Source organism: Streptomyces sp. NPDC051219 (genome assembly GCF_040682335.1).
Lineage (GTDB): Bacteria > Actinomycetota > Actinomycetes > Streptomycetales > Streptomycetaceae > Streptomyces.
Window position 1 is genome coordinate 56,494 of record NZ_JBFBAS010000018.1, and the last position, 57,671, is coordinate 114,164.

General features: G+C 70.3%; 34 protein-coding genes and 5 pseudogenes. 22 read left to right on the top strand and 17 right to left on the bottom strand.

Annotated elements, in window-relative coordinates; genetic code table 11:
* Positions 1 to 341: 341 nt before the first annotated feature.
* Entirely contained in the window at positions 342 to 821 is a 480-nt protein-coding gene (locus tag AB0M62_RS21200) for an ATP-binding protein (RefSeq protein ID WP_366075806.1), read from the bottom strand.
* A gap of 166 nt (positions 822 to 987) precedes the next feature.
* Between AB0M62_RS21200 and AB0M62_RS21205 the strand changes: the two genes are divergently transcribed.
* Together AB0M62_RS21205 and AB0M62_RS21210 are read left to right on the top strand one after the other, a co-directional pair.
* The gene (locus tag AB0M62_RS21205) at positions 988 to 1,839 is read left to right on the top strand and encodes a helix-turn-helix transcriptional regulator (RefSeq protein WP_366075808.1); all 852 of its coding nucleotides are present in this window, start codon (positions 988 to 990) and stop codon (positions 1,837 to 1,839) included.
* The gene (locus tag AB0M62_RS21210) at positions 1,836 to 2,021 is read left to right on the top strand and encodes a DUF397 domain-containing protein (protein WP_366075809.1); all 186 of its coding nucleotides are present in this window, start codon (positions 1,836 to 1,838) and stop codon (positions 2,019 to 2,021) included. Before AB0M62_RS21205 ends, AB0M62_RS21210 begins: the two co-directional genes overlap by 4 nt.
* A gap of 24 nt (positions 2,022 to 2,045) precedes the next feature.
* Here AB0M62_RS21210 and AB0M62_RS21215 read toward each other — a convergent pair whose 3' ends face one another.
* The 6 genes from AB0M62_RS21215 to AB0M62_RS21240 form a co-directional block, all read right to left on the bottom strand.
* On the bottom strand, positions 2,046 to 2,492 hold the full coding sequence (locus AB0M62_RS21215; protein ID WP_366075810.1) for a hypothetical protein: 447 nt from the start codon (positions 2,490 to 2,492) through the stop codon (positions 2,046 to 2,048).
* Positions 2,489 to 4,819, bottom strand: coding sequence for a hypothetical protein (locus tag AB0M62_RS21220; RefSeq protein ID WP_366075811.1), 2,331 nt, complete (start codon positions 4,817 to 4,819; stop codon positions 2,489 to 2,491). The genes AB0M62_RS21215 and AB0M62_RS21220 overlap by 4 nt, the downstream gene beginning before the upstream one ends.
* Positions 4,820 to 5,066: 247 nt before the next feature.
* Positions 5,067 to 6,188 (bottom strand): EcsC family protein, encoded by a 1,122-nt coding sequence (locus AB0M62_RS21225; protein WP_366075812.1) that lies wholly within the window; start codon positions 6,186 to 6,188, stop codon positions 5,067 to 5,069.
* A gap of 32 nt (positions 6,189 to 6,220) precedes the next feature.
* Complete coding sequence (locus tag AB0M62_RS21230) at positions 6,221 to 10,279, bottom strand: DNA methyltransferase (protein WP_366075813.1); 4,059 nt, start codon at positions 10,277 to 10,279, stop codon at positions 6,221 to 6,223.
* Positions 10,279 to 13,215, bottom strand: a complete 2,937-nt coding sequence (locus AB0M62_RS21235; protein ID WP_366075814.1) for a DEAD/DEAH box helicase — start codon at positions 13,213 to 13,215, stop codon at positions 10,279 to 10,281. The genes AB0M62_RS21230 and AB0M62_RS21235 overlap by 1 nt, the downstream gene beginning before the upstream one ends.
* Positions 13,216 to 13,259: 44 nt before the next feature.
* Positions 13,260 to 19,559, bottom strand: coding sequence for a protein kinase (locus AB0M62_RS21240; RefSeq protein WP_366075815.1), 6,300 nt, complete (start codon positions 19,557 to 19,559; stop codon positions 13,260 to 13,262).
* A 340-nt stretch (positions 19,560 to 19,899) separates the two neighbouring features.
* Between AB0M62_RS21240 and AB0M62_RS21245 the strand changes: the two genes are divergently transcribed.
* The 4 genes from AB0M62_RS21245 (at position 19,900) to AB0M62_RS21260 (ending at position 29,737) form a co-directional block, all read left to right on the top strand.
* Complete coding sequence (locus AB0M62_RS21245) at positions 19,900 to 23,607, top strand: sigma-70 family RNA polymerase sigma factor (protein WP_366075816.1); 3,708 nt, start codon at positions 19,900 to 19,902, stop codon at positions 23,605 to 23,607.
* A 62-nt stretch (positions 23,608 to 23,669) separates the two neighbouring features.
* Complete coding sequence (locus tag AB0M62_RS21250) at positions 23,670 to 26,807, top strand: helicase-related protein (RefSeq protein ID WP_366075817.1); 3,138 nt, start codon at positions 23,670 to 23,672, stop codon at positions 26,805 to 26,807.
* 444 nt (positions 26,808 to 27,251) lie between these two features.
* Entirely contained in the window at positions 27,252 to 28,649 is a 1,398-nt protein-coding gene (locus AB0M62_RS21255) for a DUF1998 domain-containing protein (RefSeq protein ID WP_366075818.1), read from the top strand.
* On the top strand, positions 28,646 to 29,737 hold the full coding sequence (locus AB0M62_RS21260) for a DNA helicase (protein ID WP_366075819.1): 1,092 nt from the start codon (positions 28,646 to 28,648) through the stop codon (positions 29,735 to 29,737). Before AB0M62_RS21255 ends, AB0M62_RS21260 begins: the two co-directional genes overlap by 4 nt.
* Before the next feature lie 425 nt (positions 29,738 to 30,162).
* Here the strand turns inward: AB0M62_RS21260 and AB0M62_RS21265 are convergent, their stop codons facing one another.
* Entirely contained in the window at positions 30,163 to 30,384 is a 222-nt protein-coding gene (locus AB0M62_RS21265; protein WP_266636582.1) for a helix-turn-helix transcriptional regulator, read from the bottom strand.
* On the bottom strand, positions 30,384 to 30,875 hold the full coding sequence (locus AB0M62_RS21270) for a DUF2975 domain-containing protein (protein WP_366075855.1): 492 nt from the start codon (positions 30,873 to 30,875) through the stop codon (positions 30,384 to 30,386). Before AB0M62_RS21270 ends, AB0M62_RS21265 begins: the two co-directional genes overlap by 1 nt.
* Positions 30,876 to 31,274: 399 nt before the next feature.
* On the opposite strand from AB0M62_RS21270, the pseudogene AB0M62_RS21275 reads away from it, so the two are divergent.
* From AB0M62_RS21275 to AB0M62_RS21290, 4 genes and pseudogenes are all read left to right on the top strand, one after another.
* Positions 31,275 to 31,633 (top strand): annotated as a pseudogene (locus AB0M62_RS21275) (metalloregulator ArsR/SmtB family transcription factor).
* Between the two features lie 367 nt (positions 31,634 to 32,000).
* Entirely contained in the window at positions 32,001 to 34,469 is a 2,469-nt protein-coding gene (gene uvrA / locus AB0M62_RS21280; protein WP_366075820.1) for an excinuclease ABC subunit UvrA, read from the top strand.
* 767 nt (positions 34,470 to 35,236) lie between these two features.
* Entirely contained in the window at positions 35,237 to 35,614 is a 378-nt protein-coding gene (locus tag AB0M62_RS21285) for a DUF2267 domain-containing protein (protein ID WP_366075821.1), read from the top strand.
* 297 nt (positions 35,615 to 35,911) lie between these two features.
* Positions 35,912 to 36,931, top strand: a complete 1,020-nt coding sequence (locus AB0M62_RS21290) for an LLM class oxidoreductase (RefSeq protein WP_366075823.1) — start codon at positions 35,912 to 35,914, stop codon at positions 36,929 to 36,931.
* Positions 36,932 to 37,198: 267 nt separating this feature from the next.
* On the opposite strand, the pseudogene AB0M62_RS21295 reads toward AB0M62_RS21290, so the two are convergent.
* A pseudogene (locus AB0M62_RS21295) lies at positions 37,199 to 37,543 on the bottom strand (NAD(P)H-dependent oxidoreductase); the annotation flags it as partial.
* A gap of 521 nt (positions 37,544 to 38,064) precedes the next feature.
* On the opposite strand from AB0M62_RS21295, the gene AB0M62_RS21300 reads away from it, so the two are divergent.
* The 4 genes and pseudogenes from AB0M62_RS21300 to AB0M62_RS21315 all read left to right on the top strand — a co-directional run bounded on the left by AB0M62_RS21300 (position 38,065) and on the right by AB0M62_RS21315 (position 40,241).
* Entirely contained in the window at positions 38,065 to 38,244 is a 180-nt protein-coding gene (locus AB0M62_RS21300) for a hypothetical protein (RefSeq protein WP_366075825.1), read from the top strand.
* Positions 38,245 to 38,599: 355 nt separating this feature from the next.
* A complete protein-coding gene (gene panD, locus AB0M62_RS21305) occupies positions 38,600 to 39,031 on the top strand; it encodes an aspartate 1-decarboxylase (protein ID WP_366075826.1) in 432 nt (143 codons plus the stop codon).
* A gap of 31 nt (positions 39,032 to 39,062) precedes the next feature.
* Positions 39,063 to 39,740: an arylsulfatase gene (locus AB0M62_RS21310; RefSeq protein ID WP_366075828.1), complete on the top strand. Its 678-nt coding sequence runs from the start codon at positions 39,063 to 39,065 to the stop codon at positions 39,738 to 39,740.
* A 56-nt stretch (positions 39,741 to 39,796) separates the two neighbouring features.
* A pseudogene (locus tag AB0M62_RS21315) lies at positions 39,797 to 40,241 on the top strand (nitroreductase family deazaflavin-dependent oxidoreductase).
* Positions 40,242 to 40,552: 311 nt separating this feature from the next.
* Here the strand turns inward: AB0M62_RS21315 and gndA are convergent.
* On the bottom strand, positions 40,553 to 41,995 hold the full coding sequence (gene gndA, locus AB0M62_RS21320; protein WP_366075829.1) for an NADP-dependent phosphogluconate dehydrogenase: 1,443 nt from the start codon (positions 41,993 to 41,995) through the stop codon (positions 40,553 to 40,555).
* A gap of 195 nt (positions 41,996 to 42,190) precedes the next feature.
* Here gndA and AB0M62_RS21325 point away from each other — a divergent pair, with 195 nt between their 5' ends.
* Positions 42,191 to 43,432 carry a transglycosylase family protein gene (locus AB0M62_RS21325; protein WP_366075830.1) on the top strand — a complete coding sequence of 414 codons (1,242 nt, stop codon included), beginning with the start codon at positions 42,191 to 42,193 and terminating at the stop codon, positions 43,430 to 43,432.
* A gap of 33 nt (positions 43,433 to 43,465) precedes the next feature.
* Here the strand turns inward: AB0M62_RS21325 and AB0M62_RS21330 are convergent.
* Positions 43,466 to 44,290, bottom strand: a pseudogene (locus tag AB0M62_RS21330) (DMT family transporter); the annotation flags it as partial.
* Between the two features lie 216 nt (positions 44,291 to 44,506).
* Here AB0M62_RS21330 and AB0M62_RS21335 point away from each other — a divergent pair.
* Together AB0M62_RS21335 and AB0M62_RS21340 are read left to right on the top strand one after the other, a co-directional pair.
* A complete protein-coding gene (locus tag AB0M62_RS21335) occupies positions 44,507 to 45,268 on the top strand; it encodes a (2Fe-2S)-binding protein (protein ID WP_366075831.1) in 762 nt (253 codons plus the stop codon).
* Between the two features lie 56 nt (positions 45,269 to 45,324).
* A complete protein-coding gene (locus AB0M62_RS21340; RefSeq protein WP_366075832.1) occupies positions 45,325 to 46,779 on the top strand; it encodes an SDR family NAD(P)-dependent oxidoreductase in 1,455 nt (484 codons plus the stop codon).
* Positions 46,780 to 46,843: 64 nt separating this feature from the next.
* Here AB0M62_RS21340 and AB0M62_RS21345 read toward each other — a convergent pair whose 3' ends face one another.
* The gene (locus AB0M62_RS21345) at positions 46,844 to 47,404 is read right to left on the bottom strand and encodes an inositol oxygenase family protein (protein ID WP_366075856.1); all 561 of its coding nucleotides are present in this window, start codon (positions 47,402 to 47,404) and stop codon (positions 46,844 to 46,846) included.
* A 316-nt stretch (positions 47,405 to 47,720) separates the two neighbouring features.
* Here AB0M62_RS21345 and AB0M62_RS21350 point away from each other — a divergent pair, with 316 nt between their 5' ends.
* Both AB0M62_RS21350 and AB0M62_RS21355 read left to right on the top strand, forming a co-directional pair.
* Entirely contained in the window at positions 47,721 to 47,891 is a 171-nt protein-coding gene (locus AB0M62_RS21350) for a hypothetical protein (RefSeq protein ID WP_366075834.1), read from the top strand.
* Positions 47,892 to 48,082: 191 nt separating this feature from the next.
* Positions 48,083 to 49,066, top strand: a complete 984-nt coding sequence (locus AB0M62_RS21355; RefSeq protein WP_366075835.1) for an NAD-dependent epimerase/dehydratase family protein — start codon at positions 48,083 to 48,085, stop codon at positions 49,064 to 49,066.
* Positions 49,067 to 49,085: 19 nt separating this feature from the next.
* Here the strand turns inward: AB0M62_RS21355 and AB0M62_RS21360 are convergent, their stop codons facing one another.
* The 3 genes and pseudogenes from AB0M62_RS21360 to AB0M62_RS21370 all read right to left on the bottom strand — a co-directional run bounded on the left by AB0M62_RS21360 (position 49,086) and on the right by AB0M62_RS21370 (position 52,411).
* Positions 49,086 to 50,447 carry an amidase family protein gene (locus AB0M62_RS21360; RefSeq protein WP_366075836.1) on the bottom strand — a complete coding sequence of 454 codons (1,362 nt, stop codon included), beginning with the start codon at positions 50,445 to 50,447 and terminating at the stop codon, positions 49,086 to 49,088.
* Positions 50,444 to 51,856 carry a lipase maturation factor family protein gene (locus tag AB0M62_RS21365; RefSeq protein ID WP_366075837.1) on the bottom strand — a complete coding sequence of 471 codons (1,413 nt, stop codon included), beginning with the start codon at positions 51,854 to 51,856 and terminating at the stop codon, positions 50,444 to 50,446. Before AB0M62_RS21365 ends, AB0M62_RS21360 begins: the two co-directional genes overlap by 4 nt.
* 46 nt (positions 51,857 to 51,902) lie before the next feature.
* Positions 51,903 to 52,411 (bottom strand): annotated as a pseudogene (locus AB0M62_RS21370) (DUF1990 domain-containing protein).
* Positions 52,412 to 52,610: 199 nt separating this feature from the next.
* Here AB0M62_RS21370 and AB0M62_RS21375 point away from each other — a divergent pair.
* The 3 genes from AB0M62_RS21375 to AB0M62_RS21385 all read left to right on the top strand — a co-directional run bounded on the left by AB0M62_RS21375 (position 52,611) and on the right by AB0M62_RS21385 (position 56,931).
* Positions 52,611 to 53,843, top strand: a complete 1,233-nt coding sequence (locus tag AB0M62_RS21375) for a DUF6777 domain-containing protein (protein ID WP_366075838.1) — start codon at positions 52,611 to 52,613, stop codon at positions 53,841 to 53,843.
* A 51-nt stretch (positions 53,844 to 53,894) separates the two neighbouring features.
* Entirely contained in the window at positions 53,895 to 55,955 is a 2,061-nt protein-coding gene (locus AB0M62_RS21380) for a SpoIIE family protein phosphatase (protein WP_366075839.1), read from the top strand.
* Positions 55,956 to 56,055: 100 nt separating this feature from the next.
* Positions 56,056 to 56,931: a DNA-formamidopyrimidine glycosylase family protein gene (locus AB0M62_RS21385; RefSeq protein WP_366075840.1), complete on the top strand. Its 876-nt coding sequence runs from the start codon at positions 56,056 to 56,058 to the stop codon at positions 56,929 to 56,931.
* A 48-nt stretch (positions 56,932 to 56,979) separates the two neighbouring features.
* Here AB0M62_RS21385 and AB0M62_RS21390 read toward each other — a convergent pair whose 3' ends face one another.
* Positions 56,980 to 57,618 carry a zf-HC2 domain-containing protein gene (locus AB0M62_RS21390; protein ID WP_366075841.1) on the bottom strand — a complete coding sequence of 213 codons (639 nt, stop codon included), beginning with the start codon at positions 57,616 to 57,618 and terminating at the stop codon, positions 56,980 to 56,982.
* Positions 57,619 to 57,671 lie beyond the last annotated feature (53 nt).

The window sequence follows — 57,671 nt, forward strand, 5'->3', positions numbered from 1 at the left end:
CTGTACCGGATCCATCACCGCCCAGACGATGGTGTGCCCCATGCGCACCTGCCCCAGGATGACCGAGCGCCGTCCGGACAGCGTGACCTTCAAATGCATCGGGTGGTTCGCGTCGTCGAAGTGCACCCGGTCGGCAAGCTCGGGACGACGGTCGCACAGAGCCTGTTCCAGGCTCTTGAAGTGCAGGTGTCTGCCGAAGGCGGCGACCATGTCACCGGGCGGGAAAGGCAAGGGACACACTCCTGTTGAGTAGTGGCGCGGCGTGGCGCGGCCGGGACGCCGTGATCCGTTGACGGAGCGTAGGTCGACCGGATGCCGACACTCAAAGCGTTTGGCCGTCCTCAACGGCATTGGCTTTCGGATTGACCGGAAACCGCCTTCGGCCGCTCGCCATGTTGGCCGATCTCCGCCCAGACGGTCTTGCCGGAGGGCGGGCGGGGCTCCGTGCCCCAGCGGTCGGCCAGTGCCTCGACCAGGAGCAGGCCGCGACCCGACTCGTCGTCCGGGTCCTGCTCCGCAGGCATCGTTGGGTGACACTCGCCCCGAGTGTCACTCACCGCGATGCGCAGGGTGCCGGCCGTCTCGTCCAGCGTCAGTGTCAGCAGGAAGTCGCGGCCCTGGACACGACCGTGTAGCGCCGCGTTGGCGGCCAGCTCCGCGACGACGTGTTCCGCTCGCTCGATAACTCGGGGTGACATCTCCCATGCGGTGAGCCGTTCCACGGCCAGGAGCCGGGTGAGTCGGGCGCCGCGGCGGGTTGAGGAGAGTTGCTGCGCGAACGTGCATACGGAAGGGCAGAGTTGGGGCGTGGAGGCGTTCATGGGGAAACCGTGGCGGGCGCGAGGGGGTGTGTTCCAGTAGCGCGGCCCGTACGCTGCGTCAGCGTACGGGCACGTTCTGTGGACAGTACGGGGATCTTGCCGTCACTGTGGGTGCGTCGATCGCGGGGATGCCGCAGAGGACGTACGCACCTGGAGGTGGCCGCGTATGACGGACAGCAGTGACGTGACGGCTTGCGACTGGGAGCGCGAGCCCGACCCTTCCGACAGTCTGCGGACCTTCGGGGCTGTCGTCCAGGCCCTGCGCGAGCATGCCGGGCTGAGCCGGGTGGACTTCGGGGCGCGGGTCAGGTTCTCCAAACACACCGTGGAATCAGTGGAGTTGGGGCGGCGGATGCCCGACGAGTCGTTCGTGGAACGGGCGGAGGAGGCGCTGGGCAACACGGGGGCGTTGCGGAAGGCGGCCGGGCATCTGACGCGGGGTGAGGCGGGGCTGGCGGCCTGGTTTCGGCGGTGGGCTCGGCTGGAGAAGGTGGCGGTGAGCCTGTGTACGTACGAGTGCAGGCTGGTGCCGGGGTTGTTGCAGTCGGAGGGGTATGCGCGGGCGGTGTTCGACAACAGCATTCCGCCGCTGTCGGATGAGCAGTTGGAGGCCCAGGTCGTTGCGCGGATGGACCGGCAGAAGATGCTGCGCGAGCGGCCGAACGTGCCGTTCAGCTTCATCGTCGAGGAGCACCTGTTCCGGCGTCGGCTCGGTGGGCGTGAGGTGACGCGGGGTCTACTCGACCATGTGCTGGAACTGACCGGGCCACGGAATGTGACGCTTCAAGTGATGCCGCTGGACGCCGAGTTCCATGCTTGCCTGGATGGTCCCGTGCAGTTGTTGGAGACCCCTGAGCGGCGGCGGCTCGCGTACTCCGAAGGACAGCAGAACGGCCGCCTGATCAGCGACGCGAAAGAGGTAAGCCTCCTCTACCAGTGCTATGACACACTGCGCTCGCAGGCCCTGAACCCCAAAGACTCGCGGGGTCTGCTGGAGCGACTGCGAGGAGAGCTATGAGTACGACAGAACTCGCCTGGTTCAAGTCCAGCTACAGCGGCACCCAGGGCGACAGTTGCGTGGAGGTCGCTGTCACCGAACAGACCATCTGCGTACGGGACTCCAAGGACGTGACGCGACCTCATTTCGCCGTCGGGCGTGAGGAGTGGTCGCGGTTCGTGGGGTTCGCGGCGGCGGCCTGAGCGGAGCGGCGTGCGCGGTGGCGCTCAGAAGATCTTGCAGAGCGTCATCGCACGCATATCGACATCGCCCGGTGACCCGAGGACGGAGCTGCGGCCCACGTAGATGGTGTCCCACTGCGAGGTTCCGACCGGGCACGTGCCGGAACTGATGAGCAGGCCGCCGGAGAGATCGGGGCCCGTCGTGCTGGCGTCCGGTATGCCGAGGGTGGCTGGTTCAGCGGATGCGCCGGGCTCTCCCTGATCGCCCTGGGGTCCGCGCTCACCTTGCAGCCCCTGCTCACCTTGCAGCCCCTGCTCACCCTGAGGCCCGCGCGGTCCCCGTGCCCCTTCCGGCCCCGCCTGGCCTCGCGCGCCGGTCGGGCCGGTCGCGACGAAATAGGCACCGGCGACTGCTCCCGCCGCACCGGACAGGGTGACGACGGCTGCGGTGGCGGCTATGCCGATTGCGACGCGACGACGGTTCGGTCTCATATTCTTTCCTTCGGGTCATCGGTGGTGTCGGCGCCAGCAAATGCCGCGAACGCTCGGGCCTGTTCCGTCTTCCGGAGCTGGCCCAGCTCGATGGGGCGCAGGCCGTGGGGCCGTCCGAGGCGTTTGAGGATGGCGTCGAAGTACGGCACAGGCGTGTGCTCCGAGGCGACCACGAGGGAAGAGAGCAACACCCCGTAGGTGGGCGGGCTGTCGACCGCTACGAGGATCGCTTCCCTGGCCCGGTCGGTGAGGTCCGTCGGCTTGAGCCCGGCGGCAGCGGCGAGCGTGTGCCAGCCCACGCAGACCTGACGCCGGGCGGCATCGATCAGCGCCCGCCGAACGGCTACGACCAATGCGGACTTGGTGGTCCCGAGCTGGTCCCAGGGCACGCGGTCCACCTTGGCGGAAGCGGTTCGGGCCACGGGCACGGCCTGTCTGCCCCGTGTATAGGCGGGGTCCAGGGCGGCCCGCCATGCTGCCTGTACGGTCGGGGTGGCAGCGTCGGGCCTCCAACCCAAGTCCGTCAGCACGTCGCCGAAGAACGGGGCCGGGCCTGGGGTCTGCCCGTCCGCCTTCACCAGGGCCGACAACAACCGACGCCCGGGAACGTAGGACCTGTCCACTGCGGCGAGCAGCCGAACGCGGTCCTGATCGGACAACGTGGACGGCGAGATGCGCTGCTTCTTGAGCAGGGTCGACCACTTGATCAGGCCGCGTCCTTTGGCGACTGCTTCGAGTTGCTCGCGGAGCGAGGCTACGAGCTGCGCCTCGTTTAGCACCTGTCCGGTACTGGCCTTCACCTCTGACAGTCCGGACGAGGGCTGTTGCCGTGCGGGTGCCGATTCGGCGAGGGCGTAGGCGGTCTTTCGCTCGCGCTCCCAGATGTCCGCGACCTTCGCCTCGGACAGGTCGGATCTCCAGCCGAGGCCGGCGAGGACGTCGGCGAAGTACGGGGCGGGCGCGTCCGGGGCGTGGGCGGGTTTGACGAGCGCCGAGAGCACGGGCTTGCCGTCGGCTCGGGGGTAGTCAACGGCGATGAGCAGGCGGACGCGTTCCTCCGGAGTGATGTCGCCGGGTGCCGCTCCCGCGTGGCTGACGAGCGTCTCCCAGTTGATGAGGCCGCGGGCGCGGGCGACGAGGTGCAGCTTTGAGCGAAAGACGCGGAGCGTCTCGGCCTCACCAAGCGGGAGCGGGCGGGGTGTTGAGGTGGCCGGTTCAATCGTCGTGGGCGTTGGTGGGGGTGGCTCGGGTGGCGGAGATGCGGGGCGCAGGTCCGGCCAGCGGGAGTCGGTCTGCTGGGGTAGGGGCGAGGCGCCGTCGGCGCGTATGAGCCAGGCGGGCTCGGAGGGGGGCGCCGGCGTGAGCGGCAACAGGTGGGCTGAGGAGTAGATGACGTGCAGTTGGTGAGGAGGAGGGGCGGGGTGAGCGTGCGGCAGGGTGATACGGGCCCGGATGATGGCCGAGCCGAGCGGCTGGAGATCGGCCTCGTAGAGGCGTACGGCGGTGCCGTCCGGGGCACGGTGCGGTGCCGGGAGTTCAGTCGCTGCGGTGAAGGCGATGGTGCCCGGAGCCAGCGGGAAGGCCACGGGCACAGGGGCGGGAGCGGGCGTGCTGCTCGCGGGCGGTTCGGCATCGAGGCGGGGTGTGATGATCCCCTCGTTCGACAGGCGGCACTCGGTGAGGGCCGACCACGCGAGGCTGTTGTCCGAGTACTGCGTGCCGACGTACACCTCGCGGGTATCGCCCTGGGGGCGGCAGGAGATGCGGATGGCATGCCCGGCGGCGTCCACCTCGCTGTGCGAGAGCCCGCAGTAGGGTCCGTACGCCCAGTGGACGTAGGCATGCCGGTCGGTGAGGCGTTCTCGGGTCTCCTGCCACTCGCGGAGGGAGAGGCGGGCCAACTGGACCCGGATGAGCCGGGACCGGCCCTGACCGAACCGGACCTCGACGGCTCCACCGTGGACCGAGCCGGGGTCCAGGTACGTGACGTCGGCGTTCTGGTATCCCTGCCGAAGTAGCCAACCCCGCAGCGCCTGCCCGATGTAGAGGTGGTCGGCGCTGGCCTCACCGGTCTCCGTGCGGCGGCAGTGCACGGGCGGCCGGTGCGCGAAGTGGCACTTCTTCCCCGTGTACCGCTTCGGAGTCAGCTTCTTGCCGCAGCCGCCGAGCAGGATGCCGCAGTAGAAGTCGTCACGGGTCCGGCCCCGCATGAACCCGTCGAAGTCGTCGTGGTCGTACGGCAGGAACACCGGCCAGTCCGACTCGGCCTGACCGATGACCGCCGTCTGAACCTTGCGGGTGTCTTCTTCGGAGGTGGGCGAGACCATCCTGGCTCCTGGCTCGGGCAGCGGCGGCGGTTGGGTCAGGCAGAGTGGCGGGGGGCTTGGCCGGGGGTGGGGTGAGGGTGGAGATACACCCGAACAGGCCGCGCGCGTATGCGAATCCACGGATGTGACGCGACCTCACTTCGCCGTCAGGCGGGAGGAGCGGCCGCGGTTCGTGAGGTTCGCGGCTGGGCCTGAGCCGTGTTCGTCCCGGCGGTTGTGTGAGGACGTCCACCGCCGGAACACCGGGTCAGCGGAGGTCGGGTCCGCCCGCCTCGACTATCTCGTCGAGCAAGCTGATCGCTTCGTCGGCGTCGTCCGGGACGTCCGGGCCGGTGTCGGGAAACGATCCGGATGCTTCCTCGTCAGCGAGATGCGGGTACTTCTCAAGGAGGAACCGTCGCCGGTACGCCATCTCGGCGGCGTCGACGATCCCCTCCAGAGTGGCCCAGTTCAGTGTGCTGCCCATGACGACCCCGAGGGCGGGTACGGCCTTGCCGAGTCCCTTCTTGGTGAGGCGGAAGTGGAATGCCTTCGCGAACTGAGAGGAGACCTTGGCGACAAACGTCTCGTTCAGCACCTTCCACGTCTTTCCTCTGAAAAGCGCTTGGGTGAGCTTCGAGAGGTCTGCCATGGCGGCATTCTTGGCGGTGGCCGAACTTGCCGTCCCGACGTTGATCACAGACATCACAAAGAGCTTCTCGGCAGGCTCTTCGGGGTCGTAACCGTAGAACAGCGAGACCTGGCCGACGGCTCGGGACGCGAGCCCGAGGACGAATGCGGCATCGGCGAGGAAGGCCCCGGTGATCGCACCTCCCGAAGGCGCCGCCGCGGCGCCGGCGGAGGCGGCGATCGCGAGCTCTCCCCCGGAGATCGCGAATGCCGCGCCTGCTCCCGAGAGCGCTGCGGCGGCAGGAAAGTACCAGCTCGCCGCCCGGCCGCGGACCGCCTCGACCTTTTCGAGGTCGAGGCGGCGCAGGTCGGACAGCGATGCGACGTCATGCCCGCGTTTGTTGTGGAGCGCCACCACCCGCTTGGGGGAGAGCCCCGCTCGCGATACTCGTCCCACTGTCCGCCGTACGGACTGAACGGCGGTGCCGCTCCAGTCCGGCATGGCGTCGGCGGCTCCGCGAGCCGTTGCGCCCACCTTGGAAGCGCCCTTGGCGACGAATTCCTGTCCACGCGAAACCGCCGATGCGGCCCGTGGGTGGTTCTCCAGTTGCTTCGCGGCACGCTTGCCGAGTTGTGCAACGCCGTTGGCCACGTGCTCGCCGGCGTTTTGCATCGCTTGTGACAGTGGGCGGCTCTTGAACTGCTGGATGGCACGCCATGCGTTGAGTTCGTACTCCGAAGGCTGCTGCGGGTTGCTCATGGTCCGTGGCGCTCCTGTCTCCGGGCGAGTGGTCAGGCGGGGTGACGGGGGCCGTGGCCCGGAGGCGGGGTGAGGGTGGAGGTGTAGGTCTCGCCCTCGACGAGCGGGTTCTCCAGGGTGAGACCGGCGGCGGCCATGCGGTCGTACTCGGCGAGGATCAGTTCCTTGGTGCGGTACGAGCCATACTTGGCCTCGTCCTTGCGGCGGACGATGGGGAAGGTGTCGAGGATGTAGTCGGCGTCCTCGCGGGAGATGCCGTAGAGGTGGAAGAAGCAGGCGTCGAGTTCGGCGCGGATCACTTGACGTCGGGACTCGGCCCAGCGGAAGGGTGCACCAGTGTCTCCGAGGTCGGCGGCGAACGGCTTCATGTCTACAGCAGTGAAGATCAACTCATGAACTCGTGCCGAGATGAACGCCGCATGGCGGGAGGCGTGAACCGGGTCTACCGTTGGGAGCTGCTTGATCACGGTAAAGGTGAGATGCAGGCCATTCAGTTTTTGGCGACATGCGAAGTCGAAAATGAATGACGCTTGCATGGCGTACAAGGATGCCGCCTGCTTGGCGTCTTTTGCTGAAAGAATGAGGGGGAGTGTATGTGCTGCTGCAGTGAGGGGGATGAGGTAGGGGATTACTGTGCGTTCATTTGTTGAGCTGGTCACATCGCAACAGCCGGACAGCCAGTCCCTGCGCCAGTGCGCTCCAGCTAGCTTTCGCTCGACCTCGGTTTGAGAGACCCAGTTCATTGGCTGGACGACGCGTTCAGCATCGTCGTGTTGGGGCGCGCTGAGGTATCGCGGCTGATTTTGCCGCTTGGTGGCCGTTTCGCTCTTTACCACGTCTGAGGTGCGGTGGTCGTAAAAGTCCACCATCTTTCCCTCGTATAGAGGGAGCATTCTTTCCTGGCCTTTTGCGAAAGTATTCCCCTCAAATTTCCAACCGTCTTTAAGGAGCTCTTCACGTGCGTGCATGAGGTGTGACTCGTGCGCCATGTGGAACATGGTCGTCAATGAGACATCCCAAGGGTTCCTCTTCGTTGAACTTTGCTCGAATAGGATAGGAACGCGTCGGTAGATCCCCAATGTGATCTCGGCGTCCCTGCGCGACCTGAACACTGGGAACGTTCCAGTGTTCGGGTTGAGGAGTTCGATCTCCTCCGGCGTCAGTGCGAACGCCTTCCTCACGTCGTCCAGTTCGGCCGGGTCATGGAGGAAGAAAGCGAACCGAGCTGCCGATTCACGCAACGACCGGCCTGTGACGGACAGGATGCTGAACTTCATTCCGGAATGAACCGCCGGGAAGAGGCCGCCGCGGTTCTCGAAGTCGTACAGCGCGGCGATCGACCCGGTCCGCACTAGGTCTTTCGAGAAGTATTGCGTCCGCGCATCCGTCACGATCCCAGTTGGGACGATCACCCCCGCCCGCCCGGTCGGCCCGAGCAGGATACGGTCCGTCTCCGTGAAAACGGAGTACGTGTTCAGGTTCCCCTGCCCAGTCAACGGAACTCGCCCCGACCGCCGCAGGAAGTGGCTCTCGGCATACACCTTTCGCTTACCCGCCTCGAACTCCTCGTACAGCGGAAGCGTGTCCGGAGAGTCCTTGAGCGCCTCGATCATCTTCTTGCGCACCGATGTACGGGATGCCTCGGCGATCTCCGGCGCCCTCTGGGCGAAGAACTCCTGCTCGCGGAAGTCCACGCTGTCCCATGGAGGGTTACCCACCACGGAGTCGAAGCCGCCCGCCCAGCCCGTCGCAGGGGAGACTCCCTGGCCGCTCTCCGGAACGGAGAAGACCTCGGGGAACTCCAAGTGCCAGTGGAAGAAGGTGTACTGGTCCCGTAGACGCTCAATCTCGGTGCGGGTCTCCGCAGCGACGCCACCGCCGCTCTGGTCCTCTAGCGCCTTGAACACCGAGTGCGTCACCGCGCGTGGAGCCTCCGGCGTCTTGAGCCACACGAACGCCGCGCACCAGGCGTCGGCGACACGCCGGGCACGCTGGTACGCCGAGGAGCCGGCCCACTCCTCGTACGCCTCCTCCTGGCGGCGCACGTCCGTCAATTCTTCCGCCTGGGCCAGCGTGATGGACCGAAGCCCACTGGCGAAGACGGTGTTGGCGACCTGCACCGCCTCGTCGCCGAGGTCGAACAGGCTGCCCTGTCCCACCCGTTCCTGCTGGTTGATCTTCTCCAGCGCCTTGGCGTGCTTCTTGTCGTCGCCCTCGGTGGCGATGAACGCGTCGTCGGGAATCCCGTCTCGCAGCAGCTTCGGCGTCGCGCCGATGAGCCCGTTGCCGTGCTTCACGTGGGCATTGAGGAAGCCGAGCGGCTTGCCCGGCTCCAACGCCTCCAGCCACAGCGACACCTTGGCCAGCTCCACAGCCAACGGGTTGAGGTCCACGCCGTAGATGCAGCGGGCGACGACCTCGTGCAACGCATGGCGCACCGCATCCAACGTCGGCTCGGGGTTGCGTTCCCGTACGGCCGCGACCTGCTTGGCGATCCGCCTGGCCGCTGCCACCAAGAAGTGCCCGGAGCCGCACGCCGGGTCGCACACCGCAAGCGACAGCAACTCATTCACGATCGAGTCCGCCGGGTCGGTCGCCCCCGACTTCGACGCCGCTTCCTCGCCCCGCTTCACCGCGTCCCGTATCACCGGGTCCAGAGTCGAGTCCAACAAACACTCGATGAGCGACGACGGGGTGTAGTAACTACCCGTCGTCTTACGGGTGTTGCCCGCTACCTCGACCAAGGTGAAGGTACGGTCGGCAGTGCTGTGCTTGGGCTCCAGCTCCAGTAGGGACTCGTAGACGGAGCCCAGCTCCTCCGCGTCCAGATGACGGTAGTCGACTGCCCGCCAGCGGCCGGAGCTGCCGTCCCGAACCTGTGACAAGTGCCGTACGGCCGTCAACAGAGCCTCGTTGGACAGCTTCAGGCCGCGCAGCGGGGCGTCCGCGTCCGTGTCGTTGAACAGACCACCGAGGCCGGGCAGGCCAAGCTCGGGGCGGCCTGCCTCGTCACCGAGGGCGTCGAGGACAATGCGCAGGGCCTCGTACAAGTCACAGTGGGCCGTACCCCGCCGCTTCCTCGCGTGCGCACGCAGCCGCGCCGACGAGAAGTACGCCTCGTACCGCTCGCGTGCCTGCGGGTCCGCCTTCGGCGACAGCAGCGCGTCGCGGTCCTCGGCCACGAAGACGAACAGCAGCCGGTACACGAGCCGCAGCAGCGCGGCCTGGAGCGCCTTCGGGCGGATGTCCTCGCGCAGGGCCGTGTTCTCCGGGTGCCGCAGGAAGCCCGTCCCCAGCGCGGTGATCGCGTCCTGGACACCCTTGCGGAGCTGGTCCAGGGCGCGCGTGCCGGAGGCGATCGCCTCCGTACGCCACTTCTCCAGTCGGCACGCGGACGGCGGCGCGTCCTCCGCCACCTCGAACCGCGACACGTGCAGCACCCGGTACAGCAGCACGAACTCGCTGAACAGCTCGCCGTCGAAGATCGACTCGAGGTCGAACTCCACGTACGAGGCCGTGGCCAGTGCGCTGGAGTCGCGCAGCAGCCGTACCTGACGGCCGTTCGTCAAGACGCCCCACAGGTGGGCCTCCGTGCGGTTCAGGCACTCCTGGAGCATCGACTGCGGGGGGACCGTGCCGGCGCCACCGGGGCGCTTGTCGAGGTTGGAGTTCCAGGCTGTCTGGTGGATGAGGGCGTGCCGCCATCGGTGGGAGACCGGGAACCTCTTCTCCGCGTCCGAGTCGGCGGTGATGCCCGCCGGGCCGACCTGCGTCAGCGGTCCGAAGCCGAGCTCCCGCCAGAGCGGGGCCAGCCAGTCACTGCCGGCGCGGCCGGTCGGGTCGGTCGCCGGGTCGCCCGTCTCGTGGTCCTCGGGGAGGTGCTTGCGCAGGTCGCGCCAGAGCGGCTTCAGGTACTCCCAACTGCGCTCGGCCTCGTCGCGTACCGATCGGGAGGACGGCAGGCCGTAGTCGGCCGGCTTCGAGCCGGGGACGTCCTTGCCCTCGGAGATCCGTACCAGCATGTCGGCAGGCAGCAGCCCCCCGACCGTGTGGACGGCGGTGAACACCTGGTTGCGGGTGACGGCGGACATCAGGCGGACACTCCAGGAGCAGCGGCAGGGGCGGCGGGCAGGTACACGTACGCGCCGAGGATGTCGGCGGGCTTCTGCACGGTGACGGACAGGCCTCGGACGATCTCGCCGGAGGCCTGGCGCACCCGGCGGTGCGAGGCGTCCAGCTCGGCGGCCAGTTCCTCGCCGTAGGTCTCCAGATGGCCGTACACGTCCGGGAGTTGGGTGAGCAGGCGCGTCATCGTGCGCTCGGCGTAGTGGCGGTCCGTGCTCTCCGACGCCGTCGCGTCGAGCAGGTCCCGCGCCCGCTCCGGCGGCAGCCACTCCGCCTTCCTGGCCGAGCCCTCGAAGGCGACCAGCCGGGCGTCCTCCGCGACCAGCTGCTTCTCGCCGCTGCGGGAGGGCAGCGTGAGGTGGAAGCGGTAGCGGACCAGGAGCAGGGTGGTGAGGGTGCCGACCGCGTCCGTGGTGACCACGCCGCAGCGGCGGGCCGGGCGGGCGCCGTCGGCCTGGGTGTCCAGGGCGGCGTTCAGGACGTGGGACGCGAGGGCGCCGACGACCGGGTCGGTCCGTACCAGGGCCGCCTCGCCGCGTGCCACCGCCGGGTCCGCGCGGAACGGGATCGGGCGGTCCTTCTCGATCACCTCCGCGCCGACCGTCGGCGCGAGCGCGTCCCTTAGGCCGATGGGAGTGCCGCCAACCTGGGCCGTGAAGTCCTCGCCGTCGCCGCGGAGTACGGCACCGAGGGCACCCAGTGACTCCCGTACGAACGTGTCGATCTCGCCCGCGCCGCCCAGCGCCTCCCGGACCGCCGCGACCTCGCGGGCGACCTCCTGCGGATGCACAGAGCGCTGCGCGAACCGCGAACGCGACGCCTTCTCGCGCTCGGCCGCCGAGTTCCAGTCGCTGTCCAGCTTCGCCGTGCTCACTTTGAAGGCGTCCGCGCTGAACAGCGCGTCCTGGTCCTCGCGGCCCCGCATTAGCAGCCACTCGACGATCGCGTCCGTCACGCCCGTCGACAGTTCGTCGGGTACGGAGACGGAGATGCCGAGGTCCTTCTTGATCTGACGGTGCTTCTTGATGAGGACTTCGAGGACCTTGCCGTCGATGCCGTTGTCGTCGCCGTACAGGGTGATGACGCGGACCTGGTCCTTGCGCTGGCCGTAGCGGTCGACGCGGCCCTCGCGCTGGTCGTGACGGGTTGGGTTCCAGGCCAGGTCGTAGTGGACGACGGCGTCGAAGTGGTGCTGGAGGTTGACGCCCTCGGAGAGGCAGTCGGTGGCGATCAGGACGCGGCGGGCGGCGGCGTCCTCGCCGGCCTCCTCGGCGAGCTTCTCGATGCGCTCCAGGCGCTGCTGCGGGGAGAGCGTGCCGGTGACCGCCTTCACGACGGTCTTGGCGCCGAGCGGGCCGCGCCTGCCGGACTCCTTGTCGTTCTCCAACTGGGCGGCGAGGTACTCGGCCGTCGGGATGTAGCGGCAGAACACGATCGGGTTGTGGCCGTCCGCGAGGAGCGCCTTGAGGTGCTTGATCAGCGCCTTGAGCTTCAGGTCCTTGGCCGGGCCTTCCAACTCCTCTGCGATGTCGGCGAGTTCGGCGAGGTAGGAGCGCGGGTCCTCGGTCGTCTCCGCGCCCGGTGCGACGTCCATGCCCTCCATCGCGTCGCTGTCGGCGGCGTCGCTGTTGAGCGGGGCGCCCAGCTTGTCGGCCTCCTCCGCCGACGCGGCGATCGCCGCCGCCGAGCGGGTCCGCAGCGTCTGCGCGGCGGCGCGCGGCGACGACACCAGCGAGCGGAGCAGCGCGATCGCCGACCACCAGGCGATGCGCGCCTCCCGCTTGCCCTGGCTGCCCGCCTGCTCGACGCGCTCACTCGCGTACGCGATCGCGTCGTCGAGCAGGGCCCGGTACTCCGGCGAGAGCTTGTACGTCTCGTCCTTGAAGTAGCGGTCCGAGGGGAACGCCGTCCGCTCCGCGAGGGAGTCGTCGGTGAGACCGTCCTCCTTGGTGAGGTACTGGCGTACGTCCGCCCGCTTGCGTGCCACGAAGTGCTGGGCGAGGAGCTTCCTGCCCGCCTCCGAATCCAGGCTGACGTCGGCCAGTTCGGGCTTGACCAGCCCGAGGAGGTTGCGGAACGCGGACTCCTTGCCGCTGTGCGGGGTCGCCGTCACGAGCAGCAGGTGCCGGTTCTCGTCCGCCGAGACGCGGCGCAGCAGCTCGTAGCGGAGCTGGTTCTGCGACGCCGTGGAGGTGTCGTCGGCGACCACGCAGGTGTGCGCCTCGTCGACGATCACCAGGTCGGGGCAGTGGCGTACGAAGTCGTCGCGGTGGCGTGGGGACTTGATGAAGTCCGTCGAGACGATCACGTGCGGGTACTTGTCGAAGAGGGACTGGCCCAGGTCCAGGCCCCGTTCGAGGCGCGAGACCGTCGAGGAGAGGACCAGCTCCGCGTCGATGCCGAACTTCGTGCGCAGTTCCTGCTGCCACTGCTCGGCGAGCGCGGGGGAGCAGAGCACGGCGAGGCCGGTCGCCTCGCCCTGGGCGAGGAGTTCGCTCGCGACCAGGCCCGCCTCGATCGTCTTGCCGATACCGACGTCGTCGGAGATCAGCATCCGGACCGTCTTCTGGCGCAGCGCCATGAGAAGCGGGACAAGCTGGTAGGCGCGCGGCTCCACCGCGATCCCGGCCAGCGAGCGGAACGGGCCCGCGCCCGAGCGGAAGCCGACGCGCAGCGCCGTACGCAGCAGGCCCGCCGCCCGCTGGTCGCCGAGGTCGCTCGGCTCAGGCGGCGCGAACTTCGCCTCGTCCACCGTCTCGAACGCCGGGAACACGGCGGCGATGTCGTCGTCCGAGCCGCCCAGCGGACGCAGGACGAGCAGATCGGGCTTGCTCTCGGGGAGCACCACCCATTCCCGGCCGCGGGCCTTCACCAGGGAACCGGCGGAGTACGTGAGTGCCATGTGAGTCTTCAAGTCCTCGTGTTGGGTCCGACCGGACGGGGCGGTCAGTTGGCGGCCGGAGAGCCGAAGTAGCGGGTGTTGGCGGCGGCGATGGCGTCCCAGTCGGCGCCGTGCGCGAAGCGGATGACGTCCCAGCGGGCATTGAACAGACGGTCCTCGGCGTCCTCGTCCCGGAAGGTGTCCTGCTCCTTGTCCGGTAGGTCCACGAAGACAGCCACGTTCACGCCGGGCAGGCGGTAGACGTAATCGGGGGTCGCCATCGCCTCGGTGAGGAACGAGCCCGGTTCGTCCGGCAGCCGCAGGCCGCGCGCCTTCGCCCAGCCCAGGAAGTCGCCCTGAGCCGCCAGCTCTGCCGCCGCCGCTGTCTCGACCGGTGTCGGCTCGGCGGGGGAGTGGTCGAGCAGGCGACGGTACTGCTCCGAGCGCGACTCGCCCCGCGACTCCCGCCGGGCCTTCGCCGACGCGAGCCGCACCAGCAGGTCCCGCACCGAGTGCCGGTTGATGAGGGCGTGGTTGAGCTGGTTGCCGTAGGTCAGCAGGCACTCGTAGCAGCCGAGCGCGCACGGCCGGTCCGTGTGCGGGCCGCCCTGGTCGGTGCCGTCCGTGTCGAAGTGGCAGATGTCCAGGGCGCGTACGGCCGCCTTCGCCAGGGCGTCGGGCTCGGCCTGGAGGCGGCGCAGCACACCCGCGCCGCCCTCGGCGGCCTCCGTGAACAGGATGCGGTTGCGGGGACCGTCGTCCGGCGGAAGCAGCTCGCTGGACAGCTCGGCGTCCTCCAGCTCGAATGCGGCCTCGATGCCCCGCTCCAGGGCGTACATCAGGGAGAGCGCGACCGGCTCCGGCAGCGGCTCGTCGAGAGTGACGACGAGGATGTTGCGGCGGTCCTCCACGTACGGGATGACCCGCTTCTTGCGGCGCCGTTCGTTGCCGTCCGCGTCGATCACGGGCAGCTCGCTGGAGTCGCCGGACGCCTCGGACGCGTCCTTGTCGTTCATCCAGCGGCCGTCCGCGAGGTCCAGCCAGTACCCGGCCGGCTCGTCGCTCTTGGCGCGCACCCGGCCGATGTTGGTGATGCGGACGGTCGCCGAGTCGCCGTACGCCACGTCGGCGAGCGGCGCGCCCGAGGCGTCGGCGACCGCCGCGTTCAGGCGGCCCTTGCGCGTGCCGTGGTCCTGGAAGCGGTACGACGTCTCCAGCTTGAAGCCGGCGCGGCGCCGCTCCTCCTCGTCGGACGAGATCCGCTCACGGCGGGTGGTGTAGACAGTGTGCAGTTGCAGCAGGCCGTACGTCGCCGAGCCCAGCGGCTCGTGGCACATGGCGCAGCGGTCCTCCAGCTGCTCCGGATCGTGGTGGTAGCCGCACTGCGCGCAGCGGCGGGCCTCGCTGGTCGCCAGCTCGCCCGAGGAGTCCGGCGGCAGCTGGATGCGGGTCACCTGGTAGCGGGCGCCCTCGTGGTAGATCAGCGCACCCGGGCCGAACTCGCGGATCGCGAGGAAGCGAGGCCGTTGGAGGTAGTCGCCGTCGCCGCGGCGGCGGCCGACGGTCGGGATGTACGCGGCGAGAGGGAGGCGCGGGAAGCTGTAGCCGGGCAGGAAGCCCTCGGACGCGAGATAGCGGTACGGGTTGAAGTCGGAGAGGACCGACTTGCTGTCGGCGCTCTCGTTCATCAGTAGATTCAGTTGCGTCTCGGCCTCGCGGCGGCGGGCGTTGGCGCGGATGCGGTCGCCCTCGGTGAGGCTGTAGTCCAGGCGGCGCCTGTTCTGGATGTACTGGTCGTCGAGCGCGGAGCGGAACAGCTGCCGCCAGCGGTCGAAGGCCCGGTCGAAGCGGGTCGCTACCGTCCGCACCCGGTCCTGGACCCAGTCGTCGTGCCACCACGTGGTCTCGGCGAAGTCGGGCAGGAGCGGGCCGAGGACGCGCAGGGCCGCGTCGACGGTGCGGCGCCGGGCGCTGTCGTCGAGGGAGGCCGCGAGGATGTCCGGCAGCAGCTCCAGCGCGGGGTTCGGACGGTCACCCGTGTCCGGGTACGACACGTCGAGCACCTCGGGGACGGCACGGCCCAGCTTCAGGCCGGCCTCCGCGATCCAGATGCCCTGGAGGTGGGAGAGCACCAGGTCCTCGTTGGCGAGGTCCAGACGCGGCGGGGCGACGGCGCCCGCGACCATGCGCTCCGAGCGGCGGAAGTAGTACTGGTCGTGGCTGTTTCCCGTCGCGCAGTACGTGGTGACGAGGGCGGGCTGGCCGCTGCGGCCCGCGCGGCCCGAGCGCTGCGCGTAGTTCGCGGGTGTGGGCGGCACGTTGCGCATCATCACCGCGTTGAGCTGGGAGATGTCGACGCCCAGCTCCATCGTCGGGGAGCAGTACAACAGCTTCAACTCCGCCTTGCGGAAGGCCTCTTCGCGCTGCTCCCGCTCCTCCGGCGAGACCTGCGCGGTGTGCTCGCGCGCGAACAGGCCGGACAGGGTGCCTGCTGCGTCCATGTACAGGTCGCGGAAGAAGGTGTTGACGCGCGGGCCGTCGCCGCTCTGGTAGGTGCGGGTCAGCGGGTCGTGCGTGCCCCTCTCGCCCCTGCCCGCACGCCAGACGAGGGACTGGGCGGCCACGCGGTAGCCGGTCGCGGTCGGGGCGGAGGACCTGCGGTAGCGGCCCGCGCGCTGCGGCGCCTCCGTCACCTCCTTCACCAGGCCCGCCTTGGCCAGGACCTTCAGCAACTCCTCGATGACCAGCTGGAGATCGGCCGGATCGAGCGTCTTGAACGACGTGTCCGCGCGGCGCAGGTACTTGCCGAACTTGCCGCGCGCCGACAGGAACAGAGCCGAGCGGTCCATGCCCGGGCGTGACGGGTGCGGATAGGCCGTGCCGACCTTCGGCTTGTCGGCGGCGGACAGCACCCACGGGTCGATCAGCCGCTCCTCGCTCGCCCGCTGGAGCGAGTCGAAGTCGTCACGGAAGTACGAGACGTCGATGGCGAGGGAGCGGCGCATCTCGTTGAGCAGCGCCTTCATGACCTCGGCCCGCAGCGCCGGGTCGGCGTCGCGCAGCGCCTCGTGCGTGCCCGCCCACCGGTCCTGCTTGGCCGCCACCCAGTCCAGATCGTCGTAGCCGATCTCCAACAAGCCGGTCTGCTCCAGGTTCGGCATCGTGATACGCCAGCCGCGCTCCAGATCCAGATAGAGCCGGAACGCGATCACGTCACGGAGGGTCTTGGCGGCGTTGCGGGCGAGGGAGGGCGGCAGATCGCTCTCGCCGGTGTAGTCGGCCGGCTCGATGGCGAGCGCGTTCGTCACCGACGAGGCCAGCTCCTCGTGGTGGACGCCGTCCTCGCCCGCGTCCAGAGCCGCCCGGTACAGGGCGCCGCGCAACTGCGTGATCTGCACGAAGTCGTTGAAGTGACCCGCCTGGAGGGACGCGTCCTGCCGGTTGTCGACGAACGTGAGGAGCTTGCGCGCCTCCTTGTCCAGGGTTTCCTCCGGCACCGACTTCAGCGAGCGCACCACCGACGCGGAGATCAGCGATGTCGCGGAGGACCGGCCCTCCTGGTCGAGCGTCGCCAGCTTCGCGAAATCCCGGCCGCGCGTCTGCTCGTACGCGACCCCGCAGTGCAGACAGAAAAGGAAGGGGGAGGGGACGAACGCGGCCTGGAGTTCGCCACTCCCTTCGCGGCCGCGCGGATCCACGGTGACGGCACGCGGCACCCGGTCGCGGTACGACTTCTTCACGACCTCCTGGCCCTTGTCGTCCAACTCCAGCCAGGACTCGGGCAGTCGGCGGTCGTCCACGGCGTACTGGACGTTGGACGGCCACGCCCGCTCGTGGTCGACGTACAGATAGCCGTCGCCCTGCCGCCCGCCCGTCGCCGAGGTGTCCCGGCGCGCCTCGTACCGGACCTCGCCGTCCTTCTCGGTCCGCCACACCGTCAGGTACTCCTGGCCGCACTCCCGGCAGAACGCCAGCGGCATCAGCAACTTGCCGTCGCTGCCCGGCTGTTCGATCTGGTACGAGCGGGTGAGGTGGCGCGAGAGCTTGTCCTCCAGGGTGACGTACACGGTGTCGCCCTTGGAGAGGAACTGGTGCAGCCGGAACGCGAACAGGGGCCGCTCGGTCACCGGGTGGTGCGCCTGTGAACCGGCCTCCAGGGTGGCGCGGATCGCGGCGGCACACTGGTCCTCGGCGACCCCGGACCGCTCGTGCAGCTCCTTCGCCGCGACCTCGATCTTCGTGGGTTGCTGTCGGACCAGCCGCCCGGAGGCCTCGTCGGTGGCCAGGCCGAAGCGGGTCTCGATCCAGCGGGCCAGCGGGTCGCGTACGAGATCGTCGTACGCGCGCGGCGCGGCGGGAGAGTTGAGACGCTCGGCGGGAACGGTGTCGGGTGTTGCGTGGGTCGCGCGGACCAGGGTCTCGCCGATCACGTGCTCCGGGCGCACCGGCGTACCGAACAGGGTGCTCGCCACCCCGGCGACGACCTGCTTCTGGTCGTCGAGCGTGCCCTCCGTCGACATGGTGGCCGACGTGCCGATGCACTGCAGGTCCTGCGCCTGGCAGGCCTCGCGGACCCGGCGGATCAGCAGGGCGACGTCGGCGCCCTGCCGGCCACGGTAGGTGTGCAACTCGTCGAAGACCAGGAACTCCAGGCCCCGCGCCATCTTGATGAGGCTCGCCCGGTCGGCCGGGCGGGTCAGCATCAGCTCCAGCATCACGTAGTTGGTGAGCAGGATGTCCGGCGGGTTGTCGCGGATCTCCTTGCGCTTCTCGTCGTCCTCCTGGCCCGTGTACCGGGCGAACGTGACCGGCTCGCGGCCCGCGCCGTAGCCGTCGCGCAGATACTTCTCCAGCTCCTTGAGCTGGCTGTTGGCGAGCGCGTTCATCGGGTAGACGATGATCGCCCGCACCCTCTTGGGGGCGCTCGGCCCCTCGGCGTCCCGCTGGTGGAGCACCTTGTTCACGATCGGGACGATGTACGCGAGCGACTTGCCGGACCCGGTGCCCGTCGTCAGGACGTACGACGCACCGGACGCGGCGGCGTCGATCGCCTCGCGCTGGTGCTGGTGGAGGGTCAGCGGGCGGCCGTCGCAGGCCGTGCCGCCCTCGGTCTTCCTCGCCTGGAAGATGCGGGCGCACTCCTCGTGCAGGACCTTCTGGCCCGCGAGCTCCATTACCGTGCCGCCGCTCTGGAAGAACGGGTTCAGCGACAGCCACGGGTCGGGCCACTGCGACTTGCTGTTGAGGTCGTCCTCGACGAACGCCGCGATGCGGTCGTCACGGATGACGGTGCCACCCTCGGTGAAGGAGCGGTAGTCCTTGATGAGCGTGCGGTGGACGCCGAAGACGTCCATGCCTGCGCCGGAGGCGGTGACCGGTGCCGGCGCCGGCACCGGCTGGCGAGCCTGCCGGGCGGGGGCCTGGGCGGCGGAAGCGCGCAGCGGGCGGGTCGGGTCCAGGGCGCCCCAGTGCGGCAGCCGCGGGGTGTCCCCGTCCTGCCCGGCCAGCGGAACCAGCGCGTCGCGTACGGCCGCGGCGTCCGCGGGACGGGCCGCCGGGTCCTTGGCGAGCAGCCGCTCGACGAGCCGGGCGAGCTCCGCGGGGATCTCGCTGCGGATGAGGGTGATGGGCGTCGGATCTTCGCGCGTGTGCTTGGCCGCGAGGTCGAAGGGCGACTCGCTGGTGAACGGCGGTACGCCCACGAGCATCTCGTAGAGCACACATCCCAGTGCGTACAGATCGGCGGCCTGTGTGACCTGCTTGGCCTCGAACTGCTCGGGAGCCATGTAGCGGGCGGTGCCCACGCTGACGCCCGTGCTGGTCAGCCGGGCCTCGTCCGGGTCGTCGACGATGCGGCCCATGCCGAAGTCGAGGACCTTGACGGTGCCTCCCTGCGTCAGCATGACGTTGGCGGGCTTGAGGTCGCGGTGGACGACCTCGGCGGCGTGCGCGGCGGCGAGACCGGAGGCGATCTGGGCACCGATGGCAGCGGCCCAGCTGACGGGGAGCTGCCGTTCCTCCGCGATGAGGTCGCGCAGTGTCTCGCCGCTCAGGAACTCCATCGCGAGGTAGGGAAGGCCGTCCTGGTCGTCGGCCACCCCACCGGCGACGATGCGCGTGAGGTTGGGGTCGTCAAGGCGGCGCATGATGCGCACCTCGCGGGCGAAGCGCTCGGTGGCCTTGAGGTCGGCACCGGTGTCGATCCGGGTGCCCGTGCGGCGGCGCAGGATGGTCTTGACGGCGACCGTGCGCTCAGGAGCGCCTTCGGCGGCTTGGAGATCCTCGGCCCGGTGCACCTCACCCATGTTGCCCTTGCCGATGACGTGCCCGATGCGGAACCTGCTGTCCAGCAGCTCCTGGCTCACTGCCGCTCCCCTCGTCCTCTGCCGTCTCGTTCCCGCCCCCGCGCGCGAGGGGCAAGGAAACGGAACGTGCCCCCTGCATGCGTTGCCGCACCGCTCATCGTGGCAGAGCGGAGGTGCGGTGTCCGCAACTGTACACGAAGCGAGGTGGGTTCAATAGCCTGTCAGTCCGTTGACATTGTCAACGCTTCGCCATACGCTCTGCGGTGTCATCGGGTAGGGGGTGGGCGGTGTGGGGCACCAATCCGTCGGAGGGCGTTGGGCGCCAGGAGGTGCGTCCGGGTGGGAACCGGGCCGTGCCGCGGGGGAGGTGCAGGGTGCCCAGTCGGGTCGTGGACCCGGAATGAGGGCCGCTCTGACGGGATTGCTGGCCCGCCTGCGCCATGCGGCGGTCGACGGCGCCGTGCCGGAATCCGTGTTCCTGGAGCAAGTCGGCTTGCTGGGGCTCGGTGACGTCGAGCGGGAACGGCTTCGCGAGGAACTGGCAGGGCTGGGGCTGCCCGTCCTGGGGGCGGTGGTGCATGCAGACGGTGACGGTCCGAATGGGGAAAAGGTTGCACGGATCCGTGAAGAAAATGTGTCCAGCCCCGCTTTTCCCGCCGATGACGTGGTTCGGGCGCTGCTGAGCCGGTACGCCGACCCCGAGGGCTACGTGACCCCTCACGCACTGGATGGCGTCGCCCGTCTGGCCGGACTCGGTGCGCGAGACGCGGCGGCCCTGCGGGCCGGGGCGCGTGTACGGGGCGAGACCGTCGCAACGGCTGGAGCGGTGCTGACGAACGCGGAGACCGCGGTCAGGCTCACCGACGTCGAGGGACTCGCGCCGGAGGGTGGTGCTGAGGACGAGCCCTTCCCGTTGCGAGAGACGGAGATCGGAGAAGGCACCGGGGATCTCACGGCCGCTGTTGCCGCTGCGTTGGCCGTCCTGGAGAACGACCGCTTGCGCAGGCGGCCGGAGACGCGTCTGCTGAGTACCGAGGCGGAAGTCGGACTCGCCGTGCTGCTACGGGGCGGACCCGACCGCATGGCGGAGGAACCCGACGACGACACGCTGAGCGGCCTGCCCCCCGACGACATCCGGATCCGTGCCCGGGACTGTCTCGTCCTGCACAACCAGCGACTCGTGCACAAGATGGTGCCCCGGTATCTGGAACAGGGTCTGGACTACGACGACCTGTTCCAGAACGGCGCGCTGGGGCTGATGCGGGCGGCGCGGAAGTTCGACCCGGCCAAGGGCTTCAAGTTCTCGACGTACGCGACCTGGTGGGTCCGCCAGTCGATCAGCCGGGCTATCGCGGACGAGGGCGCCGTCATTCGCATCCCGGTCCATATGCACGAACAGATTCGCAAGGTGGCGCTGGCGGAGCGCACCCTCGCGGTACAGGGGCGGCCCGCCGGAGTCGCCGACGTGGCCGTGTACTGCGACATGACCCTGCAGAAAGTCGAGGAAGCCCGGAAGCTGAGCAGGCGCACCGACTCCCTCGACCGGGTCATCGGGGACGGGGTCACCCTGGGCGACTTCATCGGGTGGACGAATCCACTGCCACCGGTGGAGAAGGGTGTGCTCGACGCGATGCTGCTGGAGCAGATCATGAGTGTCGTCGACACGCTCTCCGAACGCGAGGCCCATATCCTCGTCCGGCGCCTGGGGCTGGACGGGGATGAGCCGTCGACCCTGGACGAGTTGGGCAAACAGATCGGGCGGACCCGCGAGCGCGTCAGGCAGATCGAGTCGAAGGCCAAGAAGAAGTTCCAGTATCGGCTGGTGGCGGCCGGGCTCACCGCTGCATACCAGTATGACGGCGGCCTTGCAGAGGAACCCGACAGAGCCGGGGAGCCGGCCGGCGCGCAGCGAACCGGCAGCGGAGCGGGGGCCGGAGCGGGGGCCTGGAAGGAGAGTTCCGGGGCAAAGCGGGTGCCCGACACGCTGCCCGACTCCGTAGCGAAGCAGGCTCCGCCAGAAGGAATGGCACAGTCCGTCGAAGCGGGGGAGTCGCTGGACGGCGCATGCCTCAGAGAGGCGACGGCGGCCGAGCCCGGCGATCACACGGCACCTGGTGAGGCGTTGGCGGACTCTGCGACGGAGACGCCGTCGGAGGCTCACACCGCACGTGCGGTCGAGCTTGGGGACCGGGCGGACCATCGGTCCGAGGAGCGCGCGGATGATCCCACACCGGCGGCGGAGCAGGGGCTTGGACCAGTGGTCGACGCGCACGATGCCGATTCGCGTATCGGGCTGGTCCCGAGGCCGCGCACGGAGCCGGTGCTGGAGTCTGCGCCGGAGCGTTCACGCTCGGCGCAGGCAGTCACTGAGGCGAGCGGGCCGTCAGTCCCTGAGCCGGTGGTTCCCGAACCCACGCAGTACACAGCGGACTGGCAGAAGGCGCTGAGGATGCCGACTGACTTCGGCGGGGGAGTGGCGTGGCTCGCCGAGTACGCGTTGCTGGCGGTGGGGCATGCGCAGCTCACTGTGCTGCTCGGTCCGTCCTCGGCCGACGCCGTCGCGCGTGCCGTGCGGGACAGGGGCGTGCTCGACCGGCCGGTGATATCGGCCCTGGAGGTACTGCGGCGCGTGTTCGACGCTGTGAAGGAGGCTGAGCTGCGGCCGGAGGATTTCTTCGAGAGACCGGCCGAGGCACTGGTAGGCATGACTCCGCGCGCGTATCTGGCAGCCAAGCCCCTGGTGCTGAGCGAGTCGCGCCTCGCACTGCGTGACTCCTTGCGGGAGTTCGTCGCCGAGGTCCCGCTGCGTGCCGGCCAGGGAGCGGCGCCCGCGGACAGTTCGCCGGGCAGCTTGGTGGCGGGGCCCCGTTCGGAGCCGGGCCCAGGGCCCCTGGACAGCGCGCAGGTGCGCGCGGCCGGAGTGCCGGACGAGGGCACAGCGGCCTCACCCGACGGCCCCCGGGCGGACATGTACAGCCCTTCGCCGATATCGCCGGACGAGGACCGGCTCGGGGCGGCTCGCGGGGGTGGGCCGCTCGACGTCGGGCGCAACCAGGTGGACCCGGAGGCCAACACCGTGCCAGGCGGCGATCGGCCCCAGGACGACATGGCCGGGCCGCAGGCCCCGCCGCTCAGGGCGGGTGACCCGTCGGCCGACCACGTCAGTGCTGACGCACCGACGGTCCAGGAGCAGCCCGTGTCTCTGCTCAAGGCCGGGCGCCGATCCGCGTCCGCCAGGACCCCGGAGGAGATGCCCCGGGCCGGGACCGCAGACCGCGGCACCGGGAGGGGAGAGGCGGAGCCCGAGGCCGAACGGCGTCTCACCGACGTACGCCGTGCGTACGAAGCCGAGCTGACGCGCGAACGGGACGAAGCCCAGCGGCACCTCGCCGAGGAGCGGCAGGCCGCCGACACCCGGCGCATCGCTGCCCTTACGGATACGGAGCGGCAGCTCGACACCCTGGAGGAGACGCTGCTGCGCCGAGCGGACAGGGCTCTGCTCCGCAAGGAGCAGCACCTGCGCGCACAGGCCGAGGAGCGGATCGCGCGCCTCAGGGACGAGTATCGCGAGGCGCAGCGGACCCTGGTCGCGCGGGCCGAACACGCCGAGCTGAGGGAACGCGCGGCACGGACAGCCCTGGCCGCAGCCGGCGAGCGCGGTGCCCGGGCGGATCAGCGCGCCAAGGACGCCGGGCAGCTCGCCCGCACGGCCGAGCAGCGCGCGAACGATGCGGAGCAGAGGGCGAGTACGGCCGAAGAACGGGCAGCGGAGCTGCACCAGCGGGCGAACGAAGCCCAGCGGCGGGCGGAGGAAACCGGCCAGCGGCTTCGGCGCTACCGCGAGGAAGGGGAGACACGCATCGCGGGTCTGGAGCAGCGGCTGCGGCAGGCAGAGGCTCTGCTCGCCGAACGCGACGGGACTCTCCGCGCCGCCCAGCAGCAGGCATCGGCTCAGGTGGCGGCGGCCGAACAGCGGGCTGCGGCGCGGATCGCCCAGACCGAGCAAGACGCCTGGGCCCGCATCACCGAGCTGCAGCAACAACTCGCCGCCGAACGCGAAGCCGCCGTGGACCGTCCCACGCTTCGGGACCGCTGGCGCCGGTCCTGACATCGGACTCCCGGCCCCGCGCGACCCACACCCCGCACCACTCGTACCGCTTCAGGAGCACCATGGACCCCAGACAGGAACTCGTCTCCTACCTGCACCGCCGACTCGTCGGTCCTGCCTCCGGCGAACACGAGCTGCTCGAAGCGCCGCCCGACCGTGAGTACCTCATGGGCACGCTGTATCCGCAGGAGGCCGACCTGCAAAGGCAGTTGGACCTCGCAGCGGAGGAGCTCGACGGCGCCGGCACGGAGGGCGGCGCCGAGGACACGGCGCCCGCGGCGGACCCCGTGCCCGAGTCCAACTCCTGGCTGCCGTCCTCGCTCGGCCTCAGCTTCTACACCGACGCCACGACCGTCGACGTCCGCTGCGCCGGAGCCCGCTACAAGACTCTCGCCGCCACCGGGGGGCGGGGCCGCCGCTGGGAACGCGTCCCCCTGCCCGAGGAGACCCACGCGCTCGGACCCGACCGGGACCACGTCCCCGTGCTCGACGGACGTGCCGAAATCCGCATCCGCAGGCGCGCCTTTGGCTCCGGACAGCTCGTCACCGTAGCCCTGGTCAACACCGCCCACCACGAACAGGCGCTCGGCAAGGCCGCGCAATGGGAGCGGATGCTCTTCCAGGTCGAACTGGAAGCGCGGCCCGCGGACGGCGATGTCCTGCCCTACCCGAGCGTGCGGCTGGCCAGCCGTGACCCGGAGGAACAGGAACTGCTTCTGCAGTACCGGCACGTCCGCACACACGCCGTCGGCCATGGCTGCGCGGTCGAGGAACGATATGCCTCGCACGACGAGCGCGGCGAACGGGCGGTAGTGGCTATCAAGGCCGCCGTCATGCCTGAGGCTGAGGTCAGCGGCGTCCGGGCTGCCGGCTTCACCGGATCCCCCGTACTGAACGTACTCCACCTCGCCGATCCCGCCGTGCCCCTCGTCCAACTTCACGAGGAGCTTGCGGAGTTCGCCGCCGACTACCGAGCCTGGTACGTGGGACAGCTGAACACCGAGGTCCCCGCGTGGGGCCGAGAGGCCGCCGACCGAGTCCTGGCCCGCATCAACGCCGCCGTCACCCGGATCGAGTCCGGCGTTCGCACCCTCTGCGACCCGGCGCGGCCCGAGCTGCTGCACGCCTTCCGCACCGCGAACCGTGCGATGGCCCTCCAGATGCGGCACTCCGCCCGCGATCAGGCAGGGGAACGCCGCGCCCGCCGCGACGCGCTGCTCCTCGATCCGGAGCCGAGCCCGGACGCCGTATGGCGGCCCTTCCAGCTCGCGTTCTTCCTGCTCGCCCTGGACGGAGTGGCAGACCCCCGGCACCGCGACCGGGCGACGGCCGACCTGATCTGGTTCCCGACCGGCGGCGGAAAGACGGAGGCCTATCTTCTACTGGCCGCGTTCGCCATGGTGCTCCGCCGGGGCGAGGAGGGCGGTGGGGGTACCGCGGTGCTGAGCCGCTACACCCTGAGTCTGCTCACCACCCAGCAGTTCCAACGCGCGGCCACCACCATCTGCGCTCTGGAGACGCTGCGCCGCGCCGACCCGGCTCCCTACGGGGACGAGCCCTTCTCCATCGGCCTGTGGGTGGGCGAGGCCACCTCCCCGAACTCGTACGAGAAAGCACGCGCGGTCTTCGACGACGTGCGCGGTGCCGCCCGGCCCGACGACGTCTTCATCCTCGACCGCTGCCCGTGGTGCGGCACACGCATCATGCCCGCCCACAAGTCGCCCGACATCGGGGACTACGGAGTACGCGCCACCGCCGACTCGTTCACCTTCTACTGCCCGCGCGAGGAGTGCGCCTTCCATGACGAGCTGCCCGTCGCCGTCGTCGACGAGCAGCTGTACGACCGCCCGCCCACCTTCATCCTGGGCACCGTGGACAAGTTCGCCCGGCTCGCATGGGAACCGCGCTCGGGACGGCTGTTCGGCGCGGGAACCGGGAACCTGCCGCCGTCACTCGTCATCCAGGACGAGCTGCACCTGCTCACCGGCCCGCTCGGCACCACCGTCGGCCTGTACGAGGCGGCAGTGCTCGGGCTGTGCACCAACCGCGCCGGCATCGGACCCAAGGTTGTGGCGTCCACGGCGACGATCCGCCGCTCCGGCCAGCAGATCCGCGCCCTCTACGGCAGCGGCGCCCAGCTCTTCCCACCCGCCGGACTCGACGCCCGGCACTCATACTTCGCCGAACCCGACACGTCCCGGCCCGGCCGCCGCTACCTCGGCGTCATGGCCCAGGGACACACGGCGGGCCGCGCCGCCGTCGCCACCGCCGCCGCGATGCTCCAGGGCGCCTACGAACTCCCGGAGGAACACCGAGACGCCTACTGGACGCTGGTCGCCTACCACCACAGCCTCCGCGAACTCGGCCGTACGGTGACGGCCGCGGCCGATGACATCCCCGCACAGCTCACAGGGCTGGATTCGGGGTCGGGAATCCGGGGACTGGCGGACCACCAGGTACAGGAACTCACCAGCAACCTGCCGCGTGCCGAACAGCCCGTCCTCCTCGACCGGCTCGAAAAGCCCTGGACCGAACCGCAGTCGGTGTCTTTCCTGCCCTGCACCAACATGCTGTCCGTCGGCATCGACGTGAAGCGGCTCGCACTGATGCTCATGCAGGGGCAGCCCAAGACGACGGCCGAATACATCCAGGCCACGAGCCGGGTCGGCCGGCACACCGTGCCCGGTCTCGTCGTCACCTTCTTCAACGCCACCCGCCCCAGGGACCGTTCGCACTACGAGACCTTCGACGTGTACCACCGCTCCCTCTACCGGCACGTCGAACCGACCAGCGTCACCCCCTGGTCCGTCCCCTCACGTCGGCGCGCCCTGCACGCCGCGCTCGTCATCCTTGTACGCCACCGCCTCGGCCTCGCCGCCGAGAACCAGGCCGGGCACATCCTCGACCGGCTGCCCGAAGTGGAAGCCCTCGTCGGGGAACTGGCGGTGCGGGCCGCCGCCGGTGAACCATATGCCGCCGACGCCGTACGCAAGGAACTCGCGGAACTCCTCGCCGACTGGGAGGACGCCGCGCGCGCGGCCCGCAAGGACGGCCGCGAGCTGTACTACCGCAGCCAGGGCAAGGGACAGTCCAACTTGATCAAAAGCTTCGAGCAGCGCTACGGCCTTTGGGAGACACCGAACTCCATGCGCAACGTCGACCGGGAATGCCAGGTGATGGTGAAGGGGGCCGACCTGTGAGCCGCACGCTCCGCGTACGCCAGTCGCAGACCGTTCTGCCGTTCGGTGTCGGTGCCGTCTTCGACATCCAGGGCGAGTCGTTCGTCGCCACGGGTATCGGCGACTGGCCGCAGAAGGCCAAACAGCGCGTCGAGTCGCACCGGCTCGCCAATCGACTTGGCGTCACCGGCTTCTACGCCGCGCCCCCCACGGCCAACGATCGCTTCGACACCCCCGACGCTCCCGGAGCGCCCTACATCCGCTTCCCGTCCTGGCTGTTCTGCGGGGCGTGCCGTCGTATGAAACGGTGGCGCATCTCCGACGAGAAGCCGGGACAGCCGCCCCGCTGCGCGTCCTGCTCACCCGGCCGGGCCCTCGCCCCCATGCGGTTCGTCCAGATCTGCGCGGCCGGACACCTCGGCGACGTCGACTGGTGGTTCTGGGCTCACTCGCGGCGAGAAGCAGGTGAACGGCGTCAGTGCGGCGAACGCGAGAAACTCCGCTTCCTCGTGTCCGAGCGCGCCTCCGGCCTCGAAGCGCTCTCCATCACCTGCACGGTCAAGGGATGCGGGGCCTCCCGCGACCTGCTCGACATCCTCGGCACACACGGCATGCGCTGCTCGGGGCGCAACCCCTGGCAGCGGGCCAACGAGGCCACGGAGTGCGTCATGCCCGTCCATCCAGCGCACGGCGGGCAACCTGTACTACCCGGTAGTGCACTCGGCGCTCGACATCCCCGAGTCGGACGCGCCCGCGTCGCAAGGAGACGAAGAACTCGCCGGACGCGTACGCGAGCACGACCTGTGGGTGTCACTCTGCCGGGTCGCCGGCACCCCGCGCGCCGACATCTTCCGCACGATGATCCAGGAGGACACCGGCGCCGACGATCAGCTCCTCGACGCCCTGCTCGCCGAGGAGGGGCAGCCGAAGCCCGTCGCATCATCCGACCCGCCCACTGCGCCCGCCCGCCCCGACCTCAGCCGCGAGGAGTGGGCCGCCTTCACCGCGCCGGCCCCGCCCGCCACCCGGGACTTCGCACTGCGCGAGACCACCCTCGGACTCGGACAGGAGACCGCCGAACCCTGGGCCGGCCTGCACCGCCGCATCGGCCGGATCGTGCTCGCCGACCGCTTGCGCGAGGTACGCGCACTGTCCGGCTTCAGGCGGGTCTCTCCGGACGCGGCGCTCGTCCCCGCCGACACCGCCCGGCGCCTCAAATGGCTCCCAGCCGTCGAAGTCTTCGGAGAAGGCGTCCTCCTCACCCTCAGCAAGGACGAACTCACCGCATGGGAAGGCGGCCCAGAGGTGCGCCGACGCGTCGCGGGCATGCGCGCCGACCTCGACCGCTCCTTCCAGAAGGAACGGCTTCAAGCCCTGACCGGGGAAGAACTCTCCCCGCGCTTCGTCCTCCTGCACACTCTCGCCCACCTGCTGATCCGCCAGCTCTCCTTCGAATCCGGCTACACGACGGCCAGCCTGCGCGAACGCGTCTACGCACGCCCCGAAAAAGACCAGTACGGCATCCTCGTCTACACCGCCGCGGGAGACGCCGAAGGCACCCTCGGCGGGCTCGTGCAGCAGGGCGAGCCGCCGCGCCTCGCCGAGACCCTGCTGCGGATGACCGAAGCCGCCGCCTGGTGCTCCGCCGACCCCTTGTGCGCCGAACACACCGGCCAGGGCTTCGGCAACCTCAATCGCGCGGCCTGCCACGCCTGCGCCCTGCTGCCCGAGACGAGCTGCGAGACCGGCAACACCCTTCTCGACCGCGCTCTCGTCGTCGGCGGCGAACAGGTACCCGGCTACCTGGAGTCGATCGTGACGGCGGCCCGGAGCGCCGCTGTCAATGCCCTGGAGCAGATGTGACCCTCACCTACCTCGATCTCGTGCCCGAACAGCGCTCCTGCCTCGACACGCTCCCCTTCGACGGCAATCACCTGATCAGCGGCCCGCCCGGCAGCGGCAAGAGCCTCCTCGCAGTCCAAAGGGCCATCATGCTCGCCCTCACCGGAACCCCGGTGGTCCTGTTGACTCGCTCCAACCTGCTCCGCCAGCCACTGGCCGCGGCCGTACACGTGCTCGGCCCGGCGGACCGCAGCGTGCGCGTGGCGACCGCACACGCCTGGCTCACCGAGTGGTACGGCGGACAGCCTCCGCGCGGTACGGACGGCTGGTTCGACTGGCCGGCCTTTTACGACCGTGCCGTGGAGACCGGCCCGGTGCGCGAACTCACCCTGGTCGTCGACGAGGGCCAGGACCTGCCCCCGGAGTTCTATCGCCTTTCCCGTCTGCTCGGAGCGCGAACAACGGTGTTCGCGGACGAGTGCCAGCGGCTGACCGACGCCAACTCCACGCTCGCAGAGATCGCCGAGAGGCTGGGTCGATGTACACGTCTCACCCTTGACGGCAACCATCGCAACACACGCCAGATCGCCTCCTTCGCTGCCCACTTCCACACGGGGACCGGTCTGCCTGACCTCCCGGATCGCGAGGGGCCGCCCCCGCGCCTGCACCGTCTGCCGCACGGCGGCGCGGCCGACCTGCTGATCCTTCTGGCGCAGAGGCACCCGCAGCAGAGCATCGGCGTGATCGTGAACTCCACCCGCACCCAGTTCTCACTGCTCGGCAGTCTGGAGCGCAGAGCACCCCGGCTCAAACCGCAGCTGTACACCTCCCGGGCCCGAGCGACACAAGGCCGTTACCGCACGCTGGACCTCGGCCGCCCGGGGATCGTGCTCGTCCACCGGGCAAGTGCCAAAGGGCTGGGCTTCGACACTGTCGTCATCCCTGACACGCATACGGACGCGGCGGTCGATCCCACCTCGGCCGCCCTGCGCATGACGTATTACGTTCTGGCAACCCGGGCACGACACGAACTCCATCTGGCATACGAGGGAGAAGCGGAGCCACCTCTGTGCGCGCAGGTGAGGCCCGGTGAGCTGCTGCGCGGATGACGGAGGCTTTGGAAGCGTGCCGTCGTCTCCGCAACAGCCCGCGCTGCCCGCGTGGTAACGAAGCCCCACAAGCGTCTCCCAGCAGAATGTGCCGGCAGGGTCAGCCATGGGGCAGCGTGTTCGGTCTCCAGCACAGGCTGGAAGCAGGGGATCTCGTTGGTCTTCTCGCCTACGTCGAGTACCCCCGTCGAACTGATCAGTCGTCACGGATCGGGGCGTGCGACTACGGCGAAGCCCTGGCTGCCGGCCCAACGACGAACCCCCGCCCTTCTGCGCTGGAAGGACGGGGGTTTTTGTGGGGAGGTCACGTTCGCAGGTCGCGATCATCGACAGGAACGGTGTGGTGCAGGTCAACCGGAATCTGCCCAACGGGGTCAGGACGGTGCTGCGGGTGATCGGCGATCCACGGCCAGCCCTGGGGCACGTCATCCGCCCGCGGCATCCTCGGCCTCCCAGCGCAGCAGGTCGCCCGGCTGGCATTTGAGCACCTCGCAGAGCGCGGCGAGCGTCGCGAAGCGCACCGCCTTGGCGCGGCCGTTCTTGAGTACCGCCAGATTGGCGGGCGTGATCCCTACGCGGTCCGCGAGCTCGCCCACGGACATCTTCCGCCTGGCCAGCATCACGTCGATGTCGACGACGATAGGCATCAGATCACCTCGTCCAACTCGGCCTGCATCTGCGACGCTTCGACGTCGCGCGCAACGGCCTGGGCGAGCAGCATCCGCAGCACGAGCACGATGAGCGCGACCCCCAGGATGGCCACGCCAACCCCGCCCATGATGACGGTGACGCCCGGGTCGGCCCGCTGGCCCGGCGCATTGAGGACCGTGACCGCGAACCACAACAGGGCAGCCGCCACGATCGCGCCGATCACGCCGTCCACGTACCGGAAGGCGGCCTGGGAGAACACGGTTCCGCGTTGCACCATCGTCACCAGCCGCCATACGCAGACCAGGGCGACCTGGACCGACACCATGCCCAGGATCGTGATCACGCGCAGCGGGGTCAGCGGGAGCGACCCGTCCTCCGGGTCGCTCGCGCTGACCAACACCCACACCATCAATGCCTGTACGAACACGGTGCCGGCGAGCACCACCACGAGCACGGCACGAAGCGCACGCACTGCCAGCTTTCCCATGACCCACCCTTCCATCGAGTTGCGATGGGAATCTATCGAATTTCGATAGATAGAGCAAGGGTTGGGACGGAGGCTGGGCGGCGGTTTCGCACCGCGGTGGGACGCCGCCCCCTCCCATGGCATGACGTTCGCGCGAACCGTCTTGATCTTGTCGAAGTCGGCCTCGCTTGACACAAATCGGACGCCACCCGCGGCCGCCAGGGCTTTCGACAAGCTCGGCGCCAACCGCCACGGCCGGTTGGCGGCCGTCGGCGGTGCCGACGTGAACGGTGAAGGGCTGCTCCTCGCGGCCGGAGCCGACGATCCGGTCCCGGCCGGCGCGGGCGACGCCTGCCGTACGTCGGCCAGGGGCCGGAAAGCGGGCGGTCCGCGCTGGTTCGACATGTGCAACATAGACAGGTGTCGAACATCAAGGCGCTGCCGCTGCTGGAGCCCGAGGTCTCCGGTGCCGTGCTGCCCGCCCTGACCGAACGACCCCTGACCGCTGAGGAGCCGAGCGGACCGTGGCGATGTTCAAGGCGCTCAGCGATCCGGTCCGGCTGCGCCTGTTCTCGGCGGTGGCCTCGCACCAGGGCGGCGAGGCGTGCGTGTGCGACATCTCCGATGTGGGCGTCTCGCAGCCGACCGTCTCCCACCATCTGAAGAAGCTCGAGGAGGCCGGGCTGCTCACCTCCGAGCAGCGCGGCACGTGGGTCTACTACCGGGTCGAGCCCTCGGTCACGGCCGCCATGGGGCGCATGCTCGCGACCCGGGGCTGAGCCGCCGGGGCGAGTGCGCCACCGGGAGGCGAACCACCGCGTTCGCCGAAGGGCGTCGGCAGGGGAGCAGGCGAAGGCCCCGACTGGTTCGGGGGATCCCCAGCCGAGGCCGATCGAGAGTGGGCGCGAAGGGCGGTCGCCTCGCGGCGGGGGCTCCATAAGGCTTCAGCCGAACGATCGTCCTCATGGGCAAAGGGTGAGGCCCGGGGACACAGTTCCCTTCACGCCCATATACGGATCAACGGTGAAGCACCCTCGAATGTTCCCTGGGAGCGCTCATACCGGGACTCTTCGGATGCTCGTGTGAGCGGGGCCCGGTGACGGCGCCTGTCGCGCGGTTCCCGGCGCGATCAGGTAATCAGGAACGGTGAACAAGGACCCCACCGACCCCTTCGTGCATGTCCGGGGCGCCAGTGAGAACAACCTGCGCAACATCGACGTCGACGTTCCGCGGGACGCGATGGTCGCCTTCACCGGCGTCTCCGGTTCGGGCAAGTCCTCGCTCGCGTTCGGCACGCTCTACGCGGAGGCCCAGCGGCGCTACTTCGAGTCCGTAGCACCGTACGCCCGAAGGCTGTTGCAACAGGTCGGCGCACCGCACGTGCAGGAAATCACCGGACTGCCACCGGCCGTGGCCCTTCAGCAGCGACGCGGGTCGCCCAGCTCGCGCTCGACGGTCGGCACCATCACCACACTGTCCAATCTGCTGCGCATGCTGTACTCCCGGGCCGGCACCTATCCGCCCGGGGCCGCACGGCTGGAAGCCGAGTCGTTCTCACCCAACACCGCGGCCGGCGCCTGCCCGAAGTGCCACGGACTGGGCGTCGTGCACGACGTCGCCGAGGACCTGCTCGTCCCGGACCCCTCGCTGAGCATCCGCGAGGGGGCGATCGCCGCCTGGCCGGGCGCCTGGCAGGGAGCCAACCTGCGCAGTGTCGTGAAAGGCCTGGGGATCGACATCGACCGACCGTGGCGCAGGCTCAGGAAGAAGGACCGGGACTGGCTGCTGTACACGGACGAGCAGCCCTCCGTGTACATCGAGCCGGAGGAGGACCGCGTCGACTACGGCTACCAGGGCAAGTTCTGGAGCGCCCGCAAGCACGTCATGCACGTCCTCGCCGACTCCAAGAGCGAGAAGATGCGCGAACGGGCGCTCCGGTTCGTCAGGAGTGTGCCCTGCCCCGAGTGTCACGGCAGCGGACTGCGGCCCGAGGCGCTCGCCGTGACCTTCGCCGGACGTTCCATCGCCGAGATCAACGCGATGCCGCTCACCGAGGTCGTGGCGCTGCTGCGGCCCGTCGCCGGGCGGTCCGAGGCCGACGCCACCACGTCGACCGCCCGATCCGGGGAGACGACCGAGGTCGCGGTCCGGATCTGCGGCGATCTGGTCGCCCGGATCGACGTACTGCTCGACCTGGGCCTCGGATATCTCAGCCTCGGGCGCCGCTCGACGACCCTGTCGCCCGGCGAGGCGCAGCGCCTGCGGATCGCCACCCAGCTGCGCTCGGGGCTGTTCGGCGTCGTCTACGTCCTTGACGAACCCTCCGCGGGCCTGCACCCGGCTGACGCGGAACCGCTGCTGGACGTGCTGGACCGCCTCAAGGCGGCGGGCAACTCGCTGTTCGTCGTGGAGCACGACATGGACGTCGTACGGCGGGCGGACTGGGTGGTCGACATCGGCCCCGGCGCGGGCGAGGGCGGCGGACGCGTGCTGTACAGCGGCCCGGTCGCCGGTCTTGAGCGGGTCGGGGAGTCGGCCACGAGCCAGTACCTGTTCGGGCGCGCCCAGCCGCTCGATCACCGCCCGCGCACACCGCACGGCTGGCTGCACCTGAGCGGCGTCTCCCGCCACAATCTGCACGACGTGTCCGTCGACGTACCGCTCTGCGTACTGACGGCGGTGACGGGCGTGTCCGGTTCCGGAAAGTCGACGCTGGTGACGCAGGTGCTCGCCGAGGTCGTCCGCGGCCACCTCGGACTCGTACCCGAGGAGCCCGACGAGGCGCACCTGGAGGTCGACGTCCAGGACGCGTCGGGGGTCGAGTCGTTCGACCGCCTGGTCCGGGTCGACCAACGGCCCATCGGCCGAACTCCCCGGTCCAACCTGGCCACGTACACGGGGCTGTTCGACGCGGTGCGCAAGCTGTACGCGGCAACGGACGAGGCCAGGGCGCGCGGCTACTCGGCCGGGCGGTTCTCCTTCAACGTGCCCGAAGGGCGGTGCGAGACCTGCCAGGGCGAAGGGTTCGTCGCGGTGGAACTGCTGTTCCTGCCCGGCACCTACGCGCCGTGCCCGACCTGCCAGGGCGCCCGGTACAACGCCGAAACGCTGGAAGTCACCTACCACGGCAAGAACATCGCGGAAGTGCTGGCGCTGTCCGTCGACGCCGCCGCCAAGTTCCTGTCCGACGTCCCGGCCGCCTCCCGCAGTCTGGAGACGTTGCGCGAGGTGGGACTGGGGTACCTGCGGCTGGGCCAGCCCGCGACGGAACTCAGCGGTGGTGAGGCGCAACGCATCAAACTGGCCACCGAACTGCAGCGAGCCCGCCGCGGGCACGCGCTCTACCTGCTCGACGAGCCGACGGCGGGGCTGCACCCCTCGGACATCGCGCTGCTGCTGCGACAGCTGCACCGGCTCGTCGACGCCGGCAACACGGTCGTCCTCGTCGAGCACGACCTGGACACGATCGCCACCGCCGACTGGGTCATCGACCTCGGGCCGGGCGGCGGCGACGCGGGCGGGCGGGTGGTCGCGGCGGGCCCGCCGGCCAAGGTGGCGAGGGCCCGCCGCAGCGCCACCGCGCCCTATCTCGCGGCCCGGCTCGCGCGCTCCTGACGACGGTGCGAGGGGCTGAGTACCGGTCGGCCGGGTTCGGGGCGCAGGGTCGCGCGCGTCGCCATGCTGCGTTCCAGCTGGTGGCGGATATCGCTCGCGAGGTGTTGCCCGTCATACCCTGGCAGAGCAGCGTGAAATGCGCAGGCATCCCCCGGCCAGCCGTACGGCCGTCCCTCCGCAGGAAGCTGCACGGCGTTGCAGCGCCTCAGCACACCAGAGCAGCCAATCACCTCGAGCGTCACATGTCGGCTTCGAGGGCCTTGGAGGAAGCTGGGGTCGGCCAGCACGGTGTCTGACGAGGTCATGCCCATCTCTTGGTGTGAGAGCCGCGCCGGCCGTGCCCCCACGGTCCATCGACCTGGAAGTGGGGCTGATGGACATCGCCCGACAGCTCGCCGCCGTCGAACGCTCTCGACGCCGAACGGGCCGGCCGGAAACGCGACGGCGGGAAAGCCGACCGCGCCCACAGGCACGGCGCCCTGACGCACATCCGGCAGACCGGCGCCGACGTCCCCTTTGCCGTAACGGAGGCCGTCTGCACTTGTGCTCGGAGGCCTACCGAGCCCGCCGCCTTTCCTCCCGCCGGGAGCAGGCAGGGTGTGGCCCACATCCGGAACATGGAAATGTCCGATTTCACTCGGCCTCTGCTGAGGCGCATGCACCATGACGCGCATCAGCCCGCCACCCTCACACGCTCGACGCACCCTTCGGTACCTGTCTCAGGTCCCACGCCAGGCAGTTGCAAAGCTTCAGAAAAAGGACGGCTCATGGACTACAACACCTTCCTCGACACCATCACCCGGCGCGCCCCTGTCCCCCCGGAGAAGGCGGAGCCTCTCACCCGCGCCACCCTGGAAACTCTGGCCGAGCGGCTCACCAGGGGTGAGGCGGAGGACCTCGCGTCCGAACTGCCCAAGCCGCTGCAGGAACCGCTGGTCTCTCCCACTCCGGAGGCCGAGCCCTTCGGACTCGACGAGTTCATCAATCGGGTGAGCAGGCGAGCAGGGGTGAGCCCGGACGAGGCCCGCGAGGGCGTAAGGGCGGAGCTGAGCACCCTGAGGGACGCGGTCAGTGATGGCGAGTTCCGCCACGTAATATCCCAGCTGCCCCGGGACTTCGAGGCTCTCGTCGGCGCCCCGGGCTAGAAGGAGCCATCACCGACGAGGTCGGCGCCATCATCGAGGAGACGGAACCGGCCGTACTCACGGCGGCCACCGTCACACTGGTCGAGGACCCCCACAGCACCACGTTCGTCTCCTGCGTCCCGCCACACGGCGCGCAGAGCGAACTCCTGTCGGAACGTCGGCGCTACGTCGGCGAGGGGATGCGCGAGGACCTCCGGTTGTGCAACCTCAGCACGCGTCCGATGCGGACCCGGACTCGGCATGGAATCGCCGGAGGATCGCATCACACAACCGACAGTTCCCTCAGCCGGCGCACCCGTGGACGTCGAAGGCGGGGCGCAGCGGCCGTTCTCCGAGCACGCGGCCATGGCCAGAGCGTATCCCGGCGGCAGGATGACCGTGGGCGCCATCACGCCCCTGGAGGGCTTCGACGGGCCCGTGCCGTCCCTGGCCGGGCACATCGAGCGGATCCAGCAGGCCGAGCGGGCCGGCTTCGCCTCGGTGTGGGTCCGTGACGTGCCGCTGCTGGACCCGAGCTTCGGGGACACCGGGCAGGTCTTCGACCCGTGGGTGTACCTGGGGCGGCTCACCGCCTGCACCACCTCGATCACACTGGGGACCGCCAGCATCGTGATGCCGCTGCGGCACCCATTGCACACCGCCAAGGCGGCCGCCTCGGTGGACCAGCTGTCAGGCGGACGGCTCCTGCTCGGGGTGGCCACCGGTGACCGGCCCGTGGAGTTCCCGGCCTTCGGTCAGGACCTGGACGGCCGGGCCGAGAGGTTCCGGCAGTCGCTGGAGTACTTCCGTGTCGTCCTCGAGCACCGTTTCCCGCACGTGGACTCGCCGCTCGGCCGGATGCGCGGCACCGATCTGCTGCCCAAGCCGGTGTACCGGCGGATCCCCGTACTGATGACGGGACGCGGCAGGCAGGACGTCCGGTGGATCGCCGACCACACGGACGGCTGGCTGTACTACACCCCGCCGCTCCAGCAGCAGGCCGAGAACATCGCGCGGTGGCGGGAGCTGACCCGAGGCGACGACGGTGGGTTCAAGCCGTACGCCCAGGCCACCTATCTGGACCTGACCGAGGACCCGCTGGCCCTGCCCCGGCGTATCCACCAGGGCTTCTCGGTGGGCCGGGTGTCGTTCCTGGCGATGATGCGGGCCTGGCAGGACGTCGGCATCGACCAGCTGATGATCAACTTCAAGCACAGCCGCCGCCCGGTCGCCGACGTGATCGACGAACTGGCCGAGCACGTGCTGCCGCACTTCCCGCCCGGGCGCTCCGGGGCGCGCGGCGAGCACCGGCGGCCTGTGGGGCGGACCGGGCCCTGAGGAAGGACGACCCCCGGCGCCCCTGCGCGACAGGGCCGGGTTCAGTCCCGGACGGCCCCGGACGGCCGCTCCTGCGCGTAGTCGCACCGTGCCCTCCGCCCGGGACTGCAGGGCCGCCCTGGTCACCTCCGCGCCGAGGCCGCGCAATTGGTCCGCGACCGCCTGGTCGGTGAGGCGTCCTTCGCCATCGAAGACCCGGGAGGACCGCGGGACCGCGAACACCAGCGGCACCGCCCAGCCGCGCAGCGACCGCACGATGAACTCCATCGCGTTGATCGCCTGCAGGCCCTGCACTCCACCGGCGGTCGTCAGCATCCCCACGGGTTTGTTGCTGTGGTCGGCCAGGAGAGCGAGCCAGTCCACCGCGTTCTTGAACGCGCCGCTGACCGACCCGTGGTACGTCGGGCTGCTCCACAGCAGGGCGTCGGCGGCCTGAACGGTGTCCGCAAGCCGGCGGGCGGACGCAGGGATCCCGTGCTCGGACGTGTAGAACGGAAGATCCAACCGCTTGAGGTCGATCACCTGGGTGTCGGCGCCCGCATCAGCAGCCCCCTCGACCGCCACACACAGTGCGGTGAGGCTGGTCGACGGGGTGCGCAGCGAACCCCCCATTCCGACGACGAGCGGGGGCGCGCCATCTTGTCAGCTCCTTCAGAGCATCTCCAGGGGCGTGGGCCCGCTGGGCGGCGGGAGCGCCTCGTCGAGGGCGTCGAGCGCCTCGGCAGGAAGGTGGAGGTCTGCCGCGCCGCGGTTCTCCCGAACGTGGTCGGGTGATCCGGAACGCGGGGGCCGCCGGGTAGGAAGTGCGCGGACAGCCAGGCCAGGAAGCAGGGCCGCGTCATTCTCGTGATGGGTCGGGTTGCGGCGTGATGCGCAGGATACCTGTTTGGTATTGGTGTGTCAGCTGATGCCCAGGGTATCGAGGGGCGGTTGTGGTGGCGGAGTCCTGTGGGCGATGTTCGTCCAGCCGTCGAGTCGGGGGGCGAGGACCAGGTTGCGCAGGCCGGCCATGGCGCGGGGTGCGGTGCCGGTGTGTGCGCGGGAGGAATCCTCCCCGAACGTCAGGTGGGACTACTGCAGGGCTGGGGCACATCTGACCTGGCTTGCCATCAGGCAGGCTGAGGGATGGAGCAATGCCCAAGCCGTATCCCAATGAGTTCCGCGAGGACGTCGTGCGGGTCGCGCGTAACCGCGAACCGGGCGTCACCCTGGAACAGGTTGCCGCTGACTTCAGGGTCCGCCCGGCTTCGTTGAACAAGTGGCTGCGCCGCACGGACGTCGCCGAAACCGCCAGGTCCGTCTGGGTCGATTGACCCCGTCGAGTACGAGACCATCATGGCTTCTCACGCAGCACTCGCTGCATAAAACCGGCCTGTCACCCGATCGTGCAGCAGTCCCAGTAACTCGCTGGAGGCCCTCGCTTGCCTGACGATCCATCAGGAAAGTCAGCATAAAATCAGCATCAGTCCGAGACAGATTTCCGTACATGCTCCTGCTCGACGGCTTCGCGGCAGCTTGATTTGCGCAGATCGCGCAGGTGAGAAGCCTGCTTGCCACGGCGCACGATGTTGTGGAAAGTCTTCGAGTCGAAGGCATGCCGATGTACAGTGAACGACGCCCCTGACCTGCATGAAGCAGGCAGGGAGCAGACAAATCGGGAGTGTCTCCGTGCTTCGTACCATGTTCAAGTCCAAGATCCACCGGGCCACGGTCACCCAGGCCGACCTGCACTACGTCGGGTCGGTCACGGTCGACGCCGATCTGATGGAGGCGGCGGATCTGCTGCCCGGCGAGCTCGTCCACATCGTCGACATCACCAACGGCGCCCGCCTGGAGACGTACGTGATCGAGGGCGAGCGGGGCTCGGGCGTCATCGGCATCAACGGCGCGGCAGCCCACCTCGTCCACCCCGGCGACCTGGTCATCCTGATCAGCTATGCCCAGGTCGAGGACGCGGAGGCACGCACGCTCGTACCCCGGGTCGTCCACGTCGACGCCGACAACCGGATCGTCGCGCTCGGAGCCGACACCTCGGCCCCCGTCCCGGGCACCGACACCGAACGTAGCCCGCACGCCCGCGCGCTGGTGCCCGGGCAGTGACGCCTCCGCCAGAGCGGTGACCGTGCCGGCCATGCTGCATCTGCTTCACACCTCGCCCGTCCATGTCCCCGTCTTCGACGCACTCGCGGAGGCGGACCACCCCGGTCTCGGGCTGCGCCATCTGGTGCACGAGGAGCTGCTCGACCGGGCTCGCACGGACGGTCCCCACGCCGTCGCCGCCGACATCCGTGCCGTGCTGGGCACGGCGGTCGCCGGGGGCGCGACGGCGTTCCTGTGTACCTGCTCGACCATCGGCGGTGTCGCCGAGGCGGCCGCCTCGGCGATCGGGGCGCCCGTCCTGCGCGTGGACCGGCCGATGGCCGCCGATGCGGTGGCAGCGGCGCCAGGCCGGCCCGTTGTGCGGATCGTCGTGATCGCCGCGTTGCGGAGCACCCTGGAGCCGACCGTCGCGCTGATCCGCGAGGAGGCGGCGCGGGCCGGCCGCTCGGCCGACGTACGCACCCGGCTCGCCGAAGGAGCCTGGGAACGGTTCGAGACGGGCGACCGGACCGGATATCTCGGCGTGGTGGCCGAGACGGTGAACGCGGTGCACGCGGAGGCGGACGCGATCGTGCTGGCCCAGGCGTCGATGGCGGCGGCCGCCACGATGGCCGCCCCCGGCGTGCCCGTACTGTCCAGCCCGCGTCCCGGGCTGCGCGCGGCGGCCGGCATCGTCCGCAGCTGTGCGTCCGGCGGCAACCCGGCCTAGGGTGAAGGCCGTTGGCGGCCACAGGCCGGGTGTGCGGTACGGGCTTCAGGAGTGGCATGGCCCAGGACGAGGAAGTCGCGATCAGTCCCGAGGGCTGGGTGGCCCGGCAGGCACGTCTGTATGAGGAGTCCGGCGGCAGGCACCCAGGGCACCACCGTGCAGGGCGCGCCGTGCCTGCTGCTCGACCACCGGGGCCGCCGCACCGGGCAGTGGCGGCGCACCGTGCTGATCTACGGCCGGGACGGCGACGACTACCTGATCGTCGGGTCCAACGGCGGCTCGGCCAGGCACCCCTTGTGGTACGTCAACCTGGAGGCTGAGCCGGACGTCCGGCGCCGGGTCGGCACCGAGCGCTTCGCCGCCCGCGCCGAGACCCTCGGTCCCGAGGACAAGGCCCGGGTCCCGCCGCACCTCGCGGAACTCTTCGCCCCGTACGAGAGCTACCGGAAGAAGACCGCGCGGGACATCCCGGTCGTCCGTCTGCGCCGTACGAAGGACTGAACTCCAACGGCGTACGCGACGAGTGGACCTGACGGGCGAGGGCAGCCGCAGGGGGTGAGAGTGGGCGAGAAGGCCCGCTCCCCGACCACCGGAAGGCCGTCATGACCCAGCCGCCCCCCGACCCCGTACCTCCCGTGCCCACTCCGCCGCCCGGGCCGGGCGGACCGGACCCCGGGCCGCTGCCCGGACCGGTGCCGCCGCCCCCGGGTCCGCCGCCGTACCCGACACCGGACCCGGTACCGCATCCGCCCGGGCCCGACCCCGTACCGGAGCCGAGCCCACAGCCCGGACCGCTGAGCTGACCCGTTCGGTCAGCCGGCCTCGACCTCGGACCGGTCGCCGCCCCAGAGAGTGTGGAACGACCCCTCCCGGTCCGTGCGCCGGTAGGTGTGTGCGCCGAAGAAGTCGCGCTGGCCCTGGGTGAGGGCCGCCGGCAGCCGCTCGGCACGCAGCGCGTCGTAGTAAGCGAGCGCGGCCGAGAATCCCGGCGTCGGCACACCCTGCTGGGCGGCGGCCACGACCACCGCGCGCCAGTCGTCCTGAGCGGCGCCGATCTCGTCCGCGAAGGTCTTGTCGGAGAGCAGGCTCGGCAGGGCCGGCTGAGCGTCGTACGCGGCCTTGATGCGGTCCAGGAACGCGGCCCGGATGATGCACCCGCCGCGCCAGATCGCGGCAACCGCGCCCGGGTCGACGCTCCAGTCGTACGCCTCGCTGCCCGCCTGGATCTGGTGGAAGCCCTGCGTGTACGACACGATCTTCGACGCGTACAGCGCCTGCTCGACCTGATCGGCGAACCGCGCCGCGTCCGCCTCCCCGAGTGCCTGCGCCCGGGGGCCGGCCAGCCCACGCGAGGCATTACGCAGGTCGGAGTGCCCGGAGACCGAGCGGGCGAACACGGCCTCGGCGATGCCCGACACGGGCACACCGAGGTCCAACGCGATCTGCACGGTCCAGCGGCCGGTGCCCTTCTGCTCGGCCTGGTCCGCGACGATGTCGACGAAGGGCTTCCCGGTGGCGGCGTCGGTGTGCGCCAGCACCTCCGCGGTGATCTCGATGAGATACGAGTCGAGCCTGCCGGTGTTCCAGGTGCGGAACGTCTCGGCGATCTTCGCCGGGCTGTAGCCGGCCACGTCCCGCAGCAGGTGGTAGGCCTCGGCGATCAGCTGCATGTCCGCGTACTCGATGCCGTTGTGCACCATCTTGACGAAGTGACCGGCGCCGTCCGGACCGATGTGCGTGGTGCAGGGGCTGCCGTCCGCCGCCTTCGCGGCGATCCTCTCAAGCAGCGGGCCGAGTGACGTGTACGACTCGGCCGAGCCGCCGGGCATGATGCTCGGTCCGTGCAGCGCGCCCTCCTCGCCGCCCGAGACACCGACGCCGACGAAGTGGATGCCCTGCTCGCGCAGTTCCTTCTCGCGCCGCCGGGTGTCGGCGAAGTGGGCGTTCCCGCCGTCGATGATGACGTCGCCCGGCTCGAGGAGCGGGGCGAACTCCCGGATCACGGCGTCCGTGGGCTCGCCCGCCTTGACCATGATCATCAGGCGTCGGGGGCGCTCCAGCGCGGCGACGAATTCCTTGGCCGTCTCGGCCGGCACGAACGCGCCCTCGTCACCGAACTCCTCGACAAGGCTCCCGGTCCTGGCGTAAGTGCGGTTGTGCACGGCGACCGTGAAGCCGTTGCGTGCGAAGTTGCGGGCGAGATTGCGGCCCATCACCGCGAGCCCCGTGACACCGATCTGGGCTGTGTTGCTCATGCCGTGCTCCTGCGGTCCGTCGGAGTGCGTACGCGTGCGACGCTACCCCTCCGGCCGCCGGCACGGGCTGCTTGCAGGGCCGGGAGCGATCAACGGGCCGTACTCGGGGAGCCTTTGGTGGCCGAAGACCGTCTTGTCATGGCCTGTTCGCAGCGTCTAGTTTTGCGGCTCCTGATGTCTTGGAGGGGGCTCCCCATGGCCGTTCGGGGTCGACACCGCCGGTACCAGCCGAGCAGTATCAACCGTGCTTCACTCTCGGTGACGGCGGGAGGCGCCGGTATGGTGCTGCCGCTCGTCGGGGCGGGCACGGCAGACGCCGCGTCGGTGGATGTGTGGAACAAGGTGGCGGCCTGTGAGTCCACCGACAACTGGAAGATCAATACGGGCAACGGCTACTACGGCGGGCTCCAGTTCAGCCAGAGCACATGGCAGGAGTACGGCGGTACGGCCTACGCGCCGCGGGCGGATCTGGCCACCAGGGACCAGCAGATCGCGATCGCCGAGAAGGTGCTGAAGGGCCAGGGGCCGCAGGCGTGGCCGGTGTGCTCGGTACGGGCGGGCCTCACCCGGGGTGGGGACGCTCCCGACATCGCGCCCGAGCCGAGACGGAAGACACAGCAGGCACAGCCGTCGAAGCGGGCCGCGCAGCCGAAGCAGGCCACGCAGCAGAAGCAGCCGGGGAAGCTTGCCGACCAGCCCGCGGGTACCGGCAGGGCCTACACGGTCGAAGGTGGTGACACCCTGTCGGGGATCGCCGACGAGCAGCGGGTCGGGGGCGGCTGGCAGCAGCTGTACGACGCCAACCGCAAGGTCATCGGCAGCGACCCCCATCTGATCTACCCCGGTCAGCGGCTCATCCTGCGTCTGCTGGACAAGCCGGCCCCGCCCGCGCGGACGAGTCCCGCGGAGACAGGAGCCGCGGAGACAGGACCCGCCGAGACGAGGCCGGCACAGCCCCGGCCCGCCAAGGCCCCGCCCAAGCAGAAGCAGCGGACCGCCCCGGCGTCCTCATCGAAGCAGACCGTGCAGTCGGCCGGCTTCTCCGCCCCCGTCGCGGCAGGGCCCAGCACCCCGTACCGCGCGGCCGGCGCATCCTGGTCCAGCGGCTACCACACCGGCGTCGACTTCCCCGTCCCCACCGGTACCTCGGTCAGGGCGGTCGCCCCGGGGGAGGTCGTCTCGGCCGGGTGGGCCGGAGCGTACGGCTACCAGGTCGTCGTCCGGCACGGAGACGGGAAGTACAGCCAGTACGCCCACCTCTCCGCGCTCACCGTGCGGGACGGCCAGAAAGTCGGCGGAGGGCAGCGGATAGGCAGGTCCGGATCCACGGGCAACAGCACCGGACCGCATCTGCACTTCGAGGTGCGAACGGGCCCCGGGTACGGATCGGACATCGACCCCGTGGCCTACCTGCGTGCGCATGGCGTCACGGTCTGAGGCGTCCGCGGAGGAGCCGTCGGCGGAGGACCGCTGCGCCAGCCGTTCCGTCGTGAGGAGGACCAGCCCGCCCGCCGCCGTCACGCCGCATCCGAGCGCCAGCACCGTGCCCGTCACGCCGTACCGGAAGGTCTCGCCGAAGAGCGTGATGCCCACCGCTGCCGCGATCACCGGGTTGACGACTGTGACGGTGGCCAGCGGTGCGGCGAGTCCTGCGCCCCGGTAGGAGGCCTGCGAAAGCAGCAGTCCAGTGGCCGCCAGCGCCGCGATCACCAGCATGCTCGGCAGCTGGGCCTGGGGCGCGCCGGCCGTCCAGTCGACCGCGACGGTCTTGGTGAACACCGAGGCGATACCGAAGGCCACACCTGCCGCGCCGGCCAGGATCACACTGCGCACCACCGGGCGGTGCACCCGCCGGGCGGCCACGAAGAGCACGGCCACCGCTCCCGCCGTCGTCACCGCGAGGGCGAGCCGCTCGGCGCCGGCCGGCGTCTGGGCGTCGGCGTTGCCGGTCAGCGACAGCAGCCCGGCCAGCCCGGCCGTGGCCATGACGGCGCCCCGCCACGCGGTCGGCCCCGCCTTGCGGCGCACGAACAGGGCGGCCATGGGCAGGGCGAATACGATGGTGAGGGCGCCGAGCGGCTGGACCAGACTGAGCGGCCCGTACGCCAGAGCCGCCACGTGCAGCAGCGCGCCGACGCCGTTGAGTGCCACCGCCGTCCACCAGCGGCCGCTGCGCAACGGGGCGTAGGGAGCGCGCGCCGCCGTGGTGGCCACGCGTTCCTGAAGGATCGCCCCGGCCGCGTAGGCGACCGCGGAGACGAGTGAGAGAAGCACCGACAGCGCGAGGGCACTCACGGTGTCCTCCGCTGCGGCGATCGGTCGGCGTCCATGGCCCCAACGATGCCTTCGGGAGGGGGGCGGCGTCGTCGTCCTTGAGCACGCAATCGGGCGTACTACCTCCGCAGTACGAGTCTATGGCGGAAGTCGTCCTCCCGAAGGTCGCCCGAGGTCAGGGGCGAAGACACTGCCCCGGCTACGGTGACCCCGGTAGCGCGACGAGGGGAGCGGAGCATGGACCTGGCGGAGTCCGGATCGGTCGGGGGCTTCTTCGCGCTGCGGACCGGCCGGCCGGGCGGCGGAGCGTACGTGCCGCTCGCCCGGGTGTACGCAGGGCAGCCGGCGGGCCCGCATGAGTCCGGGCAGCCGGGTCGGCGGGAGCCGGGGACGCTGGCCGGTCGGATCGACAGGGTCGCCGACCGGCTCCGGACGCCAGAGCGGCGCGTCGCCGCGTCCATCGCACACCTGGGGCTCGCGGCCCGGCTCTGGTCCGTCGCGCTCGGCCCGGCCGCGCTGTACGGCGAGGTCCCCGACCTCGATGCGGAGGGCCTCTTCTGGGACCCGCTCCGGACCGCACCGGACGATCTGGTGCTGGCGGCGCCGCGCACACTTCCGGCCAGCGCGGAGTCGGTCCGCGCGACGGTGCAGTACGGCCATCTCGTACCGCTCGCTGCGGCGCTGCGACGGGAGTGCCGGATCTCGGAACGGCTGCTGTGGGGCAACGCCGGATCGGCGCTGGCAGGCGCTGCCCGGGAACTTCGGCTATGGGCCGCGAAGCACGGCCGGCCCGAGGTGGCGGAGCGCGCCGCGGCGCTGGCAGGAGAGCTGTTCAGCCACCCCGACCTGCGGTCCACCGGCGTGCTGGGCCCGCAGTCCTTCCGTCGCCGCAGCTGCTGCCTCTACTACCGGTGCCCGGGCGGCGGACTGTGCGGGGACTGCGCCTTCGACCGCCCGCCCGGAGTCACCGGTTTGGCGCAAGGCCCCTCGGCTCCGTAAAGTTCCGCTTTTGGGACTTCACGCAGCAGCACGAGTGATCGAGGAACGCAACGGCCATGACGGTGACAGAAGAGATTCAGGTGTACGGGCCGGGAATCGACCCGGAGCGCCTGGCCGTCTGCCTGAGCGTGCTCGAGGAGCTCGACAAGCTGGACGTCGACCACCCGGACGCGATCGCGGTACGGCGTGCCACGGCCGGTGTCTACCGCACGGTGAAGCAGCGCCGCCGCCAGGAGCGCAGGGCCGCCAAGACCGCCCACGACAAGGCCGTCACGGAGGCGACCGCCACCGGCTCGGCCGAGCGGATCGACGACGAGACGCAGGGCGTGCTCCCGTCCTCCGCGGTCACCGGCGAGATCGCCGGCATACTCCAGCGCCCGAGGTCCTGCTACATCTGCAAGACCAGGTATGTCGAGGTCGACGCGTTCTACCACCAGCTGTGCCAGAAGTGCGCCGCCGAGAACCGGGCCCGCCGCGACGCGCGCACGGACCTGTCCGGACGGCGGGCGCTGCTCACCGGCGGCCGGGCGAAGATCGGCATGTACATCGCGCTGCGGCTCCTCCGCGACGGGGCGCACACCACGATCACCACCCGTTTCCCCAACGACGCGATCCGCCGCTTCAAGGCGATGCCGGACAGCGCCGACTGGATCCACCGCCTGAAGATCGTCGGCATCGACCTCCGCGACCCGGCGCAGGTCGTCGCGCTCGCCGATTCGGTGGCCGCCGAGGGCCCGCTCGACATCCTGATCAACAACGCCGCGCAGACCGTGCGCCGCTCGCCGCAGGCGTACAGCGAACTGGTCGCCGCCGAAGCGGCGCCGCTGCCCGCCGGTGAGCTGCCCTCGGCCGAGGTGATCGGCGCGTTCGGCAGCGGGGCGCAGGCCGCGCTCCCGTCCGGCGCGCAGAACGTGCTGAGCGCGCAGGACGTCACGGATCTGGCGCTCGTCACCGGTTCCGCCTCGTTGGCCAGGATCGAGGCCGGTACGGCGATCGACGCGGGCGGACTGGTCCCCGACCTGCACGACACCAACAGCTGGGTCCAGACCGTCTCGGAGGTCGACCCGGTGGAGCTGCTCGAAGTGCAGCTGTGCAATTCCACCGCGCCGTTCATCCTGATCAGCAGGCTCCGCCCGGCGATGGCCGCGGCCGCCGCCCGGCACAAGTACGTCGTGAACGTCTCGGCGATGGAAGGTGTGTTCAGCCGCGGTTACAAGGGAGCCGGCCACCCGCACACCAATATGGCGAAGGCTGCGCTGAACATGCTCACCCGCACCAGCGCCCAGGAGATGTTCGAGTCGGACGGCATCCTGATGACCGCCGTGGACACCGGCTGGATCACCGACGAGCGGCCGCACCCCGACAAGATCCGGCTGGCCGAGGAGGGCTTCCACGCCCCGCTCGACCTGGTCGACGGCGCCGCCCGCGTGTACGACCCGATCGTGCGCGGTGAGGACGGCGAGCAGCTTTTCGGTTGCTTCCTCAAGGACTACGCGCCCGCCGCCTGGTAGCCGGACCTGGCGCCTCGGAGGTCAGTCCCGGCACGCCATGACGGGGTGTCAGTAGCCTGACAGGCTATGAAGGAATCCCGGAGGCCCACTGCGCGGCGCTCACCAGCTCCAGCACCGGACGCCAGTCCTCCATGATGCCCGCGTCTAGCCCGACGACCTTTCCGGCGTCGTCGGCCTGACGCAGGGTCAGTGCAGCCTCCGCTTGCGGGTCGTCCATGAAGGCTGCCGCCTCCGCCCGGCTCATCACGCCGCCCTGGAGAGTCAGCGTCCGTGCGCTCTGCGGCGAGAGTCCGCGTCCGGGCTCCACCGTCGCGAGATAGCGCTTCGCGGGTACGTGCAGTGCGACGAGGCGGGCGACCCGTGCGCCGAGAAGCGGGCGTACGGCGTTCGCGGCATGATGAGCGTGCCCCGGGTCGTCGCCGGGGTGCAGCAGATGTCCCAGATCATGGACGAGCCCGGCCACCTGGAGTTCTTTGTCGGCAGGGTGCGAACGGCGCAGCAGATGAGCCGTCTGCAGGGCGTGATCGTGGAGATCCACGGGGTCGCCGCTGCGGTCGGGTGCGTCCCAGGCCCCCCGGCAGGCGTGCAGCAAGGACATCAGCTCTTCGACACTGCGTATTTCCACACTGCGTAATTCCACGCGGACTCCTCCCCGGACCTGCCGCCGACACTCCGAGCAGACCACGGGCGGATGAACACCGAGCTGAACGGAGAGCGTCGAAGAGCGGACAGTCCGGAATCGATCCCCCATCGAGCGGTACCCCGCTCAAATGGGTACTCTGAGGTCCACGGACAGCCACACAAGGCCGAATCCGACAGAGCAACGGCGCCACCGCGACCGCGAACAGGCAATTTCCCCTGCCCAACGGACGGCCACGGCGGTCGGCTTCAGGCCGTGGCGGGAACGTCCGAAGGGTTACGCGACACATGAGGAGTGCGCGGTGACACCAGAGATGACGAAGGAAGAGAAGGACCCCGACGAGGGCGCTGAACGGGCCGGCCGGCCCACAGAACTGCGCAGCCTCGAAGTGTGGGCCCGGTCGGCACCCATCCGGCTCGCTGGGTACGAGGACGACCTTGCGGAGCCGCACATCCTGCCCGGGATCGACTGAGATTCCACGGGCGGAACCGGCACCCCTGCGGCCCCGCGAGCCGCAGGGGCTCACCCCGGGATCACCCGTCCGGAGCAATGGCAACGGTCCGGAGACAAGAACCGGCCAGAGTGCGCCGGGTGGGCCGGTCCCGATTCCGCTCTGAGCATGCACGGGTTCCCGGCGCACCTGCCGCGGGCAGGGTGAGGGCCATGAACCTGCTGATGCTGGGTGGCACGGAGTTCGTGGGACGTGCCGTCACCGAGGAGGCACTTGCCCGTGGTTGGGCGGTGACCGTGTTCCACCGCGGCAACCACGAGCCACCCCCGGGCGTTTCCGTACTGCACGGCGACCGCGCCGCCGCCGACGGCCTCGCGGCTCTTGCCACGGGGCACTGGGACGCCGTGGTCGACACCTGGTCGGCCGCCCCGTCGGCGGTAAGGGACGCCGCCCGGCTACTGGCCGGGCGGGCGGGCCGGTACATCTATGTGTCGAGCCGGTCCGTCTACGCCTACCCCACGGGGGCGGGCCTGGACGAGAACGCCCCGCTGGTGGACGGTTCGCCCGACGCGGGCGAGGTCGAATACGCGCGGGCCAAGCGTGGCGGGGAGCTGGCGGCTGTCGCATCCTTCGGGGACCGGGCCCTGCTGGTCCGGGCGGGCCTGATCCTCGGCCCGGGCGAGAACATCGGACGGCTGCCGTGGTGGCTCGGGCGGATGGCGCGCGGCGGGCCGGTACTGGCCCCCGGACCCCGGGAACTGGACGTGCAGTACATCGACGTCCGGGACCTCGCCCGGTGGACCCTGGACGCGGCCGAGCGCGGGCTCGGAGGTCCGTACAACCTGGTCTGCCCGCCGGGGCGGACCACCATGGGGGAATTGCTCGACGCCTGTGCACGGGTGACCGGGTCCGACGCCGAACTGCGCTGGACCGAACCGGAAGTGGTCCTGGCGGCCGGTATCGAGCCCTGGACGGACCTGCCGGTCTGGCTGCCGCCCGGCGAGCAGCACGAGACCATGCACCGCGGTGATGTGACCAAGGCCCTGGCGGCCGGCTTGCGCTGCCGTCCGGTCGAGGAGACCGTCGCCGACACCTGGACCTGGCTCCAGGGTCTGGGCGGCGTCGCACCCCAGCGCCCGGACCGCCCACGGGTCGGCCTTGACCCGGAGACGGAGGCCAAGGTCCTGAGCGGCTGACCCCGGCCGCCCGCGCCGGTCAGCCGAGCGGTGCGGTCCGCGGCCACGGCCGCAAGGTCTCCAGCAGCCCGGCGACTTCGAGCAGCCGACCCTCACCGCCGGGCAGCGCGACCAGCTGTACGGAGCAGGGCGCGCCGCTCGCAAGCGTGCCGAACGGCAGCGTGAGGGCCGGCCATCCGGCCAGGTTCCATGGCGGAGTCAGCGGCGAGTAACGGGTGTTGACCAGCAGATTGGGCAGCCAGCCCCGCTCGTGCCAGGGCGCCGCGGCGGGCCCGCGCCGGGCCAGTGCCGGGGTGAGGAGTACGTCGTACCGCTCGAAGAACGGTGTCAGCCGCTGCCTCAGCCGCGCCCGGTGGTCGGTGCGCATCAGCGGCGTACGGGCGGCCAGCCGGCCGACGGCGGCGTGGCGGCGGGTGCGGCGGGTCAGGAGGTGCGGATCGAGTCCCTCGGCGTCCTGCGCCGTGCCCGCGGTCCACCGGGCGAGGACGGCCGGGCCGAGGCCGAGCGGATACGGCGGGTCGGCGCGCCGTACCGTCTGCCCGGCGGCGGCGAGCAGCCGGGCGGCCTCGCGCACCGCCTCGGCGTAGGGGCGGCTGATGGTTACGCCCGGCAGCGGGCTGCGGGTGGACACGGCTATGCGCCGGACGGGCGGCTCCGCCGTCGGCTGTGGGGCCGGCTGTGGTTCCCCGTCCGCGAGTACGGCCAGCATCAGCCGTGCGTCCTCGACGGTAGTGGTCAGCGGACCGTTCTCCGCCATCGAGAACCAGTCGCCGTTGCCGATACCGGCCGGCACTATCCCGAGCCCCGGCTTGAGGCCGATCAGCCCGCAGTTGGCGGCCGGGATGCGCAGTGACCCCATGCCGTCGTTGCCCAGCGCGACCGGCACCATCCCGGCCGCCACGGCGGCGGCGCTGCCGCCCGAGGAGCCGCCCGCGGTGCGCGAGAGGTCCCAGGGGTTGCGTGCTGTGCCGTGCACACCGTCCGTCGTGCCGAAGACGCACAGCTCCGGCACGTTCGTCAGCCCGACGACAATCGCCCCGGCCGCCCGCAGCCGGGCGACGGTGACATGGTCCTCGTCCGCCGGCGCGGTGGAGCTGGCGGCCGAGCCGTTGCGGGTCGCCTCCCCGTGGACCGCCAGATTGTCCTTGACGGCGACGGGCACACCCGCCAGCGGCAGCCGGTCCAGATCGGTGCGGGCGGCGAGTTCGCCCGCCTCGGCGAGGGCGGCCTGCCCGCGTACGGCGCGGAAGGCGCCGATGCCTCCGTCCAACTCCCCTATACGGGCGAGATGCTGGGCGACGACCTCGCGCGGGGTGACTCGCTTCTCCCGTACGGCGGCGGCTATTTCGGCGGCGGTGCGGCCTGTCCACGTCGTGGTCACGGCCGCACTATACGGGCGGGCGGCAGGAATTCCCGTACGAATGTCCGATGCCACCAGGCGCCCGTGGTGCGCAGCTCCCGCCACGTCGTGAAGCGGTACCGGTAGACGCGGGCGCGGACGTACGTCGGCGGGGCGTCGGGAAACGGGTTGTGCCGCAACAGGCGCAGCGTGTCCCGGTCGTTCTCCAGCAGCCGCTCGACGAACGGGGCGAACCAGGACTCGGCGTAGGCGGGGGAGAGCGCCGCGAACCACATCATCCAGTCGAGGCGCAGGTGGTAGGGGGCGTACTGACGCGGCAGGCGGCGCGGATCACCGGGTTTTCCCTTGAAGCCGTACTCCCGCCACACCGTGCCCTCGTGGAGAGCCGGCTCGTCCGTGCCCTCGACCACCACTTCGTGCCGTACCCGGCTGATGCTGCCGAACGCGCCGTAAGCGTTGACCAGGTGGAGGGAGTCGAAAGAGCGGTTCATCACCTGGCGGCGGGAGAGCAGATTGCGGGCGGGCCGGTAACTGAGCACCAGCACCAGGACGGTGACGGCGATCACCATCACCTCGTACCAGAGCGGTGGAGAGGGGAGAGGAGGCGGCTCGACGATCAGTGAACCGTCGAACGCGGACAGGGCGAGCACGATGGTCAGCCAGTTGAGCCAGGCGAAGTTCCCCGAGAGCACCAGCCACAGCTGCGTCACGGCAATGACACACGCCGCCACCGAGGCCACCGGCTGGGGGGTGAAAAGCAGCACCGGAACGACCAGTTGAGCCACATGGTTGCCCGCCACCTCGACCCGGTGGGCCGGCTTCGGCAGATGGTGGAAGAACCAGCTGAGCGGACCGGGCATCGGCTGTGTCTCGTGGTGGTAGTCCAGACAGGTCAGTTTGCGCCAGCAGGGATCGCCGCGCAATTTGATCAGCCCCGCGCCGAACTCGACCCGGAACAGCGTCCAGCGCAGCAGCCACAGGATCAGGACGGGTGGCGCGGTACGGTCGTTGCCGAGAAAGACGGCGAGGAATCCGGCCTCCAGAAGCAGCGACTCCCAGCCGAAGCTGTACCAGGTCTGGCCGACGTTCACGATCGAGAGGTACAGGGCCCACAGGACGGCCCACATCAGCATCGCGCCCCACAGCGGCACGGCATCGGCGGCGCCGCAGGCCACGGTCGCGGCCAGCAGTGCGCCGGTCCATGCGCAGACGGCGAAGAGGCGGTCCGAATAGCGGAGTTGGAAGAGACTGGGCGCCTTCCGGAAGGGCACGCGCCGGACGAACGCGGGCACCGGCAGCATGCCCCGCTCGCCGATGAGCGCACGGAACTGGAGCGCCGCCGCGAGGAACGCTACGACGTAGATGCCGGCCAGCGCACGCTGGAAGAGCAGTCGGCTCAGCCAGTACTCGGGTGCGGTGAACCACTCCATCGCGGGCGCTCCTTCGACGCCACCCCCGGGGCCGGTACTTCCAGTATCAGGTGCCGGAGGCGATCCGACGCAGCGTCTTCCCGCAGCGCCGGGCGTACAACCGCTGCAGGACCGGCACAACGGGCCCCGCGAGCCGGGAGTACCAACGGGCCGGGCGGCTGAAGGCGGTCACCGTGAACCACACCGCCCCGTCCGCCGCCATATGGACGACGAACGACTCCTCGCCGCACTCGGGATGCCGGCCCAGGGTGCCGTACGCGAACCCGTCCGGTCGCTGCCGTACACCGTCCAGACCACCTCGCAGGGGGCGACGATCCGCAGCGGCCCGAACCCGACCGCCAACTCGACCGTTCCTCCTGGCTCGGCGCGCCCCCGGTCGGCCCTGATGCGCACGCCCGCCCGCCGGTGCATCCGGAACGTGGTCACCGCGGCTCCCGCCGCCTCGAACACGGTTCGGCCGTGCCCGACCAGGGTGCGGTGGTGGAGGTGGTGGTACCCCGCGGGCAGCGGACGGTGCGCTGTCGCTCCCCTCTCGGGGTAGGTGAGTGCGCTCACGCCGCCGTCTCCTTCGGCCCGTACCGATGCACGCCGGGAGCGTGCCCCATTCCGACTCGGACCCTATGCCGTGGCCGGACGTACCCGAACCGGAGGTTCGGACGGACGCTCCCGGCTTGCGGGGGTACTGGGCGTGCTGGAGAAATGAAGAGCCAATCAGACAGATTGCGGCCGTACAGAACATGGCGGGAGAAACCCTGTGCCTGGACCGATGCGCTCCTTCGCTCTGGCCGCGGCACTGACCGTGTCTCTGCTCGTCCTCGTCGTCGCGGGCTGTGGAGGCGGCAGCACCGCAAAGAACAAGTCGACCCTTCAGGAAGTTCTCCTGCAGCCGGTCGCGGAGCAGGGCCGCAACCCGTTCACCAGATCGACGGCGATCCCGGGCGCGCCCGGGAAGCGTCCCCCGGGCCCGGCGGGCACCCCCGCCTCCGCCGGCGGGAAGCCCGTCCACATGGTCTTCGGATCCACCGCGGGCCTGTACGGCGGTACGCGCTCCCTCGGCAGCTGCGACATCGAACAGCAGGTCCGCCTCCTCGTGGCGGACCAGGCCAGGGCACGTGCCTTCGCCCGCACGAGCGGCATTTCCGAGGCCTCCGTCCCCGAGTACCTGCGTGGCCTGACCCCGGTCCTGCTGCGGGCGGACGCCCGGGTCACCGGCCACGGCTTCCGGGACGGCGCCGCCCACGCCTACCAGGCCGTGCTTCAGGCCGGCACGGCCGTGCTGGTCGACTCCTACGGGATGACGCGCGTCCGGTGTGCCTCCGGGAGCCCGCTGCTGCCGCCCGCGACGACCCGGAAGGGCATCGTGCACCGGGGCACCACGTGGGCGGGCTACGACCCCGCCAAGGTCGTCGTCGTCAAGCCTGCCCCGGGCGTGATCGACAGCCTGGTGATCGTCAATGTCACCGACAACACCTGGATCGAACGCAAGACCGGTGACGACGGGGCACAGGACCGGCCGGTGGCGGTCCCGCCGCCGTACGGGCCCGACGACGGCTTCCCCACCGGCGGGCTGGGCACTCGGCCCACCGAGCCGACCGCCTCCCCCCAGGCTGCGAACCCCCAGCAGCCGGCGGTACCGCAGCAGCCCGTACAGCCGCAGCAGCCGGTGCAGCCGGTGCAACCCGAGATGCCGGCGGAGGACATGCCCATCGAGGACATGCCCGTGGAGGCCATGCCCATGGAAGACATGCCCGTGGAGGACATGCCGGCCGAGGACATGCCGGCCGAGGACATGCCGGCCGAGGACATGCCCGTGGAAGACATGCCCGTGGAGGACATGCCCGTGGAGGACATGCCGGCCGAGGACATGCCCATGGAGGACATGCCCATGGAGGACATGCCGGCCGGCCCGGCCGGCCCCGAGTATCCGTTCCCGCAGGCCGAAGAGTTCGAGACGGACTACACCGACTTCCTCCAGGGGGAGGCCTAGGCCGAACCGGGTCGTGTCGGACAATCACGCAAAGAAGGTCATGGTGGATCGGTGCCGACCACCGCAACGCTGCCGGACGACTGGCCCGCCCTCCCGGACCTGAGCCTCGCCCTCAACCGCATGGGCAGCTTCGACTGGGACCTGAGCACCGGCCTCATGCACATGGACCGGACCGCCCTCGAAGTATTCGACCTGCGCCCCGACGAGTACGACAGCCGCCCGGAGTCCCTCACCCGCCGTGTCCCGCCCGCCGAGGCCGTCCGGCTCGACACGCTCGTCACCCGGGCACTCAAGAGCGGCTCCACCTCGTACGGCGCCTACTTCCGCATCCGCCGCCGTGACGGACGACTGCGCTGGACCCACACCCAGGGCCGCATCCTGCGCCACGACGGTGACGGCGACGGCGACGGCCGCCCGCACCGCATCATCGGCATCGTCCGCGACGCCACCCCGGAGCTGTCCCAATCGGCCGAACGCCTCGGCCTGGACGAGGAGCGGCGCAGACAGACCTCCGTCGTCGAAGGCACCACGGCGGCGCTCGCCCATGCCCGCACCGTGCAGGACGTCATCGACGCGCTCAGCGACTCCCACGGCATGGAACGACTCGGCTCGATGGGATTCATCATGGGCCTGGTCGAGGCGGGGCGCATCCACCTGGTCGCCGAGGGACCGCCCGGCAGCTTCGTGCCGGGCACCCGGTACACCCGCATCGACGAAGAGTTTCCGATGAGCGAGGTCGTGCGGACCCTGCAACCCCGGTTCATCGACTCCCGAGAGGAGTTCGCCTCGCGGTACCCGCAACTGTGGTCGCGGATCGCCTGGATGGACTTCTCGGCCGCCGCTTATCTGCCGCTGATCGCGCAGGCCCGCCCGATCGGCGCACTGGGGTTGCTCTACCAGGACAAGGGCCGGTTCTCCCAGGAGGAGCGTAATCTGCTGGTTGCCCTCGGCAGCAGCATCGCGCAGAGCCTCCAGAGGGCCATGCTGCTGGAGCAGGAGCACGATCTCGCGGAGGGCCTTCAGCAGGCGATGCTGCCGCGCCGCATTCCGGCCGTACCGGGCGCCGAGATCGCGGTCCGTTACCGGGCGGCACGCATGGGCCGGGACATCGGCGGTGATTGGTACGACGTGATCCCGCTGCCCGGCGGCCGGGTCGGCACGGTGATCGGAGACGTGCAGGGCCACGACACCCACGCGGCCGCCGTGATGGGTCAGTTGCGCATCGTCCTGCGGGCCTACGCGGCCGAAGGCCACTCGCCCGCCACGGTCATGACCCGTGCCTCGGTCTTCCTGCACGAGCTGGACACCGACCGCTTCGCGACCTGCACATACGTCGAGGCCGACCTCTCCACCGGCGTGCTCCAGATCGTGCGCGCCGGGCACATCGACCCGCTGCTGCGCGACCGGCACGGAGACTGCCGCTGCCTGCCGGTGGACGGCGGTATGCCACTTGGCCTCTCCGCCGAGTTCGGCCGCCTCGAGTACCCGGTCACCACGGTCGAACTCGACCCGGGCGAAACCCTCCTGCTGTGCACCGACGGGCTCGTCGAACAGCCGGGTGCCGACCTCGACGACGGGGTCCAGGTACTCACATCCCTGGTCCGCGGTGGGCCGGGGGATCTGCAGAAACTCGCCGACCGGCTGTGCGAGGCAGGCGACGAGGGCGGTGGCGACGACGACATGGCACTGCTTCTGATGCGCCGCCGCACGACCGACGCCCCCCAGGGCGGCGGCCGGCTCCAGCAGCACGTCGCCCAGAACGACCCGCAGGCGCTCTGCTCGGCCCGCCACATGATCCGTGCGGCGGCCCGAGCCTGGGGGGCCGAGGAGCGCTCGGACGAGATCGCGCTGGTCGCGGACGAACTGGTCACCAACGCCCTGCTGCACACCGACGGCCCGGCGACCGTCACCATCCGCGTTCTCACCGGTCCCGAACGCCGCCTGCGCGTCGATGTGGAGGACCGCTCCAGCGCACTGCCCCGCCGGCGGGAGGCCGGCGAGACGGGGCTCTCGGGCCGCGGCCTGATGCTGGTGGAACGGCTGTCCGACGTATGGGGTGTGGAGCCCCGGGGCAGCGGCAAGTGCGTGTGGTGCGAGTTCGCCGTGGCGTGAGGCGGTGCAGAACCCGCGACCGGGCGGGTCCGAGCCACGGCGGGCGCGCGTCGCTGTCGCTGCCGCGCGGGCGACGGGCCGGTGAGGCAGGCTGGAAGACATGCCGGAACTGCCGGAAGTCGAAGCGCTCAGGGCGTTTCTGACCGAGCACCTCGTCGGTCGGAGGGTAGCCCGCGCCATGCCGGTCGCCGTCAGCGTGCTGAAGACGTACGACCCTCCGCTCTCCTCCCTCGAGGGGCAGGCCGTCACCGCAGTGGACCGGCATGGCAAGTTCCTCGACATCACCGTGGGCGAGAGCGGCGCGGACGCCCTCCATCTGGTGACGCACCTCGCCCGAGCCGGCTGGCTGCAGTGGAAGGACCAGGTCCCCGCCACGCCGCCCCGGCCCGGCAAGGGGCCGCTGGCCATGCGGGTCGTACTCGACTCCGGTGAGGGGTTCGACCTGACCGAGGCCGGCACGCAGAAGCGGCTGGCCGTGTACGTCGTACGGGACCCGGCCGAGGTGGCGGGCATCGCCCGGCTCGGGCCGGATCCGCTCGGCGAGGACTTCGACCGGGCCGCGTTCGCCGCACTGCTCGCCGGGGAGCGGCGTCAGCTCAAGGGCGTACTGCGCGACCAGAGCGTGATCGCGGGTATCGGGAACGCGTACAGCGACGAAATCCTGCACGCGGCGAAGATGTCACCGTTCAAGCTCGCCGCTCACCTGACGGACGACGAGGTGGGCCGGCTGTACGAGGCCATGGAGCACACCGTGCGTGAGGCGGTGGAGCGTTCGCGCGGGGTGGCCGCCGGCCGGCTCAAGGCGGAGAAGAAGAGCGGGCTGCGGGTGCACGGCCGTACCGGCGAGCCGTGCCCGGTGTGCGGGGACTCCATCCGGGAGGTGTCGTTCAGCGACTCCTCGCTGCAGTACTGCCCCACCTGCCAGACCGGCGGCAAGCCGCTCGCCGACCGGCGGTTGTCCCGGTTGCTCAAGTAGCGGCGAGCGAGCCTGCCGGGATTTCGCCGCATCGCACAGCCGCGCGGACTACAGGCCGATGCTGACCAGCCGCCTCCCGTCCGGTGTACGGACCTCGAAGTGGTCGATCTCCGCACGCCCCAGCGCCGCGCCGCCCTGTGCGACCAGGGGTTCGTCCGAGCCCGCGGCCACGGCCCAGGTGGTGACGGTCTGCTCCTCACCGTTCCGGCCGACCGCTACCAGCGAACACGTCGACGGGCCGGGCACATGCGCGACCCGCAGCCCGACATCGGTGCCCCACTCCTTCTCCTCCAGAGCGAGCGCGGCGGATACACCGGTGACCGCGTCCGTGGCGCTGAACTGCCGCCCGGCGCCGTCCCCCCGGCTCTGCACCGCCAGCGCGGCTGCCGGAGCCGCGAGGATCAGCGCGGCCGCCGCGGCGATCAACCGCAGCCGGCGCCTGCTGCTCCTGCGGCGGCGCGCCGTGACCTCGTGCATCAGCCGGTCCAGCAGTCCGGGGTGTGGCGGGGCGGGCGGTCCGCCGTCGTTCAGCGGGGCCAGCAGCGCTTCGACCCCGGCCAGCTCGCTGAGCCGCATCACGCACATGGCGCAGCCGGCCAGGTGCTCCTCGAAGCGGAACGTTTCCGCCGGATCCAAAATGCCGAGCGCGTACGCGCCGGCGTCTCGGTGCCGCTGGTGCGGGCTCATGGGCCATTCCTTGCGTGTCGAGCGCGTTCTGCGGGGGGTGGGCGGGGTGTCGT

Bases quoted from the DNA above. Each gene is read 5' to 3' on its own strand.
- AB0M62_RS21200 (WP_366075806.1), bottom strand. From the start codon at position 821: ATGAACGCCTCCACGCCCCAACTCTGCCCTTCCGTATGCACGTTCGCG.
- AB0M62_RS21205 (WP_366075808.1), top strand. From the start codon at position 988: ATGACGGACAGCAGTGACGTGACGGCTTGCGACTGGGAGCGCGAGCCC.
- AB0M62_RS21210 (WP_366075809.1), top strand. From the start codon at position 1,836: ATGAGTACGACAGAACTCGCCTGGTTCAAGTCCAGCTACAGCGGCACC.
- AB0M62_RS21215 (WP_366075810.1), bottom strand. From the start codon at position 2,492: ATGAGACCGAACCGTCGTCGCGTCGCAATCGGCATAGCCGCCACCGCA.
- AB0M62_RS21220 (WP_366075811.1), bottom strand. From the start codon at position 4,819: ATGGTCTCGCCCACCTCCGAAGAAGACACCCGCAAGGTTCAGACGGCG.
- AB0M62_RS21225 (WP_366075812.1), bottom strand. From the start codon at position 6,188: ATGAGCAACCCGCAGCAGCCTTCGGAGTACGAACTCAACGCATGGCGT.
- AB0M62_RS21230 (WP_366075813.1), bottom strand. From the start codon at position 10,279: ATGTCCGCCGTCACCCGCAACCAGGTGTTCACCGCCGTCCACACGGTC.
- AB0M62_RS21235 (WP_366075814.1), bottom strand. From the start codon at position 13,215: ATGGCACTCACGTACTCCGCCGGTTCCCTGGTGAAGGCCCGCGGCCGG.
- AB0M62_RS21245 (WP_366075816.1), top strand. From the start codon at position 19,900: ATGAGGGCCGCTCTGACGGGATTGCTGGCCCGCCTGCGCCATGCGGCG.
- AB0M62_RS21250 (WP_366075817.1), top strand. From the start codon at position 23,670: ATGGACCCCAGACAGGAACTCGTCTCCTACCTGCACCGCCGACTCGTC.
- AB0M62_RS21265 (WP_266636582.1), bottom strand. From the start codon at position 30,384: ATGCCTATCGTCGTCGACATCGACGTGATGCTGGCCAGGCGGAAGATG.
- AB0M62_RS21270 (WP_366075855.1), bottom strand. From the start codon at position 30,875: ATGGGAAAGCTGGCAGTGCGTGCGCTTCGTGCCGTGCTCGTGGTGGTG.
- AB0M62_RS21285 (WP_366075821.1), top strand. From the start codon at position 35,237: ATGGACTACAACACCTTCCTCGACACCATCACCCGGCGCGCCCCTGTC.
- AB0M62_RS21300 (WP_366075825.1), top strand. From the start codon at position 38,065: ATGCCCAAGCCGTATCCCAATGAGTTCCGCGAGGACGTCGTGCGGGTC.
- AB0M62_RS21310 (WP_366075828.1), top strand. From the start codon at position 39,063: ATGCTGCATCTGCTTCACACCTCGCCCGTCCATGTCCCCGTCTTCGAC.
- gndA (WP_366075829.1), bottom strand. From the start codon at position 41,995: ATGAGCAACACAGCCCAGATCGGTGTCACGGGGCTCGCGGTGATGGGC.
- AB0M62_RS21325 (WP_366075830.1), top strand. From the start codon at position 42,191: ATGGCCGTTCGGGGTCGACACCGCCGGTACCAGCCGAGCAGTATCAAC.
- AB0M62_RS21335 (WP_366075831.1), top strand. From the start codon at position 44,507: ATGGACCTGGCGGAGTCCGGATCGGTCGGGGGCTTCTTCGCGCTGCGG.
- AB0M62_RS21340 (WP_366075832.1), top strand. From the start codon at position 45,325: ATGACGGTGACAGAAGAGATTCAGGTGTACGGGCCGGGAATCGACCCG.
- AB0M62_RS21355 (WP_366075835.1), top strand. From the start codon at position 48,083: ATGAACCTGCTGATGCTGGGTGGCACGGAGTTCGTGGGACGTGCCGTC.
- AB0M62_RS21365 (WP_366075837.1), bottom strand. From the start codon at position 51,856: ATGGAGTGGTTCACCGCACCCGAGTACTGGCTGAGCCGACTGCTCTTC.
- AB0M62_RS21385 (WP_366075840.1), top strand. From the start codon at position 56,056: ATGCCGGAACTGCCGGAAGTCGAAGCGCTCAGGGCGTTTCTGACCGAG.
- AB0M62_RS21390 (WP_366075841.1), bottom strand. From the start codon at position 57,618: ATGAGCCCGCACCAGCGGCACCGAGACGCCGGCGCGTACGCGCTCGGC.